This window comes from Bacteroidota bacterium (genome assembly GCA_025059945.1).
In the GTDB taxonomy this organism is placed as follows: domain Bacteria; phylum Bacteroidota; class Rhodothermia; order JANXDC01; family JANXDC01; genus JANXDC01.
In genome coordinates this window covers 225,068-267,188 of sequence record JANXDC010000015.1, presented here as the reverse complement: position 1 = coordinate 267,188, position 42,121 = coordinate 225,068, and the positions used below count along the sequence as shown (strand labels likewise).

At 63.8% G+C, this 42,121-nt stretch carries 36 protein-coding genes and 1 tRNA gene (1 of these 37 only partly in view); 13 read left to right on the top strand and 24 right to left on the bottom strand.

Features of this window, described 5'->3' with window-relative positions:
* Together NZ993_09220 and NZ993_09215 are read left to right on the top strand one after the other, a co-directional pair.
* Nucleotides 1-316: hypothetical protein (locus NZ993_09220; GenBank protein MCS7155966.1), on the top strand; the 316-nt coding region annotated here is incomplete at its 5' end.
* Nucleotides 317-345: 29 nt separating this feature from the next.
* Nucleotides 346-1,419, top strand: coding sequence for a glycosyltransferase family 2 protein (locus NZ993_09215; protein MCS7155965.1), 1,074 nt, complete (start codon nucleotides 346-348; stop codon nucleotides 1,417-1,419).
* Here the strand turns inward: NZ993_09215 and NZ993_09210 are convergent.
* The 7 genes from NZ993_09210 to NZ993_09180 all read right to left on the bottom strand — a co-directional run bounded on the left by NZ993_09210 (nucleotide 1,416) and on the right by NZ993_09180 (nucleotide 6,970).
* Nucleotides 1,416-3,221: a M28 family peptidase gene (locus tag NZ993_09210; GenBank protein MCS7155964.1), complete on the bottom strand. Its 1,806-nt coding sequence runs from the start codon at nucleotides 3,219-3,221 to the stop codon at nucleotides 1,416-1,418. The two genes, NZ993_09215 and NZ993_09210, sit on opposite strands and share 4 nt — an antisense overlap.
* Nucleotides 3,222-3,240: 19 nt before the next feature.
* Nucleotides 3,241-4,227, bottom strand: coding sequence for a quinolinate synthase NadA (gene nadA / locus NZ993_09205; protein ID MCS7155963.1), 987 nt, complete (start codon nucleotides 4,225-4,227; stop codon nucleotides 3,241-3,243).
* Between the two features lie 62 nt (nucleotides 4,228-4,289).
* The gene (locus NZ993_09200) at nucleotides 4,290-4,469 is read right to left on the bottom strand and encodes a hypothetical protein (protein ID MCS7155962.1); all 180 of its coding nucleotides are present in this window, start codon (nucleotides 4,467-4,469) and stop codon (nucleotides 4,290-4,292) included.
* 34 nt (nucleotides 4,470-4,503) lie between these two features.
* Nucleotides 4,504-4,689 (bottom strand): 50S ribosomal protein L33, encoded by a 186-nt coding sequence (gene rpmG, locus NZ993_09195; protein ID MCS7155961.1) that lies wholly within the window; start codon nucleotides 4,687-4,689, stop codon nucleotides 4,504-4,506.
* 31 nt (nucleotides 4,690-4,720) lie between these two features.
* The gene (locus NZ993_09190; protein MCS7155960.1) at nucleotides 4,721-6,319 is read right to left on the bottom strand and encodes an aminopeptidase P N-terminal domain-containing protein; all 1,599 of its coding nucleotides are present in this window, start codon (nucleotides 6,317-6,319) and stop codon (nucleotides 4,721-4,723) included.
* Nucleotides 6,320-6,322: 3 nt separating this feature from the next.
* Complete coding sequence (rpmB, locus tag NZ993_09185) at nucleotides 6,323-6,559, bottom strand: 50S ribosomal protein L28 (protein MCS7155959.1); 237 nt, start codon at nucleotides 6,557-6,559, stop codon at nucleotides 6,323-6,325.
* A 54-nt stretch (nucleotides 6,560-6,613) separates the two neighbouring features.
* A complete protein-coding gene (locus NZ993_09180; GenBank protein ID MCS7155958.1) occupies nucleotides 6,614-6,970 on the bottom strand; it encodes a helix-turn-helix transcriptional regulator in 357 nt (118 codons plus the stop codon).
* A gap of 126 nt (nucleotides 6,971-7,096) precedes the next feature.
* Here NZ993_09180 and NZ993_09175 point away from each other — a divergent pair, with 126 nt between their 5' ends.
* Both NZ993_09175 and NZ993_09170 read left to right on the top strand, forming a co-directional pair.
* The gene (locus NZ993_09175) at nucleotides 7,097-7,468 is read left to right on the top strand and encodes a DoxX family membrane protein (GenBank protein ID MCS7155957.1); all 372 of its coding nucleotides are present in this window, start codon (nucleotides 7,097-7,099) and stop codon (nucleotides 7,466-7,468) included.
* A gap of 171 nt (nucleotides 7,469-7,639) precedes the next feature.
* Entirely contained in the window at nucleotides 7,640-8,719 is a 1,080-nt protein-coding gene (locus NZ993_09170) for a hypothetical protein (protein ID MCS7155956.1), read from the top strand.
* On the opposite strand, the gene NZ993_09165 is transcribed toward NZ993_09170, so the two are convergent.
* The 13 genes from NZ993_09165 to NZ993_09105 all read right to left on the bottom strand — a co-directional run bounded on the left by NZ993_09165 (nucleotide 8,716) and on the right by NZ993_09105 (nucleotide 29,056).
* Nucleotides 8,716-9,813: a glycosidase gene (locus NZ993_09165; GenBank protein ID MCS7155955.1), complete on the bottom strand. Its 1,098-nt coding sequence runs from the start codon at nucleotides 9,811-9,813 to the stop codon at nucleotides 8,716-8,718. The genes NZ993_09170 and NZ993_09165 overlap by 4 nt on opposite strands.
* Nucleotides 9,814-9,818: 5 nt before the next feature.
* A complete protein-coding gene (locus tag NZ993_09160) occupies nucleotides 9,819-10,826 on the bottom strand; it encodes a glycosidase (protein ID MCS7155954.1) in 1,008 nt (335 codons plus the stop codon).
* Nucleotides 10,823-12,253, bottom strand: coding sequence for a hypothetical protein (locus tag NZ993_09155; protein MCS7155953.1), 1,431 nt, complete (start codon nucleotides 12,251-12,253; stop codon nucleotides 10,823-10,825). Before NZ993_09155 ends, NZ993_09160 begins: the two co-directional genes overlap by 4 nt.
* A gap of 5 nt (nucleotides 12,254-12,258) precedes the next feature.
* Nucleotides 12,259-13,095, bottom strand: coding sequence for a carbohydrate ABC transporter permease (locus tag NZ993_09150; protein ID MCS7155952.1), 837 nt, complete (start codon nucleotides 13,093-13,095; stop codon nucleotides 12,259-12,261).
* Nucleotides 13,088-13,960 carry a sugar ABC transporter permease gene (locus NZ993_09145; protein MCS7155951.1) on the bottom strand — a complete coding sequence of 291 codons (873 nt, stop codon included), beginning with the start codon at nucleotides 13,958-13,960 and terminating at the stop codon, nucleotides 13,088-13,090. The genes NZ993_09150 and NZ993_09145 overlap by 8 nt, the downstream gene beginning before the upstream one ends.
* 3 nt (nucleotides 13,961-13,963) lie before the next feature.
* Nucleotides 13,964-15,268, bottom strand: coding sequence for an extracellular solute-binding protein (locus NZ993_09140; GenBank protein ID MCS7155950.1), 1,305 nt, complete (start codon nucleotides 15,266-15,268; stop codon nucleotides 13,964-13,966).
* The gene (locus tag NZ993_09135) at nucleotides 15,268-16,302 is read right to left on the bottom strand and encodes a PorV/PorQ family protein (protein MCS7155949.1); all 1,035 of its coding nucleotides are present in this window, start codon (nucleotides 16,300-16,302) and stop codon (nucleotides 15,268-15,270) included. The genes NZ993_09140 and NZ993_09135 overlap by 1 nt, the downstream gene beginning before the upstream one ends.
* A gap of 8 nt (nucleotides 16,303-16,310) precedes the next feature.
* Nucleotides 16,311-19,592 (bottom strand): hypothetical protein, encoded by a 3,282-nt coding sequence (locus NZ993_09130; protein MCS7155948.1) that lies wholly within the window; start codon nucleotides 19,590-19,592, stop codon nucleotides 16,311-16,313.
* A complete protein-coding gene (locus NZ993_09125; protein ID MCS7155947.1) occupies nucleotides 19,589-21,325 on the bottom strand; it encodes a hypothetical protein in 1,737 nt (578 codons plus the stop codon). Before NZ993_09125 ends, NZ993_09130 begins: the two co-directional genes overlap by 4 nt.
* Before the next feature lie 19 nt (nucleotides 21,326-21,344).
* A complete protein-coding gene (locus tag NZ993_09120) occupies nucleotides 21,345-23,993 on the bottom strand; it encodes a TonB-dependent receptor (protein MCS7155946.1) in 2,649 nt (882 codons plus the stop codon).
* A gap of 74 nt (nucleotides 23,994-24,067) precedes the next feature.
* The gene (locus NZ993_09115; GenBank protein MCS7155945.1) at nucleotides 24,068-26,716 is read right to left on the bottom strand and encodes a T9SS type A sorting domain-containing protein; all 2,649 of its coding nucleotides are present in this window, start codon (nucleotides 26,714-26,716) and stop codon (nucleotides 24,068-24,070) included.
* A 71-nt stretch (nucleotides 26,717-26,787) separates the two neighbouring features.
* Complete coding sequence (locus NZ993_09110; GenBank protein MCS7155944.1) at nucleotides 26,788-27,822, bottom strand: LacI family transcriptional regulator; 1,035 nt, start codon at nucleotides 27,820-27,822, stop codon at nucleotides 26,788-26,790.
* Nucleotides 27,823-27,901: 79 nt separating this feature from the next.
* Nucleotides 27,902-29,056 (bottom strand): Gfo/Idh/MocA family oxidoreductase, encoded by a 1,155-nt coding sequence (locus NZ993_09105; GenBank protein MCS7155943.1) that lies wholly within the window; start codon nucleotides 29,054-29,056, stop codon nucleotides 27,902-27,904.
* 105 nt (nucleotides 29,057-29,161) lie between these two features.
* Between NZ993_09105 and NZ993_09100 the strand changes: the two genes are divergently transcribed.
* The 4 genes from NZ993_09100 to NZ993_09085 all read left to right on the top strand — a co-directional run bounded on the left by NZ993_09100 (nucleotide 29,162) and on the right by NZ993_09085 (nucleotide 35,042).
* Nucleotides 29,162-29,707: a hypothetical protein gene (locus NZ993_09100; protein MCS7155942.1), complete on the top strand. Its 546-nt coding sequence runs from the start codon at nucleotides 29,162-29,164 to the stop codon at nucleotides 29,705-29,707.
* Nucleotides 29,708-29,884: 177 nt separating this feature from the next.
* Nucleotides 29,885-32,521 (top strand): ATP-dependent chaperone ClpB, encoded by a 2,637-nt coding sequence (gene clpB, locus NZ993_09095; GenBank protein MCS7155941.1) that lies wholly within the window; start codon nucleotides 29,885-29,887, stop codon nucleotides 32,519-32,521.
* A 200-nt stretch (nucleotides 32,522-32,721) separates the two neighbouring features.
* Nucleotides 32,722-33,915, top strand: coding sequence for a SpoIID/LytB domain-containing protein (locus NZ993_09090; protein MCS7155940.1), 1,194 nt, complete (start codon nucleotides 32,722-32,724; stop codon nucleotides 33,913-33,915).
* A 494-nt stretch (nucleotides 33,916-34,409) separates the two neighbouring features.
* Nucleotides 34,410-35,042, top strand: a complete 633-nt coding sequence (locus NZ993_09085) for a sigma-70 family RNA polymerase sigma factor (GenBank protein ID MCS7155939.1) — start codon at nucleotides 34,410-34,412, stop codon at nucleotides 35,040-35,042.
* A 2-nt stretch (nucleotides 35,043-35,044) separates the two neighbouring features.
* Here NZ993_09085 and NZ993_09080 read toward each other — a convergent pair.
* Nucleotides 35,045-35,133, bottom strand: a tRNA-Leu gene (locus NZ993_09080).
* A gap of 42 nt (nucleotides 35,134-35,175) precedes the next feature.
* Between NZ993_09080 and NZ993_09075 the strand changes: the two genes are divergently transcribed.
* A complete protein-coding gene (locus NZ993_09075; GenBank protein MCS7155938.1) occupies nucleotides 35,176-35,400 on the top strand; it encodes a hypothetical protein in 225 nt (74 codons plus the stop codon).
* Here NZ993_09075 and NZ993_09070 read toward each other — a convergent pair.
* The 3 genes from NZ993_09070 to NZ993_09060 are packed head-to-tail and all read right to left on the bottom strand — an operon-like array spanning nucleotide 35,397 to nucleotide 38,698.
* Nucleotides 35,397-36,404, bottom strand: coding sequence for a hypothetical protein (locus NZ993_09070; protein MCS7155937.1), 1,008 nt, complete (start codon nucleotides 36,402-36,404; stop codon nucleotides 35,397-35,399). The two genes, NZ993_09075 and NZ993_09070, sit on opposite strands and share 4 nt — an antisense overlap.
* Nucleotides 36,405-36,410: 6 nt before the next feature.
* Nucleotides 36,411-37,934: a hypothetical protein gene (locus tag NZ993_09065; GenBank protein ID MCS7155936.1), complete on the bottom strand. Its 1,524-nt coding sequence runs from the start codon at nucleotides 37,932-37,934 to the stop codon at nucleotides 36,411-36,413.
* Entirely contained in the window at nucleotides 37,931-38,698 is a 768-nt protein-coding gene (locus tag NZ993_09060) for a hypothetical protein (protein MCS7155935.1), read from the bottom strand. Before NZ993_09060 ends, NZ993_09065 begins: the two co-directional genes overlap by 4 nt.
* A gap of 126 nt (nucleotides 38,699-38,824) precedes the next feature.
* Between NZ993_09060 and NZ993_09055 the strand changes: the two genes are divergently transcribed.
* The 4 genes in view from NZ993_09055 to sdaAB are tightly spaced (at most 17 nt apart) and all read left to right on the top strand, a layout consistent with a single transcriptional unit that may run on beyond the window.
* Entirely contained in the window at nucleotides 38,825-40,117 is a 1,293-nt protein-coding gene (locus NZ993_09055; GenBank protein MCS7155934.1) for a dihydroorotase, read from the top strand.
* 15 nt (nucleotides 40,118-40,132) lie between these two features.
* A complete protein-coding gene (gcvT, locus tag NZ993_09050; GenBank protein ID MCS7155933.1) occupies nucleotides 40,133-41,251 on the top strand; it encodes a glycine cleavage system aminomethyltransferase GcvT in 1,119 nt (372 codons plus the stop codon).
* Nucleotides 41,248-42,054: a TatD family hydrolase gene (locus tag NZ993_09045; protein MCS7155932.1), complete on the top strand. Its 807-nt coding sequence runs from the start codon at nucleotides 41,248-41,250 to the stop codon at nucleotides 42,052-42,054. The genes gcvT and NZ993_09045 overlap by 4 nt, the downstream gene beginning before the upstream one ends.
* 17 nt (nucleotides 42,055-42,071) lie before the next feature.
* Nucleotides 42,072-42,121, top strand: partial view of an L-serine ammonia-lyase, iron-sulfur-dependent subunit beta gene (gene sdaAB, locus NZ993_09040; protein ID MCS7155931.1) — the beginning only. 628 nt of this gene lie beyond the right edge of the window; 50 of the gene's 678 nt are visible here — the first part of the coding sequence; its start codon is at nucleotides 42,072-42,074; its stop codon lies off the right edge, out of view.

The window sequence follows — 42,121 nt, the reverse complement described above, 5'->3', positions numbered from 1 at the left end:
ACCGTACGGCAGCCCGATTCGGTTTGCCCGAGGTCTGGAGCTCTTGTTGCGACGCGCAGAAGTGCCCCTGTGGGTGCAGACCGTGGGCATATATCCGCTGCTGTGGGAGCATGTGCGGCCGGAGCTCTACGCGGGCTTTGGTCGCGGCTGGCTTTGGGAGCCCGGCTCTGCGGGGCCTTCGTTAGCGGATATGGAGGCTGAGCTAGCCCGTCTGCTTTCGGAGTTGGAGGCCGGCGTGCGCCAGGGTCTTGTGTTTCGTTTTCTGCTTGAGGGGCGGCTTTCTCCGCAGGAGAGGCGAAGACGGAAGTCGGGCTGATCATAGGGGCCGTTCTTTTAGCGACCCTCGTGTTGATTACGCTCTACAACGGGCTGCGGGGGCCTTATTTGACTCGGGGGCCGGATCCCGAACGTCCGCTCCGGGTGTCCGTGCTGGTGCCCGCTCGCAACGAGGCCCACAACCTGCCCCGATGCCTGGAGGCGCTCTGCCGGCAGCGCTATCCCGACTTCGAGGTGCTTGTCCTCGATGATCAATCCACGGACGAAACCTTCGCGATCGCCAGCCGGTGGGCGAGCCGAGATCCGCGGTTTCGGGCGCTGCGGGGAAGCCCCACGCCGGCCGGATGGACGGGCAAAAACTGGGCTTGTTGGCAGCTCGCTCAGGCCGCAACGGGGCGGATTTTGCTGTTTACGGACGCCGACACCTGGCATCATCCTGAGGCCCTGTGGCGCACCGTGGGTTGGATGGAGCGCCTGCGCGTGGACCTGTTGAGCGCCTTTCCGCAGCAGCGCGTGCTGACGTGGGCCGAACGGCTCTGGGTGCCCCTGGTGCACGACGTGTGGCTCTATAGCGTCCTTCCGCTGTGGACAAGCTACCGGTTTCGGCATCCGGCCCTGGCCGCCGCCAATGGGCAATGGATGGCCTGGCGCCGAGAGGCTTACGAGCGCATCGGCGGACATGAGGCCGTGCGGGCTGAGGTGCTGGAGGACGTGGTGCTGGCCCGTCGCCTGAAGCGAGCCGGCGGGCGCATGATCGTCGTATCGGGCCGGGGGATGGTCTTCGGCCGCATGTACCGGTCGGCCCGCGAGGTCTGGGAGGGCTTCAGCAAGAACCTCTTCGGGCTGCTGGGCTACCGATCTTGGGCGGTGGGACTCTTGGGGCTGGGCGTGCTGTTCTGGATCGTCGCTCCTTATGCGCTATGGGCCGCTGGCTCCCCTGAAGCGGCGGCTCTGGCGGGGCTCAATGTGCTTTGGCGCGCACTCGCCGCTCTCTTCTATCGGCATCCCCCGGATAGCGTGCTTTTGCATCCTATAGGCGCCCTTGGAGTCGCCGTGCTAGCTCTGCACTCCTGGCGTCAGCACCGTCGCGGAAGGGTCCAATGGAAAGGGCGCCTTGTGCCCTCCGGCTACGGCCCCTCTTAGAGAGCGAGCTCCAGGCGCAGCAACTCCCCGTTTCGGCGCACTTCGATCGGCACGCGCTCCCCAGGCCGGAGCCTGCTCAGGATCTCCATGTAGTCGTAGATGTCGCGCACCGTGTAGGAGCCAATGCGCACGATAACGTCCCCGGCCTTAAGCCCGGCGCGCGCCGCCGGTCTTCCCTCCGTGACGCCCGTAATGCGCAGCCCTTCCCCGGAGTAGCCGTAATCGGGCAAAACACCGAGCGAGACCCGAAACGTGGCGACCGGTCGCGGGGCCGGGTCGGTCGTCTGCGTAAAGGCGGGACGAACCGACAGGGTATCTAGGGCGTCCAACAGGTAGGCCAAAAGCTCCAGAACGCGCCGGGCGCCGTTGGCATCGATCCGCTCCGGACGATCCGTGGGCCGGTGGTAGTCGGAGTGCGTGCCCGTAAAGGCGTGTAAAACGGGCACGCCCTGGGCGTAGAAAGAGGCGTGATCGCTTGGCCCTTGTCCTCCGGGCACAAGGCGGATGCGCAGGCCCGTTGTGTCCAGCCTCGCAAACAGCCGCCCCAGGAGCTGCGGCCAAACCGGCGAAGTGCCCGTGCCGTGCAGCGAAAGGGCGCCGTCTCGAAGCCGGCCGATCATGTCCAAGTTGAGCATGGCGACCCAGCGATCCCGCGGCGCTTCGGCCGGCGGATGTTGTACGAAGTGGGCCGATCCGATTAGCCCGCGCTCCTCGGCCCCGAAGCCGATAAAGAGCGCCGAGCGGTTGCGGGGCTTGGCCGTCCAGTAGGCGGCTAGCTCCAGCAGGCCGGCCACGCCGGAGGCGTTGTCGTCGGCCCCATAGTGTATGGCTCGTTGACCAGGCGCCAGGCTTCCGGGCCCACCCCAACCGAGATGGTCGTAGTGGGCGCCCACAATAAGGACCTCGTCGCGGTTAGGCCCCTGCCCAGGCCAAAAGCCCACTACGTTGTAGTCCGTGCTGGAGATGCGCGCAATCGAGGCCTCTACCGTTACGTCGTGACCCAGCGGCCGGCCCGGTTGGCCCGCCTCGGCCTCTGCGCGCAGGCGCTCCTTGCTAAGCCCAAGCGCGGCAAGCAGGGCCTGAGCCGAACGAGGCCCTACCTCCAGGACGGGAATCGGGGCGGGGCTTGTGCGGGCCGGATCAAAGGTGGGCTCCGGGGCGCGCAAGCTGTCCACAAGCACGATCACGGCTCGGGCTCCGCGCGCTGCGGCGGCTTCGACTTTGCGGCGCAGAGAACCCGCCGGCGCAAGGGGCGCATGCGGGTTGGGGGCCCCCGGGTAGCCCTCCAGCAGCATCAGGACAGCCCCGGACAGATCCAGGCCCGCGTAGTCATCGCGAGCCGGATCTTGCGCATGAATCCCATAGCCCACCCAAAACAGGGGCCCCGATGCCCGGCCAGAGGCGGAAATCCAGGCCGGACGCACCTCTTCCGCGTAGCGCCGTCCGGCGAGCACAACTGCGCTGACACCAGGCTCAGCGCGCAGAGCGCTGGTAAAGGTAAAGGCCTGTCCGTAAGGCCCCGCCGGCCCCTGGCCTTGGGCCTCCCCCAGGGGTTTAAGCCCGAGGCGGGAGAACCACTCCGCCAGATACCGGGCCGCTTTGCGGCCCCCCTCCGTTCCGGCCCCCCTGCCTTCTAAAGAATCCGAGGCCAAAACACGCACGTGATACAGAAACTCCTCTGCCGTGATCTCAGGTCGCGGCGGCAATAAGGCAACTTGCGCGCAGGCGCCCGAGGGCCCGATGCCCACAATCCCCAGACCCCAGGCTCCTAGAAGTAGAGTCGGCGATCTTCGATTCCGCATCGCTATTCCGTCCTTCACCTTATGGAATGCCCGCGCTGAGGGCAAGCATGCGCTCGATGGGACGCAGCGCGCGCTGCCGCAGCGCTTCGGGCAGCGTGATCTCCGGACCCTCCTCCAGAAGGCTCTGATAGATCTTCTGCAGCGTGATCCGGCGCATGTAGGGGCACTCTTGGCAAGAACAGGATTCGGTGCGCGGTGGCGCAGGGATAAACGTCTTCTGAGGGCTTTCCTGGCGCATGCGGTGTAGGATGCCCGGCTCCGTGGCCACGATGAAGACCCGGGCGGGGCTTTGGCTGGCGTAGCGAGCTATGGCCGTCGTGGATCCCACGAAATCGGCCAAGGCTAGCACGGACTCCTCGCACTCCGGATGGGCTAGCAGGAGGGCCTCCGGATACTGGGCCTTGAGCTCCAGGATGCGCTGCACCGAGAAGGCCTCGTGCACCACGCAAGTGCCCTCCCACAACACCATCTGCCGGCCCGTGCGGCGCTGTAGATAGCGGCCCAGGTTGCGATCCGGGGCGAACAGAATCGGGCGCTCCTCCGGGATCTGGCCGATGATGTGCTCGGCGTTGCTGGAGGTGACGACCACGTCGGCCAGGGCCTTCACCGCAGCTGAGGTGTTGATGTAAACCACGACCTCATGACCCGGATGCGCGCGCACGAACTCGGCGAAGGCCTCCGGAGGGCAATTATCGGCCAGGCTGCAGCCTGCCTCCAAATCGGGCAAAATCACCTTCTTTTCGGGGTTGAGCATTTTGGCCACCTCGGCCATGAAATGCACCCCGGCGAAGACGATCATGCGCGCCTGGGTGCGGGCGGCCTGACGCGCCAGGTTGAGGCTATCGCCCACGTAATCGGCTAGGTCCTGGATGCTAGGGTCTTGATAGTAGTGGGCGAGCAGTACGGCTTGCTTTTCCGCCTTAAGGGCGCGGATTGCGTTTGCGAGCGCCTCCGAGTCCGTAGTGAGCTCATGAGACGCCAGAAGAGGTGAGACTACGACGAACATGGCTCCGCGCGACCCCACCGGTGCGTGGGGTATCTTCGAAAGAGCCCCGGTACCTGGGGGGATTAACGACTTCCGCTCTTCAACGCCGTCGCAAAGGCGTCCAATTCAGAGACCGGGATGATCCGATCCCGATACGACCATCCCCCGCGCTCGTTGCGCTCTGCATACACGACGCGGGCCACAAGCTTAGTGGGCTCTTTTTTCTCTTTGGGTTTGAAGGTCGCTACTTGTTTTTTCGCCATGGCTCAAAGGGCCCTCCAGATTTAGGCCGAGCGCTTATTTGACCTCGCGATGGAGCGTATGCTTGCGCTCATAACGGCAATATTTGCGCAGCTCCAGGCGCTGTTGCGTGTTGCGTCGGTTCTTGGTGGTCACGTATCGCGACACACCCGGATGGAAGCCCTGCTTGCAAGAGACGCACTCCAGAATGACCTGTACTCGGTTTCCTTTTGCCTTAGCCATGGTTATCCACGCTCCACTTGGTGTCGGCGCGTTAACGTTCTTGGCGACCCCTGCGCATCAAAGCCTCGATCTCGGCCACCGTGCGGGGGGCGCCTTCGGAAAGCAAGGCGTAGCCCTGTGGCGTGATGAGCAAGTCGTCTTCGATACGCACCCCGATGTTCCACCACTTAGGCTCACACGGGGAGCCCTCGGCGATATAGACGCCCGGCTCCACCGCGATCACCATGCCGGGCTCCAGCGGGGAACCTGTGGACACGTCGTGTACGTCGAGTCCGATGTGATGCGCCACGCCGTGCATAAAATATCGGCCCACCTCGGCTTCGCTTCCGATCAGGCCTAGGCGCATAAGACCGCGCGCGATCTCGCGGCGGGCGATCGCGTTCAACTCGGCCAAGGTGGCCCCGGGCTTTACAGCCCGAAATACGGCCTCTTGTGCGGCGAGCACCACCTCGTAGATCGCCCGTTGCTCGGAGCTAAAGCGGCCCGAGATGGGAAACGTGCGCGTCACATCGGCCGTATAGCCGTGATATTCGGCCCCGATGTCCACGAGCACCAGATCCCCCGGACGGCTCTGACGGCGGTTGGTTTCGTAGTGGAGGATGACCGTGTTCTCACCGCTGCCTACGATCGAGGGAAAACCCGGAGCTTGAGCGCCGCGGCGCTTAAAGACGTATTCCGCGATGGCTTGCAGCTCGTATTCGTGCATACCCGGTCTGGCCTGCCGCATAAGCTCTCGGTGCGCCTCCACGGTGATGGCTATGGCCCGCCGGAGCAGGCGTAGCTCGGCTTCCGTTTTGACCTGCCGCAGCTCGGCCATCCAGCGCCCCAGACTCGCGTCGTCGACCCGGGGACGGCCATCCGAACGCTCCAACCAGCGAGCGCGCAGGGCGTTCCAGTCCTCAAAGCGCGCTGCGACCTGTAGGCGCGCCGCGAGCCGATTGAGCGTCGTATCGGACACCGTCCAGGAGGCCGAACGCAAAATCGCGCGAGCCCGCTCGAAGCGTTCCGGCGTGTCGGCCCCGGCAAGAAGCGCGCGCAGCCGGCGTTCTTGAGGGCCTGGGGGCCGATAGCCTAGGGCTCGGTATACGGCCTCCAGCTGCCGCGCTAGCTCGCTTCCCTGCGCCACGCCTTCGGGAGGGGGCAGCAGGTAAACCGTTCCGGAGAAGCGGCGCAGTAGCGAGTCGATCCAGCCCGGAAAACGCGTCGTCGGGAGGGCTCGTTCCAGGCCCAGAAGGCGCTCGGCCAGTTCCGGGCCCAACCGGCGGCCGGTCCAGATTTCGCGCTCCGGATCGCGGGGTCGCACGAAGGCCACCTCGCGCGTCCGGCGCCCTGCTACCTCCAGAGGAGTCCCGGAGAGCACAAGCACAGCCTCGGGCTCATCCAGGCCTGTAAGGTAGTAAAGGTTATTGTCTGGCTTATAGGGGGAATAGTCTACGTCGTTGGATCGGTTGCGCACGGGGTTGCTGAAGAAAACAGCCAGCCCTTCGGCCCCGATCCGCTCCAGGATGCGCTCGCGACGATCCCGATGAAAGTCGGCCGGAAGCCGATCGGCGTCGTAGATGTACGGGGGATGCTGAGCCCAAAGGCTTGGCGCAAGGCTCAGGAGCAGTCCCAGGGCGGTTGCGCGCATGGACTAGACCTTGATGCCCTTTTTGCGGGCCTCCTGCAGTACGGCGTAGATGCCCTTTTTCTCGATCGTCTTGATGGTCTGCGCCGAGACTTTGAGCGTAACCCAGCGTCCTTCTTCGGGCACGTAGAAGCGCTTTTTCTGCAGGTTGGGCAGAAAACGCCGCTTCGTGTGGTTGTTGGCGTGCGATACGTGAAAACCGGATACAGGTCCCTTGCCCGTAAGCTCGTCGCGTCTGGCCATGGTGGCTATCCTTTGTTTTGGGCTGATTGACTTTTAAGATACGGCTGTCGTGGGCTAGCCAGCAACTTGATGCGGAAGATAGCGCCGCGCCCAGGCCTCAATGGAGGCGATCACGGCCTCTAGCGCTCGCCCTGCTTCCGTTAGTCGATAGCGCGTGCGGGGGGGCATGTGCGATTCGACGGTCTTGGAGATCACCCCCACGGCCACCAGATGCTCCAGGCGCTGGGTCAGCGTGGCAGGGTTACAGCCGCCCACAGCGCGGGCGAGCTCGTTGAAGCCCTTATCGCCCTCCAGAAGGGCCCGCACGATATGCAGCGTCCATTTGGCCTGCAGCAAATCGACGGCCGCATATACGGGGCAAAACGCCTCCGATTCCTTTGGAGATCGCTTGGGTTGAGTGGCTTCCGACATTTTCACTTTTTTATTTGTATTACTTGACAAAGTATAGCGAAAAAAGTACCTTGCCCGTCGTGTTCGGTTAGGCATTTAAACTTTCTGTGTTCTCCAGAAGGTCCACACATAATAGGAGGTTGTTCTATGGAACAAGCCCTTTTCTGGCTCGGCCGCATCTTGATGGGGGGATATTTTCTGTTCAACGCCTTCAACCATTTCGCCAACGTTCGGGCTATGAGCGGCTATGCGGCATCCAAAGGTGTGCCAGCTCCGGCGGCGGCCGTGATCGTAACGGGGCTCCTGTTGGCCGCAGGCGGGCTTGCGATCCTGCTCGGCCGCTACACGCAGATCGGCCTTTGGGCCCTGGTGCTCTTTTTCGTCGTGGTCACCCCTTGGATGCACGCCTTCTGGGCTGTGCAAGACCCCACTCAGCGCATGGCGGAGCAGATCCATTTTCTTAAAAACCTCGCCCTGCTGGGGAGCGTGCTGCTGCTGCTTTATTTCTGGCAGCCATAATTCCTCCCCCGGCTAGCCCCTCAAGTAGGCCCGCGCAAGCGGGCTTTTTTGCGTTTAGGAACTTCTCGCAACGAGCCTGGATTCATAAACTTTTCATAGTCCGGCCGAAACCCCGTTTTGTTCTGGCCTGGTTTAAGGGGACGTCTCTGTAGCGATAAGGGAAGCATCATCATGCTCGGGCTTCTGTTTTTTGCCGCCCTCGTAGCGCACCCGTCGGATTCGCTGCGCTACCCGCAGGAGCGCTACCTGCGCAACGTCCGCCAACTCACCTTTGGGGGGAACAACGCAGAGGCCTACTTCAGCTTCGATGGCCGCTGGTTGATCTTCCAGAGCGATGATCCGCGCATCAACCCGCAAGGATGCGATCAGCAATTCATCATACCCGTTGACGCCTCCGCCCCGCCCCGGCTGGTCTCAACCGGCAAGGGGCGCACCACGTGCGGCTTTTTCCTCAAGGACGGTTCAATCCTATACGCGTCTACGCATGCGGCCAACCCCGCCTGCCCCCATTCGCCCATGTTCGCCGGGGGGCGTTACGTGTGGCCTGTGCATCCGGAGTACGACATCTACCACGCCACGGCGCAAGGGCAGCTATTGGGTGTGCTCGTCGGCGGGCCGGGCTACGATGCGGAGGCCACCGTCTCGCCGGATGGGCGCTACGTGGTCTTCACCTCGGCCCGCAGCGGGGACCTGGACTTGTGGAAGCTCGACTTGCAGACCGGCGCCATGACGCAGTTGACTCATGAGCTCGGCTATGACGGCGGGGCGGTCTTTTCGCCCGATGGTTCGCTCATCGCCTGGCGCCGCACGGCCAGTCTGCGCACAGCCGCCGATTCTATGCGCTATCGGGAGCTCCTGGCTCAGGGGCTAGTAGAGCCGACGGAGATGGAGATTTGGGTCATGAACGCCGACGGCTCCAACAAGCGCCAGGTCACCCGGCTCGGCGGGGCCAACTGGGCGCCATTTTTTCATCCAAGCGGCCGCAAACTCATCTTCGCCTCCAACCACCACACGCTGGCCACTAAGCGGGGCCGGCAGTTCAACCTGTTTCTGATCAACCTAGACGGGACCGGCCTTGAGCAGGTGACTTTTGATGAGGCCTTTGACGCCTTCCCCATGTTTTCGCCCGACGGCCGAAAGCTCGTCTGGTGCTCCAACCGCTTCAACGGAGGCACCCGAGATACGAACGTGTTCGTAGCCGACTGGGTCGAGCAGGAAACAAACGCGGCAGGCTCCCAGCCGCAGCGCTAGCCTGACTGGGACTGGAGCGCGCGCACGAGCTCCACAAGCGGCACGGCGGCGGCGAAGATGCGGCTATCGGCCCCCGCGTAGGGGATGATGAGCTGATCCCGCCAGACGTACTGGGCGCAGCTAAAGACCACGTTGTCGACCCCCAGCTCGGGATCGCCGCTCCGCTCAAGCGGCCCCTCGGGTTTTAGGATGGGCTCCAGGCGCGATCGCACGCGCGCCTCCGGCGGCGCGTTCAAGTCCAGCAGGGCCGCGCCCAGATGGTATTCCCGCTCCCGCTGATCGGGCCTCTTGTAGTGGCCGATGTGGTAGAGCATCAGAAATCGCCCCCCTCCGAGCGCAAGTGGGGGTCCGGCGGCGCCGACCCAGGAGCGGGCGAAGGCGGCATACGCATAGCTGCGCATGAGCATCCCCTCGGTGCGCCAGGGTCCCTCGGGGGTCTGCGCGGAGGCCAGATGAATGGCCATGGCATCGGGCCCGGCCATGGGCCGATGCAGCAGATACCAGCGTCCGCCGACGGGCTCCGGCAGGAGCGCGGCGTTTTTGTTAGGAAAACGGTTCAGATCCCCCTCCACGGGCCCCTTTACGTCCCAGGACAGAAAGTCGCGCGTCACCGCCCACAGAATCCGCACCTCTGCGACCTCTTCGAGTGCGCCTTCCCGCTGGGCTGTAAAGCCCGTGTAAAACAGGTAGTAGGCGTCGCCCACCCGGGTGCAGCGGGGATCTTCGACCCCCAGCCGATCAAACCACGCCCCCGGCGTGAGCACGGGCTCCGGATGGCGCCAAAGGAGCTCCAGCTCCGGCGTAAAGAGCGCAAGCCCTATCGAGGAGGGGGCCACGTTCCAGGGCCCTGAGCGGGCGCCCTGGGCGCGATAGAGCATCACCACCCCTCCGCCGGCCCGCCGCAGGCGCTCACGCTGCGCCTCGGCAAGCCCCCAGCGGGCCATGAGTCGCTCCAGCTCCGCTCCGCTTTCGATGAGGACCGCAGCCGGATTGAGCACAACACGCCCCTGCCAGGCAGACTCCGGCACGGCCTCCAATATGGGCTGGCCGCCGTGTAGCCGGCACACGGGCACAGAAGACGGGGAGGGGTTCACGAGGGTTATCCTTTTAGCACGCAGACGTCCAGGAGCCAACTCAGCACGGCGTCAAGGGGCGCTCGGGCAAGCCCAATCCGCTTGTCGGCCGCCCCGTAGTAAACGTAGAGCTCATCGCCCAGCACAACGGCGCCCTGGGGAAAAACCACGTTCGGCACGTCGCCATGGCGTTCGAAGTCAAGCTCGGGCTCCAGCAACGGGATCGGGGAGCGGGCCACGACCCGGCTGGGGTCTTCCCGGTCCAACAGGGCCGCGCCCATACGATAGACATGCCGGGCGTCGACGCCATGGTAGAGCAGCAGCCATCCGTGTTCGGTCTCGATCGGAGTGGGGCCGGCCCCGATCTTTTTGGCCTCCCAGGGGAACTCCGGGCGCAGGATCGTATGCCGCTCCAGCTCCCGCAGATGGTCCCCCCAGTAATGAGCCGGCGGATGGCGCAAGGCCTCTAGGCTATCAAACCAAGCCAGCTGGATAGAGGGCGCGATCCGATGTAGCAGACCGATGCGACCCCCGATGGGTCGGGGAAAGAGCACGGCGTCTTTGTCCGTGTGGTCCGGCCCGATGAGGCCCCATTTTTCTATGCCTAGAAAATCGCGCGTGGCGGCTAGCGCGATGCGCACGCCCCCCGGCACCTCAAAGGCCGGCCGGCCCAGGGCCGTGTAGGTGATCAGGTACCGATCGCCAAAGCGGGCTACCCGAGGATCTTCGACCCCGAAGCGCTCATAGGGCTCTTCGGGGCGCAAGACGGGCTCCGGATGCACCGTAAAGTGCACCCCATCGGTGCTCCAAGCGTAGCCGATACAGGACACGTACGGCTCAAAACCAAAGGCCGCCTCGTAGGGCCGGCTCTGAGGCAATCGGACCCGACGGTATCCGGCCGCGACGGCCCGAAATAGCAGATGCACGCGTTCCCCGTCGTACCAGGCGCCGGGGTTGAAGACGGCCCCGCTCGCCCAGGGCAGCTCCAGCATTGGGCCCAGAACGGGCTGACGTTGGCGAACAAAGAGGCTCATGATCCCTGCATGCGCGACAAAAACGCCTCCAGGGCGGCGCCCTGAAGCACCTGTAGCGTCTCTTGGGTTAGATTGAGCACGATCGCCACGCGTTGGGTTTGCGCTTCAGAAGGAACGGCAAAGAGCCGGTATCGATACCGTTGCCCGTCTAAGACGCGCTCTTGTTGCGGCCCCAGGGCGCGTGCTCTAAGCCAGCGGCGGGCTTCGGGAACGCGCTCGAGTTCCAACATCACCAGGAGCGCTTCGATCGTAGATTCCGCCCCCGCGTTGCGGTTGACCTGGCCGGGTCCGGGGATGCCGTCGTAGCCCCGGCCGGTGGTCGGATCGTATAAGGGCTGGCCCGCGGGGTTGTTGCCCCAAAACCAGGAGGCGGCCAGCCCAGCCATAACGGCGTATTCGGAACGCCCCGTGTGGGTGTACAGCCGCAGCAGCGCCATGACCACGGGACGCACCATATAGGCGATCTGCTCAAAAAGCTCGATTTGGGTCGAATCCGAGAGACGAAACTCCCGCATCCAACCCTCTAGGAGCAACCGGCTGTAGAAGTGCCGGGCCTCGTATTCGGCCTCCCCCGGCCGGCCCGCTTCAACCAGGGCCCAGGCTTGGCTGTTCCCCCATCCGTGCCAGAGGTCACGCCAGGAGGCGTGCGCCCCCCAGGGGAATCGATTCATGGAGCCCCAGCGCATGCGGGCGATGCCTTCGGCGAAACGCTCAATGAGCGCTTGCCAGCGCGCATCAGAGGCGGCGCGTTGTACGGCCACAAGCCCCAGCAGCAGTTCGCTTGTCGCGTCGGCCGCTTGTTCGCCGACGAGCCACGTGGGGTAAAGTCGCCCCCCATAGGCGCTCATCTGGGGATAACGGGCCGCGAGGGCTTCCAGATGCGGCCGCAGGCGCTCTAGCCGCCTTCGACAAGCTTGGGCGAAGTCCGGATTGGCGGCGGCAAGCACGCGCGCCCCTTCGCCTAAGGCCCAGGCGGCCCGAGCCGCCCACCAGCTGACCCCCTCGGCGCGGCTGTTGGGGTGCGTAGTGTTGATGCGCAGCCCTTCGTCCCAGACGAAGTTGTAGAAAAGCCCGTCTTCGCGCTGCAGGTACATGACAAACCGCAGCAGGGCCTCGGCCTTTTGGCGGGAGTCCTCCGCGCCGGTCAGCTCATAATGACGCAGGTACAACACGGCGGCCCGCGCCGCATCGTCCAAGCAGGCGATCCCCTCATCCGGATCCCCCACCCACCGGTAATCCGGGGCCTCCGCGTAGATGCGCACGATGCGGTAGCGCACCCCGCCTACGGTCAGCTCTTGGCTCAGGTGCTCCAGATGACGGAAGTTGAGCAGCGGGGAAGCCGCATCCGGCTCCGCGGGTCCGGAGGCGGCGCTGCAGGAGAGCGCAAGCGAAGCAAGCAGGCAGGGCCCGCGTAGCTTGAACAGCATCGTCCCTATCCTTTTAACCCCGTTTGGGCCAGGCTGCGTACGAAATGCCGCTGCAGAATCGCATATGCCGCGACCACGGGAAGCGCCAGCAACACGGCCGCCGCCAGCTGCGGGCCCATCTGGGCCTCGGCCCCACCCCCCACGGCGAAAAGTGTCACCAGCTGAGGTAGGGTCATCCAGCGCTCATCGCGCACGACCATAAGCGGCCACAGCACTTCGTTCCAGGTGCTCAGGAACGTGAGAATCCCCACCGTCGCGAAGGCGGGCTTGGAAAGGGGCCAGACGACCGTCCAGAGCAGGCGCCACTCAGAGCAGCCGTCTAAGCGAGCCGCATCCAGCAGCTCCTGCGGAATGCTTAGAAAGCTTTGTCGGAAGATGAGCACGGCCATAGCGTTTGCCGCATAAGGGGCGATGAGCCCCAGAGGGGAATCCGTCCAACCCAGCTGCACGATGAGCGTATATAGCGGGATCAAAAGCAGGATGCCCGGAACGGTCATCGTGAAAAGCGCGAGGTTGAACAGAAACTCCCGGCCGCGCCAACGCAGGCGGGCCAGGGCATATCCCGCCATGGCGCCCGTCAGCAGCACCAACAGCGTAACGGAGCCGGCCACCAGCAGGCTGTTGGCCAAGCCCCGCAGTATGGGCAATCGTTCCCAAACGAACCGATACGATTCCAGGGTCCAAAAGCTTACAGGCCAAGGCGTAAGGGCTCCGACCTCCGGCTCGGGCTTAAAGCTCGATCCCAGCAGCCACAAAAAGGGTCCGGCAAACAGCAGCCCGCCTGACACCAAAAGCCCATAGGCGCCTAGCTGCGCCCACAGCGGCAGCTTATGCTTAGCCATGCACACGCTCCTCCACCCAACGACGCTGCAGCCAGACAACGACGAAGATCACAAGCGCATAGCATAGACCTAAGGTGGCCGCGTAGCCCATATGATTGAAGTAAAAGGCCTGCTGGTAGATGTAGAGCATCCCCGAAAGCGTGGCGTCCATCGGACCGCCGCCTGTGAGCACGTACGGCTCGATAAAAAGCGAAAACCCGCCTATGGTGGAGAGCACCACTACGGCCACCAACGTGGGGTTGAGCAAGGGCAGCGTGATGCGCCAAAACATCTGCCAGGCTCCGGCCCCCTCTAGACGTGCGGCCTCGTAAAATTCCTCCGGGATCTGCTGCAGGCCCGCCAAAAACAGCACCACATAAAGTCCCACGTTTTTCCAGGTGGCGACCAGGGCGATCGAGGGCATGGCCCATCGCTCCGAAATCAACCAGGGCACCCGCCCCAGCCCCAGTTTGCGCAGTAGCTCGTTAAGCGCCCCGTTCTCGTAGGCCAGAAGCTGCTGAAACAGCAAAGTCACCACAACCCCGGAGACGACCACGGGCAAAAAATACAGGGCGCGAAACAAGCCCCGACCCCGCAAGGGCTGATTGAGCAGCAGGGCCAAACCCAAGGCGAGCGCGATCTGCAGCGGAATATGCACGGCCAAAAACAGGCCGGTATTCCATAGGGCCCGGAAGAAAAGCTCATCGCGCGCAAGCCGAAGGATGTTCTTCAGGCCCACGAACTCCATGGGGGTGAGCACATCCCAGCGGTGCACGACCAGCAGGGCGGCAAACAGCAAAGGATAGCCCAAGAACAAAAGGCCGTGCAGCACATACGGGGCTACGAGCGCGTAGGCCGGGTTGAGCCGAAGGCGAAGCCTCTTCATACTCTAGGAGGCCCACTCTTGAATCAGCCGAATGCGCGCTACCAGACGTCGGACCGCCTCCTGAGGCGAGACGCGGCCGTACACGGAGGCGCGCTCGAACTGTCGGGCTACCGCGTCCAGGATCTCTTTTAAATCCCGTACCCCGTCTACAGCCCGGCTGTAGGGCACCTGCTCGGCGAACCGGCGCAGCTTAGGGTGGCGGGCGAAAATCGGGGCGAAATCCGGATCCTCCAGCAAGCCCCGACGGATGGGTAGCTGCTGAGCCCGCAGCAGCAGCAGCCGATCGGCCTCTTCGGAGACCAGGTACTGCACAAAACGCCACGCGGCCTCCGGATGACGGCTTGTGGAGAAGATGGCGATGTTTTTGTGATCCCCGTAGGTGTAGACCGGACCCCGGTGACCATCGGGCACGGGAAGCGGCGCGTAGTCGTATTCCAGATCCGGGGGGGCGTACTTTTCCAGATAGGCCAGGATCCACGGACCTGTGAACTCCGTGGCGATGCGGCCATTTAAGAAGGCGTTGCCGACCAGCGTGGAGCGTGGATAGTATCCGCGCTCAAATAGAACCTGGAAGAAGCCCAAAACCTTGGCCGCCGCGGCCGTATCGAGCACAAGCCGGCCCTGCGCATCGAAGAGGCTCCGGCCCCCGGATGCGGCCAAGTAAAAGGCGTAAAAGTCAAAGTAGCGCTGCCACCAAATGGGCCGGATGTCGCGAAAGCCCATCCAGCGATCCGGGGTGCCGTCTCCGTCCAGATCGCGCCGAAGGCGGGCGGCAGCCTCCAGATATTCCGAATACGTGCGGGGCGGTCTGGAGAAGCCCGCCTCCCGAAGCAGCCGTACATTGTATTGCATCAGAATCGGGTTGGTCTTCCAGGGCAGCTGGTAGACGCGCCCGTCGGCGGAACGAAATGCCTCCAGCATCCCCTCCGGAAGGCGACTCCGAACGAGCGAGTCAAAGCCCGGCATCGCATCCAGGGCCAGAAGCGCCCCTGCGCGGGCCAGATCCGGCACTATACCGGGCCAGATATTAGAGCACACATCCGGCGTGGTGCGGGCCGCCACAGCGGCCAGCAGCACTTCTTCGCTGGACTGCCCAGCCGGAAGCGGCTGCAGGCGTACGCGCACCTCGGGATGTCGTCGGTTCCAGGCTGCCACCAGCTCTCGCGCTATGGCGACCTCATCCGGATTAGGGGCGCACCAGTAGAGCAGTTCAATCGGACCTGTCGAGGCCTTCTGCGGCGGCGGACGATCCGAGGCGCAACCCAACGCCAAGGTCCAGAGCCCCCAGAGCCAGGCGCGATGGCGCATCAGAAGCTCACCCCCAGACTGAGCACATGCACGGCGCCCAAGCGCCCAAAGGCGCGATAGGCGTAATCGATGCGAGCTCGGCCTCGCGGATAGGGCAAAGGCTGTAGCAGGCCCAACCCCCAGCTAAAGCCCCCCTCTCCGTCGCGCAGAAGGGCGTTCTGATAGCCTAGACGCAGCCACAAGCGATCTCGGAAGCTGTACTCCAACCCTCCGTTCAGGGACTGGTAGTTGGAGCTCGGATAGACGGCGTCGGCCGCAAGCGAGAGCCGGTGAAACGGGGTGCGCAGGGCGGTCGTGGCGACCCCGACCTGAAAGTGCACGGGCAGGCTCCAGGCCTCAGTCTCGAGGTTGGCCGGAATGCGGCTGTTGTTGCCGAGCTGGCGAGGGTCGGGGTCGACAAAAACGCGCAGATCGCGCCCCGAAAGGCGCATATCCGTGCCGAAGTTGGTAATAGAGGCCCCTATTACGAGCCCGCCAAAGAAATCGGTACGGAACTGCGTCCCCAGATCCGCAGCAAACCCGACAGCCGAGGTGTGCCAAATGCGCTGCTCGATGTACTTGACCGTAAAGCCGATCGAGAAGCGATCCGTGATAGGGCGTCCATAGGAAAGCCCTACGGCCAAATCCGAGGCGCCAAACCACTCGCCAGTCCCCTCCGGACGGTCCTCGGTGCGCACAAGCATCTCCGGCATACCCAGGCGGGTGACAGAGACCCCCAAAGTCCCCCAAGGATCTAACCTGAGGGCCACACCTAGATAGTCGAAGGTCAGTTCCGCCAGCCAGCGGCTGTGGGTCAAAAACGCCTCATGAGCACTTAGCTGGGCCAGACCAGCCGGATTCCAATACAGCGCCTCGGCGGAATTGGCCAGGGCAACAAAAGCTCCGCCTAGGCCTTGGGCTCTAGCGCCAACGCCGATCTCCAGGAAAGCCGCTGCCGTAGTGCCCACCTTGGATACGGGCCGGTTTTGCGCACCCAGCGGTCCGCAAAGAAGGCCCCAGCAGAGCCAAGACAACGCAAGAGCGCGCGCGTGCATCTTCCCGCCTACTTGATTACAGCAAAGCGACCCACGTATTCCCCGATGCCCGGAGCCTCAACGTGGAAGATGTAGACCCCGTAGGCGATGTTCATGCCGTCCTTGTTCGTTAGGTCCCAGGCAAGTTGGCCGTTGTCCAGATCCGATTTGTGGTAAAGCGTCTGCACCAGGTGCCCCGTGATGGTGTAAATCCGGATCGTGCACTCCGGGGGCAAATTGCGGAAATACAGCCTGCGTTCGCCCCGGCCCGCTTTGTAGGGATTGGGAGGCTCAAAGAGGCTTGTGGCCACGTAGGGGTTCGGCACCACATATATGGTGCGCAGCCGTTCGCGAGCCCGTTCAGGGTCAAAGGCAGGGGGTGTGATTGCGAAGCTCACCTGATCGCCCGTTTGGAAGGGCTTTTCGGTGCGAAAGCGCAGCACCGTGCCCGGACGCGGCGGGATGCGCGGCTTTCCGGGCTCCAGATCCGGATCCGGTGGCACGATCCGAATCGCCCAAGAGGCGCGCCAGCGCCCGCCCTGAAAGACGGGGGGTTCGCCGGGCCGCTCGCCCATGACGAGAATAATCAGATCTCCGTGGTCATAGCGACCGTTGCGCAGGGAGTCGACGTCCTCGATCAGAATAAACGGCTGCCGTTGGCCTGTGGTGAGGTTTTGGATGTAAAAGGGCGTCGGGATCTCGCGCAGGCCGAAGGCAAGACGCCGGGAAGTGTCGGCAAAGCCCTCCGTGAAGCGCACTTCAAAATCAGCCGGCAGAGGCTCAAAGCGCGTGGCAACGACCGTGCTGACCGTACCCGGCCGCACAAGAGGGGCATACGTACTCCTGCGGTCCGTGAGCCGAACGCTCGTATCGATTAGAGCCACCTGAGTCGGAGAGCGCAGCTCCGCAATGAAGCCGTCGTACAAGGGTAGCTCCCGACGCCCGTCCTGGATGAGCCCTTCTTCAAGCAGCTGTCCCGTGGTGAGGTTTTCCAGGCGGTAGCGCACCTGGGCCCCGTTGCCCCATGGGGAGGGATTTTGAAAGGTGATCCGATAGCGCGCCGGCCGCTCGATCATCGAGGGGGCCACAATTTGCACCTGAATCGAGCCCGTGCCCACGGTGCGGACCTGCCATTCGAGAAGCTCCGGCGGCACATATCCGGCGGCCGGAGGCCGGGGCGTTACGACCGCTGTGTTCACGTCCGTGTAGTAGCGCCCCCCCGGCAGGGGCTTGATCACGGCCGTGGTCATGCTCGGTGCAATCCCCCGTACGGTGCCGTCCGGGTTTGTGGCAACCGAACCGTCTACGTTGCGCTGGATCCAGCCCCGATCGTAGGCGACGACAGCGTAGAAGTACGTGGTGCCGTTGCGCACGTCGCGGTCGATGAAGCTATGCTGCAGGCCCGAGTCCGTGCCCAGGTTGAACTGCACTCCGTTTATGGAGACGGGATGCGGCCCCCGGAGGCCGTTTTTAAGATCAAACTGGGCGATCGGCTTCTGCAGCGTAGGGTTGCCGTAAGCGTCCGTGATAAGGAGGTTTTCCAAAAAGTTGGGTTCGGTGGACTTGAAGATCATGTAGCCCTCGAAATCGCGCTCGCGCGTAAAGGGGTCGAAGGAGCGCTCGGCCAGATCATCCCAGACGAGCACCACCTGTCCGTCGCCGGCGAAGGCGCGCAGCTTGGGCTTGTCTGGAGGCCGAGCGAAGCGGTAGTTGGCGTTGTAGATCTGCTGAACCGTTTCCTTTTTGCGCGCCAGCGCGGAGTTGTCAATCCGCCGCGGATCGGTATAATCCTTCTCCGCGAACAGAAGCGCCATCGAAAAGCGCTCCGTCTGTCCAACGCGTAGCGGCAGGGGCCCTGAGGAGAAAAACATGCCCAGGTTCCGGCCGCCGGCTAAGACGGTATCCAGCGGAGGAAGGCCACGCGAAAAGAGCCGGAAGTTCTCCTCATCATCGATGAGTTCATAGCGATGCACATCGAAGATGGCGAAACCCGTAAGCCCAATCTGATCGGATTCGTCCTTGTCCGTGGCGTCGAAGTTGGGCTCTCCCGCCGTCGGCATCCCGTCGCCCTCGCCCGCATCCGGGCCCTCATAACCCGGCATGCCAGGTCCAAGCCCATCGGCCCCCAGGTCGTCGTTTAAGGGTTCATCCGGATCCCAGCGGCCGTTGCCGTTTAGGTCCTCGAAACCCACCCAGTTCAGGTTCTCATCACCCGTCCACCAGCGCCCTATCCGATAGGCGGGGAGATCCTCTAGAGGGCCGTAGAAGCGCTCAAAGCGGACCAGGTTGTAGCGGGCCCGCAGGTAGGCGCCTATGGCCTCTTTGCCCACGATGAGCTGTCCGGGGCCGGAGTCGCGGCGCTCGTCTGTGATGCCGTCCTCGTCGTCGTCGCGCGCGTTCGTGTGGTTACCCGGGGACTCTAGAAAAGCGTATCCAGCCGTGCCCACGGGGGCCCATCGGCCCGGCGTGCCGATGCCGTCGGCGTCCCAAGCAAAAGCCAGGTCCCAAAACGTATTGTAGGCGCCTTCATCATCACCGGAGTCGTCCGTTCCTCCCACGCCCCAGTCGATGTACTGAGCGAAGTACGCCTCATCGTAGGAGGTCTTGCCCTCGTTGGTGATCTCGTAGTGCCAGAAGATCACATCCTGCGCCAGAGGATGGCTCCATTGAAAGCCGCGCGTGGCCACTTCCAGGCCCAATCCGCCCCGGGTCGTGTCCGAGGGATCCGGGAAGAACCGATGCGGGGGCAGGGTCCACTCCCGATCCGGGCTATCGTCGAAGACGAAGTACGTCTCCACGTCGGCGTTTTGGACCCCTTTGCCAAAATAACCGTTCCAGAAGCCGGCCCAGTCCATAGGCCGATCCGGCCAAAACGGGGGCCAGGTGCCGGGATCATCAGACCGGGCGGGGGAGGGCTGACGCGGATTCGCATAACCCGGCAGTGGGGCCCACCCCCAGGGCACCTTCGTGATGGGGTCCCGGTCGATGAACTCCCGATAGTTCGTGCTCATGGGATAAATCCACTGCCCCCGGCTGTCGCGCGTGCGGGCGGAGACGACCACAGCCACCCCGTCTACGTAGGACCGGCCGCTGCCCTTGGGCCATTCCCCGGAGGGTTGATCGGGCCAACGCGCCACCTCGCCGTGATTGGCGAAGAGCGTACGGACCCGGTTGCCGTCCAGAACCCCCCACTGCGTCCACTTGTTGTCGCCCTTGTTGGGATCGGGTTTGCGTTGCCCCCACGCGGGGGGAACGCCAAGGGAAAGCCAACCCGCCAAAAGAGCCAGCCCCAGAAGACCCGGGCGCCTCATTGCTCCTCCTCCTGTGCAGCGGGTAGAAGACGCGCCGCGTACAGGCGAGCGCGGTCCATGAGGTCGTACCACTCCAGAAGCGGATACACCGGCGGAGCGCTCAGAAGGCGAAACCCAAAGCCCAGCAGGCGCACAGCGAGCAAGTTGTGGGCGGTCCTGACAGGGGTCTCCTCTAGGGCCCGCAGATCGATGCGCACCCCGGCTTGTCGAGCCAGATGCGCGATATGCGCCTGCAGAGCTCGCTCCACGGCCTTTTCAAGCTCTTCCGGCTTAAGCTTGCGACGCGCCAACACGCGATAAAACGCCCACTGGCCCCGCTCCGGAAACGGACCCAGAATCTGCTCGATTTCCGAGCTCACAACGAGCGCCCGCAGGGGTTCCGCAAGAAGCGGAGCCAGCTCCTCCGTGGTATCGGCCGGCACGATGAGGCCCCGTTCCAGCTCCGAACGCAGGGACCGGGCCGCTTGCTCGGATGCGGCCTCCCAGCGGACAAGACGGACCCCGTAGGCCAGATCCGACCAGGCTTGCCGCAGGGAATCCGCAAACAGCCGCTGCCGGCGCCAGGCTAGGTAAGCGGTGCGCCACAGCTCCAGATCTCGCCTAAGCTCCGGCCGCTGCTCCAGGCCTCGCGCTCGGACCTCTTCAAGCAGGAATTCCTCCGCGATCAGCTCCCAAAGAACCCCCCGAAGCCGGTGGGCGACGGTTGGACCAAGCCGCACAACCGCAAAGGACCGGTGCGCAAGCCGGTCCAGCACGTAGCCCAAAGAGCGCCTCCAGCTCGGGGCCTCGATGAAGGGCTCCGGAAGCGCGTCCTGCAGAGCCGCGCGCAGCGCGGCCCAATCGGCGGCCAAACGCCGCAACGGCCGTCCCGGAGGGGCCTTTTCCGCCCGGATCGCAAGCCGCTCGGTGATCGCCCTACAGAGGCGTTCGAACAGCTCCTGCGAGACCTGGGCCGTTTTGCCCTGTCCGAAGGCCGATAAAAACGCGTAAAACCGATCCCGCTCCCGCCGCATGCGCAGGATGCGGGCTGTCTCGTAGCGCGCTTGTTCAAGATCCGCGGGCAGGACAAACGGGCGCCGCTGGCGCTCGCGAAGCTGTAGCAGGTAAAAACGCCCTTCTACCTCGATGGGACGGCCCACTTCGGAGGGCTTGAGCTCCTCGTACAGCTGGCGCTCTATAGGCTCATAGAAGTCGCCCCAGCGCCCGATCCGCCGCTGCCCCTCTTGACCGAGCGCGCGCTGCAGGGAGTCGAAGGCCGCTATAGGATCCGAAGCCCGAAGCAAGCTCGCGCGAGCGGCCTCCGCCTGCTCGGAGCTAGCCAGGACAACATAGGCGAAGTGAACCGGCTGTAGCCGCCGCCAAGCCGCTTCCTCTATCTCGCGAGCCGCCACTTGGACCGGCTCTCCGATCTCAACACGATAAAGCGCGTCCAAAAGCAGCATGCGCTCGATCTCATCGAGCAAAGTCCGCACAGGAGGGGCCTGATCCAGCTTCATCTGAGCCCCTTCTTGGGCCAACAGCCGCTCGGCGATCAGGGCCAACAGAAAGCCATGCTTGGGGACGTCTTGCAGGCGGCCTCGCTCCCGGCCGATCCATAGGCTCTGTTCGTAGCGCTCCCAAAACGTCTGCCGATCGATCGCCTCAGATCCCACCCAGGCCAGGGGGGTCCGGTCCTGGCCCCGTAGCGGCAGGCCGACTAGGAGCAGACCAAGTAGACACAAGCAACGCCGCATAGCGACACCGGTCCTTGCGCTAAAAGTCCACCCGCAGACCCAGTTGCACAAGCCGCGGCGGGGAGTAAAAATCGGGCCTGCGCAGAAATTCCTCCTTGGTATTCAGCCCCTGCGGCTCACCGGAATAGTAGCGCAGATTCGGAAAGGCCCGCCCTGTGTCCGTGTAGACCCCGATTTCGTTTCGGGTGTCGAATAGGTTGTAGATCCGCGCAAAGACGCCCCACTGAAAGGGGCCGGCTCGAAAGTAGCGCGCCGCGAACAGATCGAATTGGCTTGTGCCGGGCCGACGGGCTGAGTTCTCAACGGCGATGCGTTCGTCGGCGATCGAGGGGGTGTACGGAAGACCTGATCCCAACCGGCCCACCAGGGTGACGGTCCAACGATCCGGTCTGCCTAAGCTCAGGCTCAGGTTCAGCTGATGGCGCCGGTCCCAATCAAGGGGCACAAGCTGCTTTTCCGGCTCTACACCCTCCTGTTCGCTGATCAGCACCGAACGCGGATCGCTGGCGTTGCCGCGGGCGATCTGGAAGGTGTAATCGACGCTCAGCCCCCAGCCGTCCAGGTGACGCCGCTCAAAAGAGGCCAAAAAGCCCTTGACCTGTCCGTAGTCCCGGTTCACAAACCGGCCGTAGCGGGATAACGGAAAGGGCTCATCGTAGCCGGGGGAGATCTCCTCTAGCCGGGTGCCGAGCAGGTTGCGGATGTCCTTGTAGTACACCGTAAGGGTGAGCCCGATCGCGGGGGTTATGGCCTGTTGCAGCCCGATCTCGTAGGCCACGGTCTGCTCTGGGGCCAGATCGGCGTATCCGAAGGCCCGACTTAGCCCCCGTTCGGGGTCGTAGATGTAGTCGGGGTTCGTATAGAGGTACTCGAAAGCGGGCATCTGGAAGAAGTGCCCGTAGGACAGGTGCACCACACCGGCTTCCGAGAGGGGATAAGCCAGCCCCAGCCGGGGCGAAAGCTGCCATTTCGGTCGAGAGGGCCGACGAGGAGAAGTCCGAGGCCGGCCGAAATCCTCCAGCACCTCTCCTCGGGCGTTGAAGTAGTCGAAGCGCAGGCCCGCGTTGACGACCAAGTAGTCGAACTCCATTTTGTCCTGCAGGTAGGCGCTAAACTCGATGGGCCGGCGCCGATACTGGACGTGATCCGGGGTGTTTACGGGCGGAATGGCCGGCCTAAAGCCGGTCGAGGGGTTGTTTTTGACCTCGAAATCCCGCACGTAAAGCTCATGAGCCCGAAACTCAAGCCCCGTCTTGAGTTGATGCTGCCGCGTAAGCTGACCGGTAAAGTCGGCGCGCAGCACCCACGTTTGCGTGTAGCGGTGAAAATGCTGCATGCGCGCCCCGCCCCGGTAAAACGAGAAGTTGCCGCCCAGCAGGCGCAGGGCGTCATCCCGCGGGTAGCGGGGATCTAAGGGGTCTTCGTAGACGTAGGAGCGGAGCTCGTTGCGAAAGCGAGCCCCTTTAAGCTCGGCGAAGGCGCGCGGGCTAAAGACGTGTGTATACGTGGCCGTAGCCGACCAGGCGGTGCTGTAGCGGGTAGGCAAGCCGTCGGGGTTGTAGCGGAACAGGTGATCGTAGGCTTTGCCCCGGTCTTGTTGCCAAAGCCCACTTACCGAAAGCCGGTTTCCGCCCCAAGGCCGGATCGTGAGCTTGCCCTGCCAGGTGAGCTGTTCGCTCCAGTTCATCGGAACCCAGGCGCTATCGCCCAGAGCGGGCACGAAAACCCGTCGGCCCTGCACGTCGACCCAGGTACCTTCGCCTTCTCGCCAGCTTACGGGCCGCACGATGCGGCGCCCAAACAAATGCCCCTCGTTGTAGGCGTAACGGCCGGAGAGGAAAAACGCGGCACGCCGGCCCAAGACCGGAACAGGGCCGCTAAAGAGCCCCTGCCACTCTCGGGCTCGGTTGGGCCGGATGGGAGTAAGATGTGGGAAAAGCTGCCCTTCCCGGCTTACGTAGGAACCGACGTAGACGCTTGCCGATCCCGCGTATCGGTCCCCTCCATCCCGGGTGACGATATTGACCACGCCCGACATGGCCTGCCCGTATTCGGCGTTGAAGGTGCCGGAGATGATCTCAAGCTCCTGAATGGCGTTGTTCTGTACCTGAAAGGCGAAACTGCGTGAAAAGACATCGTTGATTGGGATCCCGTCGACCATGTAGGCCACCTCCCCCAACCTTCCCCCCCGGAAGCGGCCCTCTACGACGCCCGCCTGCAAGTTGATCACGTCTTGAAAGTTCTCCACGGGCAAAACGGCTAGCTCCTGAGCCGATACGGCTGTGGCCGTGGCCGTGAGATCCCGCTGCACAAGGGGTCGCTGGGCCGTGATGACGACCTCTTGCGTCTGCACGGCCTCCTCACGAAGAGCGAAGTTCACGATCGTGGTCTTGTCGATCTGCACCCGCACGTTCTCGACGGTCTGCGGAGCATAACCCACAAAGGAGGCCCGCACCGCGTAGGTGCCGGGCTTGACGTTTAGAATCGTATAGTAGCCCTCCGCGTCCGTAGCTGCGCCCTGCAGCGTGCCCACGATGACCACGTTGACCCCGGGCAGAGGTTCGCCCGTGCGCGCATCCGTAACGCGACCGGCGATCTTGCCTGTTGTGCCCGCCCAGGCAGGCGAAGCAAGCAGTCCGCCAAGAGCAAGCCATCCGAGCGCCCGCATACTCCGACGCATCCCTTATAGGCCGGCCTTTTTGAAGGGGCCGAGGCCGGTCAGGGACCTCGGCCCACGGGGATTTATTTGAGGAGGGTCATCTTGCGCACCTCCACCCGGTCTCCAGCCTCCAGCCGGTACAGGTAGACGCCGCTTGGCAGCGCCCCGGCATGGAAACGCACCTCATGGCGACCCGTCGGCATGGGGCCTTCCACGAGTACGGCCACGCGCTGGCCGAGCAGGTTGTAAACCTCCAGGCGCACGTATTCCGAGCGCGGCAGCTCGAAACGGATCGTCGTCTCCAACCGGAACGGGTTCGGGTAATTCGGGTGCAGGTACAGGTGCTCCGGAACCTCCAGCTGAACCGGATCTTGGTTGGACACAAAGAGCCGGTCGCCACCTAGGGGGACGATCGCCACGTTATCCCAGTACGTGGTCCCGGAGAAGTTGTGCCATTGGCGAAGCCGCAGCTCCATGCCCACGATCTGGGGATCCGCGGGCGGATAGAAGACGATCGCGTAATGTCGCCAATCCGCTGAGGCCTGCCGGGGCGCCAGGGGGATGACCATAGGGTTGTAGTCGCCGTTGAGCCGAACGTCTACCCCGCCGCGCTCACCCCATCCGGCGGCCCCGCCCTGCAGGTTCGTGTACCAGAGCGCGGTCAGCCCCACGTTGTAGTTGCCGAGCCCGATCGAGTCCGGGTTGAGCACCCCATCGTGGCGCAACCGGTAGCTGACCAACACGGGTTGACCGGGCGTGATGGGCACGCGCTGGCTGATCACGACAGCTTCGGAGGCACCCGGCCGATCGCGTTTGGTCATGCGCACGCTATAAGAACCTTGAAACTTTACGGCCTCATTCAAGGTCACCACGAAGGGCTGATTCTGTGGCCAATCGGACTTGCCCAAGGGGAAATCCAGCCACCAGTAGTACCAGCCCTCGGGCACGTCCATGTTGGCGTTGAAAAAGTCCCCGGGCCATCCTTCTACGCTTGGGTTGACCTTACGAATGAAAACGTCGTCCAAATAGACCGTACCGGTCGCATTAGCCCCTTTACGGAACGTGATGCGGGCTCTGCGCGCGGCCTTCTCGCCGGGGAATATGATCGGGCCGAGCCTGCGGCTGGAGATCTCCACCCACCCCCCGGTGGAAGCCTGAGCCTGCGGAACATCCAAAATCACGGGTCCACCCAGCACATCGCGCCCCTGAGCGTCGAAAAACTCAAAGACGAGCTGGAACTTGCCCGCATCCGTGGTGGGGTTCGTATTGACGTTCTCCGTCCAGACCCAGCCGCCCACCTCGATCTCCGGGTTGCGCCAGCCGGGGATGCCCTCCACCCAGTTGCGTACGGCCTCCCGCTGCGTCCAGCTGGCGGCCCCGGAGCCGGAGAGCTTGAGGCTATAGTTCGGGGTGCGGTAGCGCTCGCTTGTCCAGGTGGCCCCGGCCCCAGAAGGCTCCCAGTAAGCGGGACGGAAGATCTCAAATCCGCCGTTGGAGAGCAGATTGGGTAGGGCCGCAACGACATCGGAGACCTTGGCCACCACCACGTCGTCCCAGTACGTGGTTCCCTTGAAATCGTGCCATTGGCGCAGGCGGATCTCCATGCCCACGGCGCCCTCCCGAGGATAGACGACGAAGGCGTATTGCGTCCATCCCGCCGAGGCCTGCCGGGGCGCCAAGGGGATGACCATGGGGTTGTAGTCGCCGTTGAGCCGAATGTCCAGTCCACCGATCTCGCCCCATCCGGCGGCGCCGCCCTGCAGGTTGTTGTACCACAAGACGGTCAGACCCACGTTGTGGTTTTGCGTGCCGATCCGGTCTGGGTTGGCCACGTTCTCGTAGCGCATCCAGAAGCTCACCAAGTAGGGTTCTCCGACCGTGACGGGCATTCGCTGCGAGATGGCCACGGCCTCGGTCTGCCCGGGTTGATCCTGCTTGATCATCTGCAAAGCCCTCGATCCGCGGCGCATGCCTGCTGTGGTGGCGGTCACCACGAAGGGCTGATTTTGCGGCCAGTCGGATTGCCCCGCGCTGAAGTTGTTCCACCAGTAATACCAGCCCTCGGGCACGTCCATGTTGGCGTTGAAGATATCCCCCGGCCAGACGTTCTGGGCCCTGGCCCGGATGAAGACGTCATCCAGGTAGGCGGTCCCGACAGCGCTAGCGCCCTTTCGGAAGGTGATGCGGGCGCTCGTAGCGTCGCCCGGCAGAATCAGGGGCCCGATGGATTCGTTGCTCACTTGCACCCACCGGCCCGTAGAGGGCTGCTGTTGAGGCAAGTCGATCACCAACGGGCCGCCGAGCAGGTTTCGGCCCTGGCGGTCAAAAAACTCAAAGACGAGCTGGAACTTGCCCGCATCCGTGGTGGGGTTCGTATTGACGTTCTCCATCCAGACCCAACCGCCCACCACGAGCTCGGCGTTGCCCGGGAACCGAGGGGTCCAGTTCCGGATGGCCTCCCGCTGCGTCCAGCTGGCGGCCCCGGAGCCGGAGAGCTTGAGGCTATAGTTCGGCGTTCGGGCTCGCTCGCTCGTCCACGTGGCCCCTGCCCCGGAGGGCTCCCAATAGGCGGGGCGGGCGAGCTCAAATCCGCCATTGGAGAGCAGATTAAACGAAGACTCCGGGCTCAACAGATGACCCCAACCTTGCTGCGCTTGCGCCCAGGAGGCGCTCAGCAGAAATGCAACGACTCCCCAAGCGGGCCCACGCCATGGTTGTACCGTCCTCCACATAACCTGGCCTCCTCCGCTTAGTTTATTGTGCGCTGGCTGAAGGAAACCGATCCCTTCAGCTTGATGCCTGCTCAGCTTGTAGCCCGCAGCACCAGTTCAGTCGGCACCGAGATCGCATGCTGCCGACGGGCGTATCGGGGGGCGCTTGCTCCTTTTTCCTCAAGCAGCTCTAGCAAATAGCGCAGCGCCAGTTCCCCCAGCTGCTCCTTGAAAACCCGCACGGTCGTCAGCGGCGGACGGGCGCTAGCGGCCCCGTCGACGTCGTCAAAACCCACCACAGCTAACTCCTGAGGCAGCCGCAGACCGGCCTCTTCGGCCGCATCCAGCACGCCCAGAGCCAAGGCATCGTTGGCGCAAAAGACCGCGCTTGGACGTTCCGGAAGAGCCAGCAAACGCCGACCAAGCTCTAAACCCGTAGCCCGAGTGGGCTCTCGATCCGGGGCGGCGATGATCCAATCCGGCTCGAAGGCGAGACCCGCTGCGCTAAAAGCTAACCTGTAGCCGTCCAGGCGCCCGGCGATGCTCGGATGGCTCATGTCGGCGCCCACAAAAGCCACCCGTCGGTGTCCCCGCGCAAACAAGTGTTGCACGGCGGCACGGGCTCCCCCAACGTTATCGATCACCACAGCCGGACGTTGCCCGACTTCGAAGTCGATCAAGACCAAGGGCAGACCCGCGGCCTCCACCTGTTCAACAAAGGCTATGTCGACCTTGCCGGCGATGAGCACCCCATCTACATTGCGCTCCAACAGGAAACGCGGCACGTGCCGTTCCGGATCGTACGTGCGCGGGATCGTAGTGAGCAGCACGTAGTAGTTCTGCTGACGGGCCTCAAATTCAGCCCCCAGAAAGATGCGCGTATAGAAGGGTTCGCTTCGCGTAAAGTGGTCCTCCCGCAGCACAAAACCCACGTTACCCGTCTTGCGGCTCACCAAGACCTGCGCGGCCCGTGTGGGCACATAGCCCAACCGATGCGCTGCGCGCAGCACACGTTCGCGCGTCTCAGGCCGCACATAGCCCTTGCCGCTCATGACCAGCGATACGGTCGCGGCCGAAACACGCGCCTCAGCCGCCACATCCCGTATGGTGGGACGACGTTTTTGCATTTCATTAAAACGTTTTAGGCACTATATATAACGCCACCGGCTCTTTGTCAAGGCTCCTCGGCGTCTCTAGAAAAGGGGGTTAAGGGCCCTGCAGGGCGGAACGGGTGGCCTGTAGGGCTAGGTGTAGGCTATCGAGCCCCACCTCAAGCGGGGCCCGAAGGGTATGTCCGGGCATGCGCATGGCTTGTAAAAGGTCGAGCAGGGCGGCCTGCACGCAGCGGGCGTAAAGCTCGGCTTTGCTTTCCGGAAAGGCAAAAGTTCCCTCTATCAGGGCTTCGGCCGCGTACGGAAGACCGTGCACGCGCAGCCGGTGGAGCGCGTCTCTGCGGGCCAGTCCCTCTTGGCCCCATCCTGGAGGACGGGAGTTATCTTCAGCCTCCGCTATGGATGAACGCCGCAGCACTTGCCAATTGGGCAGCGAGCATAGCTCCCGCTCCGCGATCGGATCCACAAGAGCCCGCAGACGCCCGACAAGCGGGATCCAGCCCTCCAGTTCGAGCTCCAACCTGTCGAAAACGAAGCGCCAGCTGGTGCGCTCAAAGAACCCCGGTCGGCCGAAGGCGTGATATTGGGTCATCATCATGCCGTCGGCGTAGAGCACCTCCAGCAGCATGCGATCCCGCTCCCCTGTGGCGCGCTCAGCGGCCAGCCCTCGGATTCGAACCGGCGCGGCCGAGGCGAGCGCCTGGGCCAAATCGATAAAATGCACAGCGTGCTCGACCAGGATCCCGCCGGATCGACGGAGATCCCAGAACCAGTGCTCAGGCCCCAAGGCCTCGTCTTGGGCGTAGTTTTCGATCGCTATCCGCCGAAGCGGACCCCACAAGCCGGAGCGGGCCCACCGGTGAAGGCGTTCCGTGAGGGGATGAAAGCGCAGCGGATAATCGATCGCGGCCGGAAGCCCGCTCAAATCGCGCGCCCGTAAGATCCGACGCGCCTGGGACAAGTTTACAGCTAGCGGCTTCTCCACGAGCACGGGTTTTCCGGCGCGCAGCGCGGCGCAGGCTACGGGCGCGTGCAAATCCGGCGGCGTCGCCACAGCCACGAGTTCCACTTCCGGATCCCGCACCAGCGAACGCCAATCCGAGTAGGCCCGCACACCTCGGGCAACCGCCAGGTCCCGCCCCTGAGGGCTTAGCGTGGCCACGGCGAGCACCTCGACCTCCGCAAGCGCCCGCCAGGCCTCGTGCAAAAACTGACCAAAACCCCCGTATCCGGCTATGCCTATGCGCATATTTTAAATCTCGAAACGTTTTACACTGCGCGCAACCCGCAACTTTCTCCCCCGCCATGCGTAGGAATCGTACGCGTTCGCTTACATTTTAAGGAGGGCTTGGGCATGCGAACTTTACTGCTTGGCCTTCTGCTTTTCGCGCTTGGATGGGAAGCGGCGGAAGCCCAACGGCGCGGGGGATTTGGGGGCTTCGGTCCGGTCTTCCCGGTGTGGACGCTTCGCGACCTCGACCCGGCCTACGACGGACAACCGGTTGTGTTCTTTGGTCAGGGAGCGCTCTTTCTTAACAACTTTTACTTCGGCGGCGGCAGCGGATCGGCTAGTTTTTACGGGAAATCGCGTACGCTTAGCAAAGCCCATTTTGACTACGGCGGCTTTCTGGTGGGCTACCGCTATCCTATAGCCCCCCTAGTCCGGATAGGAGCTCAGCTGCTGCTCGGCGGCGGAGAGCTGCGTTTGGAGTCGGGGCGCACGATCGAGCTCGACGAACGTTTCTATTGCCTCGTACCGGAATTCGCCCTGGGCGTAACCCCAAGCCGCTGGCTGCTTCTGGAGGCGCGTCTGGGGTACTTCGGCGCGCTGGGCAGCTCGACGATCGCCCCCTTGCGTAAGCCTCAGTTTGCGCTCTCCGCCGTGTTCGGAACCAACTAGCCCTTAGCCCCTCTACGGTCTTGATCGAAGAGGGTGGAGTGGCGCAGGAGACCACCCTGAAGGTGTCGTTTTGTCTTTCAAGCCCACCCTAAACACGCAAAATGTCATATATCCCTCTTCCGGCATCGAAATCGCAGCCTGCCCGGTAGACTGCTTTAAGAGAATTAAAGAGGCCCTATGAACCTGCAACGCTTCACCCACAAGGCACAGGAAGCGATCCAGCGCGCCGTCGAGATCGCCCAAACCCGCGGGCAGCAGGAGTTAGCACCGGCGCATCTGCTGCGCGCGATGCTGGAGGATCCGGAAAGCCCGGTCCAAGGCATCCTAGATCGGCTCAACGTAAATCGCGAAGCGCTCGAGCAAAAGCTCAATCAGGCCCTGGAGCGCTTGCCCCGCGTGAGCGGAGCGGCCATCTCAGGTCCTTACGTGGGCGCTGAGCTTAAACGCGTTTTAGACCAAGCTGTAAGCGAAGCTCAGGCGCTGGGTGATGAGTACGTAGCTACCGAGCACCTGCTGCTGGCCCTTTCGGAAAGCCCGGACGCCCTGGGTCAGGCCCTGCGGCAGCTGCGCGTGAGCAAGGAGAACATCCTGCTTGCGCTGCGCGACATTCGGGGCGGGCGGCGCGTGACGGATCCCGGAGCGGAGGCCACCTATGAGGCCCTGAAAAAGTACGCGCGCGATCTAACGGAGCTAGCCCGCAAGGGCAAGCTCGATCCCGTAATCGGGCGCGATGAGGAGATCCGCCGGGTGTTGCAGATCCTGTCTCGGCGCACCAAAAACAACCCCGTGCTCATCGGGGAGCCGGGCGTCGGGAAGACGGCTATCGTGGAGGGCATCGCGCACCGGATCGCGCAAGGGGACGTGCCCGAAAGCCTGCGCTCCAAGCGGATCCTGGCCCTGGACATGGGGGCGCTCATCGCGGGCGCCAAGTACCGAGGGGAGTTCGAGGAGCGACTCAAGGCCGTCGTAAAGGAGGTCGTCGACTCGCAGGGCGAGATCATTCTTTTCATCGACGAGATCCACACCGTCGTGGGCGCCGGGGCGGCGGAGGGGGCTATGGACGCGGCCAACATCCTCAAGCCCCCCTTGGCGCGCGGGGAGCTGCGCACGATCGGGGCCACGACGGTTGATGAGTACCGCAAGCACATCGAGAAGGACCCCGCCCTGGAGCGCCGCTTTCAACCCGTCTGGGTTGACGAGCCCAGCCCGGAGGAGGCCATCTCCATCCTGCGCGGCCTCAAGGAGCGCTACGAAACGCATCACGGGGTGCGCATCACGGACGCCGCCATCGTGGCCGCCGTGGAGCTATCGGTGCGCTACATTCCGGATCGCTTTCTGCCCGATAAGGCGATCGACCTGATCGACGAGGCCGCCGCGCGGCTGCGCCTAGAGGTGGAATCCATGCCGGAGAAGTTGGACCAGATCGAGCGCGAAATCCGGCAGCTGGAGATCGAACGCGAGGCCATCCGGCGTGAGAAGGACAGCAGCAAGCTGGCCTCTATTGAGGAGAAACTGGCCAACCTGCAGGAGGAGCGCAACCGGCTCCGCATCCAGTGGCAGGCTGAGCGCGAGGTCATCGGCGAGATCCGCCGGCTCAAAGAGGCCATCGAAGAGGCCAAGTTCGAGGCCGAGCGCGCCGAGCGCGAAGGCGATTACGGGCGGGCGGCCGAGCTCAAGTACGGCCGCATTCCGGAGCTGACGCGCGCCCTAGAGGGGGCGCAAACCCGACTGCGCCAGCTGCAACAAGACCACCCCATGCTGAAAGAGGAGGTCGATGCCGAGGACATCGCGGAGATCGTCTCCCGCTGGACCGGCATCCCCGTGCAGCGCATGCTGGAATCCGAGCGCGAAAAGCTCCTGCGCATGGAGGAGGCCCTGCGGGAGCGCGTGGTGGGGCAAGAGGAGGCGATCCGGGTCGTATCGGACGCCGTGCGGCGGGCCCGCGCCGGGCTGCAAGATCCGAATCGGCCCATCGGCTCCTTCATCTTTCTGGGCACCACCGGGGTGGGCAAGACGGAGCTAGCCCGGGCGCTGGCGGAGTTTCTGTTCAACGACGAAAACGCCATGATCCGCATCGACATGTCCGAGTACCAAGAGCGCCACACCGTAAGCCGCCTCATTGGCGCCCCCCCGGGCTACGTGGGCTACGAGGAGGGGGGTCAGCTGACCGAGGCCGTGCGGCGCCGGCCGTACTCGGTCGTGCTCTTCGATGAGATCGAAAAGGCCCATCCGGAGGTCTTCAACGTCCTGCTACAGGTGCTCGACGATGGACGCCTGACGGACGCCAAAGGCCGCACGGTGAACTTTAAAAACACGATCATCATCATGACCTCCAACCTGGGCTCCCATTTGATCCTGCAGAAGATGGAGCGCCTGGGGGGCGAGCTGAGTGAGGCCCAGTTTGAGGAGTTGCGCGAGCAGCTGATGGCCTTGCTCAAGCAACAGCTGCGTCCCGAATTCCTAAACCGCATCGACGAGATCGTGGTCTTTCGTCCCCTAGGCCGCGACAAGATCCGTCGGATCGTGGAGATCCAGTTCCGGCGCATTCAGGCATGGACCTGGCAGCATAACCGGATCCGGCTGGAGCTAACGGATGCGGCCAAGGATTGGCTAGGCGAGCTCGGCTATGATCCGGTCTTCGGCGCCCGACCGCTAAAGCGCGTGCTGCAACGGGAGCTGACGAACGTCTTGGCCCGCCATCTGCTGGCCGGAGACTTTCGCCCAGGCGATGTGGTGCGCATCGATCGAGGCCCCGACGGACTACGCTTTGCGCTCATCGCCCGGGAAGCCGAAGTGGAGATCCTCCCCGAATAGACCCAAGACCTATCGGCACGCCCCGAGCCCCCAAGCTCGGGGCGTTTCGTTTTTAGGAGGGTAGAAAGGTAAACCACACGCGCACTTTCTGCTCATGTCGCAAATAGGAAACTTCAATTTGCAAATAATCGTGCTGATTTCAGCCTCCGGCAGGGCGTTTGCGGACAAGCGAGCCGTTCGGAAACAAATATTGACGCAACATGCCCTGCTTTTTTACCCTCCGAACGGGCCGAATCGGGGTTGTGCTGGCCTGTGCGCTCCTTTCCACCCCCCCCTCGGTTTCGGCCCAACAGATAGCGCTTCGTGTTCGGCTCTTGAGCGACCAGCCGGTGCGCGCGATAACCGTCTATAGCCACCGGGAAGGACTGCGGATCTACGCGCCTGGCCGTCAGGAGCGGTTGGCCCTCGTGCCGGCTCGTCAGCGGATCACGTTGGCTGTAGGACGATCGCCGGCCCTGGAGCGAGCCGGCGATCGGATTTGGATCCGGACTAACCCCTTGGATACGCTCACGCTTGAGCATGCCGGCGTGCGCCGCGCTTATCGAGGGGAAATAGAGGTGCAGGCGCGCTCGGACGGCTCCTTGTGGGTGATCAACATTGTGGACCTAGAGGATTACATAGCAAGCGTTGTGGGCGCGGAGATGCCCTTTTCGGAACTGGAGGCGCTTAAGGCGCAGGCCGTCTTGGCGCGCACCTACGCAGTGGCCACCCTACATCGGTTTCTCTCGTTGGGCTATCACATCGAAGATCACCAGTTTAGTCAGCTCTACTTGGGCCTGGCCACCGAGCGCCCGCTTGCGCGCCGGGCCGCCCTGGAGACTTATGGGGAATTGCTCACCTACGAGGGCCGTCCCATCGAGGCCGTATACGCCTCCACCTGTGGGGGCCACACGGCGGCTAATGAGGAGGCCTGGCCAGCAAAAGCGCTGCCGTATCTACGGCCCCTGCCCGACCCTTTCTGCGAACACTCTCCGCATGCGCGCTGGCGCACTGTTCTGACTAAGGAGGCCCTCCTGGGGGCTTTGGAACGCGCCCTTAAGCGGCGCATCACCGACGTAGGCCCGTTCGAATACGGCCCCAGCGGACGGGTGGTAAGCGTATGGCTACAAGGACCGGAACCCATGCGCCTAAGCGGAACACAGTTCCGCACGCTCGTAAGCGATGCTTTCGGCTGGAGAGCGCTTCGCAGCACGCGCTTTATCTTCAGCTTTCAAGCTCGGGAAGTGCATATAGAAGGCAATGGGCTCGGTCATGGAGTCGGCCTTTGTCAGTACGGCGCTCAGGGCCGGGCCCGGACCGGGCAGAACTACAAACAAATCCTTGAGGCCTATTACCCCGGCACCCGCTTAGTATCCCTTTTCAGCTCCGCTCCCCTAGCGGCCCACCGCCCCTAAGAGATAGATCCCCTAGGGGAGGAAATCTTGGTTTGCCCGGAAGCAGGCAAGGCTTGCCGGGCTATCCTCTCTAGCCCCTCTTTAGCGGGACCCCGAACATCCCTTTAGGTGATGACAGGGACGTCGGAGTATGTATGAAAAGTTGCACAAAGATTGGGATCAGTTGTAGCTTTATTTTCCTCCTTGAGAGAGGGTAGCGGCATGCGCGCCTCGCTATATTGGGCCTGCCGGAGCTTTCGGCACCCTGGCCCGCTACGCGCTCAGCGGCTGGCTAAAACAGATCGGCAACGGCGTATTCCCTTGGTGGACGCTTGCGGTCCAACGTGCTAGGGTCTTGCTCCTTGGGTTTCCTCTGAGGCCTTGTATGAGGACCGCGTACCTTTTTCGATCGAACGACGCAGCGCTTCCGCTATCGGTTTTCTTAGATTTGAGTCGAGACACAGGACATCTGTTCAAAAACACCGCCATCTAGCTGAGTCCGCCCAAGCAAGGATATGGAAAGCTGGCTGCTGAGCGAACTTGAGCGGCGGGTGCGCCGACGTTTCCCGGATCTGGCCGCTGTGGGGAGGGCTTGTGAGCGATATCGAAACACGGGGGATGAGCGGCTGCGGGCGGATCTTTGGGAGTGGACATACTACTGGATCGTGCGGTTTTTCGCTTCGCGTCTGGACCGAACGGCCTGGCCTTCGCAGCTGGAGGCGATGATCGATGCAGCCCTTGAGCGCGTCCGCCGGGGGTTCGCTCAGCTCCGCTATCCCCAGGCCTACCCCGCGTGGGTGAACCGGATTTGCTTGAACGTCTGGTACTCGGCTCATAGGAGTCCCGAGCGCCTCCCTGAGCCCTTATATCCCGAAGAAAGGGATATGCCCATAGAGGAACCTGAACGAGACCAGCAGTTTGATGAGACGGAGGTGCTCAAGGTGCTGGCCGAGCTGATTGAGGCCTTGCCCCCTCTGCAGCGTGAAATCGCGCGTTTGCACGTGTACTACGGCTACGGGCTAAAGGAGATCGCAGAGCGGCTGCGGATGCTGCCTGGGACCGTGCGGGTCTACTGGCACCGTATTGTGCAGCATTTACGCCGGCATCCCCGGCTTAGACCCTGGCTCGAGGAGGGCTGGACGCCTTAAGATGGTGCCCGGAGCGGGATTCGAACCCGCACGGCCCTTTTCGGGCCAAGGGATTTTAAGTCCCTCGCGTCTACCTTTCCGCCATCCGGGCCTTTGAAGCAAATTAGGGCCTTGCCGCAGGGAAGCGCAATCCATGCCGGAGCCGCAGGAGAAAATCCCCTTGGAACCTGGCGATGTGGTGGTGCGCTGGATGGAGTTAGACAGCTGGCGTGCAGCCGGTCCGGAGCGAACGCGCTACGAGTGGCAAGTCGAACGCTATGAGGCCGATCGGCAGCTGGCGCACGTGCGCCGGGGGCAAGAGCGGCGCAGCTTTCCGGTTCGGCTTTTGGCCTACGTAGGGCGCGCACACGATACCTAAAAGCGCACGTTGAGCTCGAGACGATGGCCCAAAAGCCCGACGGGCTCTTGCCAACCCATGGCGTATCCCGCCTCCAGGGTGAGCTCGCCCACAAGACGGCGCACGGCAAATCCAGCCCCAGGTCGCCAGCCCGTCGCGTCCCCCTGCAGCCCGGCTCGCAACAGCAGGGCGTCGCGCCAGGCGTACTCCAGACCCCCCGACCATCGGCTCGTCCAAAGGCGCTCCGTCTGCCGGCGTTGCAGGATTATGGGCGCACCCCCGCGGATCTCCACCTGGTTTAGCCGTCGCTCGGCCGTGTAGGCCCGCACCTCTAGCTCTCCGGTGGCCATCCAAGGACCCCAGGAACGCGCCGAGCCGAGGCGTATGCGCAACGGAAAGCGATCCGTGCTTGCGGCGCCCTCCGCCCCGTACAGGGCGGCCGTATCCCAACTGTAGCGGGCCAACAGGTCCGCCACGGAAACGCCCAGATACCAGTTTGGATGCAGCTCCAGCAACAACCCCACGTCCACGCCCAACGTGGTGGGGGCCGAAAGGGCGGGATGCAGCTGGCTGCGGTTGAAGCTGAAACCGACACCAAAGGCCGCCCGAGGACCCATGCGGTATCCGAAGCCGAAGTGCAGACGTTGCTCGGCCGCGTGCAGCCAACCCGTATGATAGCCGCTTGCGTCGCGCCCATCGATACGCCCTACGCCGGCTTGCACGATCCCGACCGTAACGCCAGCTGAGGGCCGAAGCGGGGCCTGAAACGAAACCCCCATCAGTTGCCGGTCCAGAGCCAAAAGGGCCGCAAAGGCCTGCACGCTCTGTGCGGGGCTCCAAGGCAGGAGCGCGGGATTGTGCGGGCCGGATACCGTTCCCCACGGTACGGCCACAAGAGCATCGCCCAGAGCCAGGGCGCGCGCACTCCAGCTAAGCCGCACAAAGGCCCCGGGCGCGCCTGCATCTTGGGCGGCGGTCGGATGAGCACAGAGTAGAAATCCAAGCGCAAAAGCGCCCAAACGCATAGGCCCTCACTCCAGCAGCAGGATCTTGCCTCGGAACGTTCCAGAGGGGGTCTCGACCACGTAGAAGTACACCCCGTTGGCCAGGCGCCGGCCCTTGGCGTCTTGTCCGTCCCAGGGCACTTCGTGCGTGCCGGCCGGCAGCGGTTCGGCCCGTCGCAGGGTGGCCACGAGATTCAGGGCGTAGTCGTAGATGCGCACCGTCACGGGACCAGAACGGGATAAAGCGAACCGGATCCGACACCAGCCATCCCTGCGCGGGGCAAAGGGGTTGGGGTAGGCATAGGTCTCCACCTCGGGCATGCGGGGATCGGGGTTCATCGGCCGCAGCGGGACCTCTACACGCCACAGATCCCAAGTGCGCCCGCCGTCTGCGGAACGCAGCAGACCGTCGCTTGTGCCCACCCAGAGAAGCGAATCTTGAACGGCCACCGCGTAGGCGATCCAATCTGGCCGCAGAGCCCCTCCGGAGCGCAACGCAGGCTGTCGGATGTGTTGCCAGCTGAACCCGTCATCAGAATAAAAGAGCCCGTTTGCCCCGGCCGCCCAGATGCGCCTTCCCTGAAAGGCGACTTGGTATAGGCGCTCGCCCCACAGCAGGGAACGCCACGTGCGGCCGTCGTCGGCGCTCACACACAGAGCGAAGTGCTCCTCGGACTGCGCCGGCCAGGTGATCGCCCACAGTCGGCTCTGCTCCCCAAGGGGCTGCTCGTGGATGCCGATGATCCAATTTCCGGCCAGCGCGCCCGGGGCGCGGCTTGCCCGGATCGCGCGCCAGCTTCGACCGCCGTCTTCGGAGCGATGCAAGCCGCCGGCCGTGCCGGCCCAGACGACGCCGCGCCGATCTACGAAAACGGAAAAGCCCAGAAAATTGAAGTCCCGGCGCGGATCAAGCACGAACGCGTACGGCTCATCGGGCCGGATGGCGCTGAGCTCCTGCGGCGGAAGCACGATGCGCTCCCAGGTGCGCCCCATGTCTCGGGAGCGCCGGATGCCCGAGGCCCAACCGGCCACCCACAGCTGACCGTGCCGGTAGTGCAGGTCATAGACCACGCTCTGCTCGGGCGCGATCACGGGCACGGCTCGAATGCGGCTTCGGCCGTACAGGATGACCGTGTCGGTGGCCGCATCCAGCTGCGGAGGGCGAAACGTCCAGCTGCGCCCTCGGTCTACGGAGTAGACAAAACCGATGGCCGTGGGCACGAACTCAACGCGGCCGCCCAGCTCCATGCGCCGGCTGTAGCCGATAGAGGCCCAGATCGTATCGCCCTCGACGTGCAGCGCGTAGACCGTGCCGCGGCCGTTGTACAGGGAATCGGCGCGGGCCAACCTCCAGCTGCGCCCACCGTCGGCCGTGTAGGCGAGCTTGGGGCTTGTCCAGAGCACCGGACCCTGTACGGCTAGATGCGTAACGGCGTTGCGCGTAATACCGGCCAGAAGCGAATCCCCTCCGCCTCGCGTTGGGGATGGGGCCTGCCCGTAAGCCGAGGCGGCCCCCCAAAGCCCGAAACACAACGCAAGCAGCCGCCTCATGGTATGAGCTCGATTACGTGCAAGCGGGGTTCGCTGCGCAGACCGGCCCGGTCGACGGCGTAGAACGTAAAGGAGTACCGACCCGGCGCGTTGGCGCTCGATACGGACAGCCGACGCGTATAGAGGCCGTCTCCGGCGCGTTGGTCTCCTGTTTCGTTTACCCGACCATCGTCGTAGAGGTCGATTTCCTGTCCAGTCGGGGTGACCAGGTAGACACGCGCGATCGTCTCCGGCCCGTCTGGATCTTCGACCCAAGCGGCCACCTCGAAAAACCGGCTTCCCTGAGCGGGGATGCGCACCTCCGAGGGCGCACGTACCTCAAGAATTCGAGGCGGGCTGCCCGTGGCCCGCACCAAGAGCTCCACGCGGGGGATGTTCGTAACCCGGTTGCGCCGATCCCGGGCTTGCGCGTAGACCGTGTACTGGCCCACGGCCCCGCGCGCCAGGCGCAACAGGAGCTCCCCCGCGTAGCGATCTTGGCCGACCCGGGTGAGCTCCGCCTCAGCCGAGACGGCCTCCTGATAGGGATCGCGGCACCAGACCCGCACGTCCTGCAGGTTGCCATCCGGATCGCGAATGTCGGCCTCCACGCGCAACGTGACCGTTACGCGGCCGTCTGGGCCCGGCGGCAGCGGATCCAGAAGCACCTCCTGCGGGCTGACCGAAAGGCGCACGATCTCAGGGGCGCGCCCGAGATCGGATACCAATAGGGTCTCGCATCCGGCAAGCCAGAGCGCGCATCCCAAGCCGATCCGAGTCCACATAATTAGCCTTTGTTTGGGATCGGTAAGATTTCACCAAGGCGCCATACCAAACAAGACGCATACCGACATAGACGTCCGTTTTGTACCTTTGTGCGGGCTTCAAGAGCACGGATTCAGCTCCTCGCCATGGAGCGCCTTCTGCTGCGCCGGGTCCGGATTGTGGACGTAGAGCGCGGAACCATCAGCGCGCCCATGGATGTGTTTTTAGCCGAGGGGCGGATCGCGGGCCTGGGTCCGGCGCTAGAGGTCCCCTCCGATACCCCAGAACGGGACTTCGAGGGGCGGGCCTACGTATCCATTGGCTGGATGGACATGCACGTGCATCTCCGAGAGCCGGGTCAGGAGCACAAGGAGACCATCGCGACCGGCTGTCGGGCGGCCACCTTCGGGGGCTTTACGGCCCTAGCCTGCATGCCGAACACCATCCCGCCACTGCATACCCGCGACGCGATCGAGTTTGTCTACCGCCGAGCCGCTTACGAGGCCGTAGACGTTTATCCGATCGGCTGCGTCTCCAAAAACCGAGAGGGGCGTGAGCTGGCCGAACTGTGGGATCTGGCGCAGGCCGGCGCGGTGGCCTTCTCCGACGATGGGGCTCCGATCTGGCATGCCGGCCTCATGCGCCGGGCCCTGGAGTATGCGCGCATGCTCGGACGGCCGATCATCAATCATATGGAGGAGCCCGCGCTCAGCGCCGACGGCGTCATGCACGAAGGCGCCGTCTCGACGCGGCTGGGGCTCAAAGGGATCCCCGCCGAGGCCGAGACCGCGATGCTGGCGCGCGATCTGGAGCTGGCCGCTCGAACCGGGGGCCACCTGCACGTGGCGCATCTTTCCACGGCGCGCGGGGTGGAGCTGGTGCGCCGCGCCAAGGCCGAGGGGGTGCCCGTGACGGCAGAGGTCTGCCCGCATCACATCGCCCTCACGGACGAGGCTGTGGCCGAACGCGCCTACGATCCCAACACGAAGATGAACCCGCCTCTGCGCACGGCTCAGGATGTGGCCGCCCTGAAGGCGGGGCTGGTCGATGGCACGATCGACGTCATCGCCACCGATCACGCCCCGCATGCGCCCGAAGAGAAGGAAGTCGAATTTTCGGCCGCGCCCTTCGGGATCATCGGTTTGGAGACGGCTTGGGGCTTGATCGTGCGCGAGCTCATACGTCCGGGGGTGCTGAGCCTTGTGGAGGCCCTGCGCAAGATCACAATCGCCCCACGCCGCATCCTGAACCTGCCCATACCGCGCATAGCCGTGGCGGAGCCCGCCTGCCTGACGGTTTTCGACATCGAGACCACGTGGACCGTAGAGCCCCGTCATATCCGATCCCGATCCCGCAACACGCCGTTTATCGGGCAGAGCCTTGTGGGTCGTGCCTGGGCCATCTACAATCGAGGTCAGTGGATAGAGGAACACCCCTAGACGGGAAAAACCAGCATGAGCGCGCTGAAGCGCACCCCGCTACATGCGCATCACCTCAGGGCCGGGGCCAAGATGGTCCCCTTTGGCGGCTTTGAGATGCCTTTGCAGTACACGAGCATAGTGGAAGAGCACCGAGCCGTCCGGGAGCGGGCCGGGCTATTTGACGTCTCGCACATGGGGGAGATCTTGGTTCGCGGGCCCCGGGCTTCGGCCTTTTTGCAGGAGCTCACCACAAACGACGTAAGCCGTCTTGCAGACGGCAAGGCCCAGTACAGCCTGTTGTGTCGGGAAGACGGCGGGATCGTGGACGATCTGCTCGTATTTCGCATTTCGGAATCCGAGTACCTGCTCGTGGTCAACGCGGCCAACACGACCAAGGACTGGGCCCACCTTGCGGCGCATAACCGAGTGGGCGCGGAGCTGGTGGACGTATCCGAGGAGACGGCCCTCTTGGCCCTGCAGGGCCCGCTTTCGGAGGCGATCCTCAGCCGGCTTTTGCCCGACCTGGACGTGAGCGCGATCCCACATTATCGGTTTCGCGTCCTGGAGGACGGTCGATTCCTGGGATGCCGCCGCGCGCTCCTTTCGGCTACGGGCTATACAGGAGAGCGAGGTTTTGAGCTGTTCGTGGAGTCCGACCGAGCCCCGGCCGTGTGGGAGGCCCTTTGGGAAGTCGGAAGCGAGCTCGGGCTTGCGCTCTGCGGGCTGGGGGCGCGCGACACGCTGCGACTCGAGATGGGCTACTGCTTGTACGGAAACGACATCACCGAACAGACCCACCCGTATGAGGCGGGACTGGGCTGGGTCGTAAAGCTCGAGAAGGGGCCCTTTGTGGGGCGCGAAGCCCTGGCGCGTATCCGGACCGAGGGCGTTCGGCGGCGGCTTGTGGGGTTTCGGCTCGAAAAGCCCAACGTGCCCCGAAGGGAATACGCGATCGTAGACCCCGAGGACGGCCGCAACATCGGAACGGTGACCAGCGGCACCTACTCCCCCAGCCTAGATCAGGGCATCGGAATGGGCTATGTGCCCGTAGAGTACAGCCAAAGCGGAAGCCGCATTGGGATCGCCATTCGAGGCCGAATCGCCTCCGCGGAGGTCGTCACCCCTCCTTTTGTGCCGCGTAAACCCCTATGATGCGGCTTGTCGATACGCATTGCCATTTGTATTGGGCGGATTTCGCCCCAGATCGGGATGCGGTGTTGGAACGCGCCCGTCAGGCCGGCGTGGAGGCGATCCTGCAGGCGGCCACCAACGTCGAGACGACGCGCGCGGCCGTTGAATTGGCCGAAGCCCATCCTAAGGCGCTCTGGGCCATGGCGGCCATACATCCCTCGGAAGCGCCGAAGACCTCCGAGGAAGACCTGGCCCGGATTGCGGAACTAGCCCGCCATCCGCGCGTGGTGGCCATCGGGGAGTCGGGGCTGGATTATCATTGGGGTCGCGCCTTCGCGGCTCAACAGGAGGCCTTTTTTCGAGAGCACATCCGGCTGGCCTTGACCTTAGATAAGCCCTTGGTGATCCACAATCGGCAGGCGCACGAGGACCTGTTGCGGATTTTGCGCCAGGAGGCGCGATCGGGGCTGCGGGGCGTTTTGCATTGCTTCTCCGGCGATGAAGCCTTCGCCCGGGAGGCGATCCGGTTGGGCTTCTTGCTGGGCATCGGAGGCGTGCTCACGTTCAAAAACAGTTCCCTTGCTCGTGTGGTGCGCGCTGTGGGCCTGGAGCACCTTGTGCTGGAGACCGACGCCCCGTTTTTGGCCCCCGTGCCGTATCGGGGCAAGCGTAACGAGCCGGCCTATTTGGTCCCCATCTGCGCCCGTCTGGCCGAGGTCTTAGAGCAGCCAATCTCGACGGTGGCGCATCGCACCAGCGAAAACGCGCGCCGGCTCTTTGGGCTGCCCCCGTTGGATCTGGCTGCATCCGCGGCCGCTACCTAACTTAGCTCCTCACCCCTATGCCGGAGCCCAGTAGCATCTTCGATATGATCGGCCCCATCATGGTGGG

What these genes read in the sequence shown, in the direction of transcription:
- NZ993_09210 (MCS7155964.1), bottom strand. Translation starts at nt 3,221, where the DNA reads ATGCGGAATCGAAGATCGCCGACTCTACTTCTAGGAGCCTGGGGTCTG.
- nadA (MCS7155963.1), bottom strand. Translation starts at nt 4,227, where the DNA reads ATGTTCGTCGTAGTCTCACCTCTTCTGGCGTCTCATGAGCTCACTACG.
- NZ993_09200 (MCS7155962.1), bottom strand. Translation starts at nt 4,469, where the DNA reads ATGGCGAAAAAACAAGTAGCGACCTTCAAACCCAAAGAGAAAAAAGAG.
- rpmG (MCS7155961.1), bottom strand. Translation starts at nt 4,689, where the DNA reads ATGGCTAAGGCAAAAGGAAACCGAGTACAGGTCATTCTGGAGTGCGTC.
- NZ993_09190 (MCS7155960.1), bottom strand. Translation starts at nt 6,319, where the DNA reads ATGCGCGCAACCGCCCTGGGACTGCTCCTGAGCCTTGCGCCAAGCCTT.
- rpmB (MCS7155959.1), bottom strand. Translation starts at nt 6,559, where the DNA reads ATGGCCAGACGCGACGAGCTTACGGGCAAGGGACCTGTATCCGGTTTT.
- NZ993_09180 (MCS7155958.1), bottom strand. Translation starts at nt 6,970, where the DNA reads ATGTCGGAAGCCACTCAACCCAAGCGATCTCCAAAGGAATCGGAGGCG.
- NZ993_09175 (MCS7155957.1), top strand. Translation starts at nt 7,097, where the DNA reads ATGGAACAAGCCCTTTTCTGGCTCGGCCGCATCTTGATGGGGGGATAT.
- NZ993_09170 (MCS7155956.1), top strand. Translation starts at nt 7,640, where the DNA reads ATGCTCGGGCTTCTGTTTTTTGCCGCCCTCGTAGCGCACCCGTCGGAT.
- NZ993_09160 (MCS7155954.1), bottom strand. Translation starts at nt 10,826, where the DNA reads ATGAGCCTCTTTGTTCGCCAACGTCAGCCCGTTCTGGGCCCAATGCTG.
- NZ993_09155 (MCS7155953.1), bottom strand. Translation starts at nt 12,253, where the DNA reads ATGCTGTTCAAGCTACGCGGGCCCTGCCTGCTTGCTTCGCTTGCGCTC.
- NZ993_09150 (MCS7155952.1), bottom strand. Translation starts at nt 13,095, where the DNA reads ATGGCTAAGCATAAGCTGCCGCTGTGGGCGCAGCTAGGCGCCTATGGG.
- NZ993_09145 (MCS7155951.1), bottom strand. Translation starts at nt 13,960, where the DNA reads ATGAAGAGGCTTCGCCTTCGGCTCAACCCGGCCTACGCGCTCGTAGCC.
- NZ993_09140 (MCS7155950.1), bottom strand. Translation starts at nt 15,268, where the DNA reads ATGCGCCATCGCGCCTGGCTCTGGGGGCTCTGGACCTTGGCGTTGGGT.
- NZ993_09135 (MCS7155949.1), bottom strand. Translation starts at nt 16,302, where the DNA reads ATGCACGCGCGCGCTCTTGCGTTGTCTTGGCTCTGCTGGGGCCTTCTT.
- NZ993_09130 (MCS7155948.1), bottom strand. Translation starts at nt 19,592, where the DNA reads ATGAGGCGCCCGGGTCTTCTGGGGCTGGCTCTTTTGGCGGGTTGGCTT.
- NZ993_09125 (MCS7155947.1), bottom strand. Translation starts at nt 21,325, where the DNA reads ATGCGGCGTTGCTTGTGTCTACTTGGTCTGCTCCTAGTCGGCCTGCCG.
- NZ993_09120 (MCS7155946.1), bottom strand. Translation starts at nt 23,993, where the DNA reads ATGCGGGCGCTCGGATGGCTTGCTCTTGGCGGACTGCTTGCTTCGCCT.
- NZ993_09115 (MCS7155945.1), bottom strand. Translation starts at nt 26,716, where the DNA reads ATGTGGAGGACGGTACAACCATGGCGTGGGCCCGCTTGGGGAGTCGTT.
- NZ993_09110 (MCS7155944.1), bottom strand. Translation starts at nt 27,822, where the DNA reads ATGCAAAAACGTCGTCCCACCATACGGGATGTGGCGGCTGAGGCGCGT.
- NZ993_09105 (MCS7155943.1), bottom strand. Translation starts at nt 29,056, where the DNA reads ATGCGCATAGGCATAGCCGGATACGGGGGTTTTGGTCAGTTTTTGCAC.
- NZ993_09100 (MCS7155942.1), top strand. Translation starts at nt 29,162, where the DNA reads ATGCGAACTTTACTGCTTGGCCTTCTGCTTTTCGCGCTTGGATGGGAA.
- clpB (MCS7155941.1), top strand. Translation starts at nt 29,885, where the DNA reads ATGAACCTGCAACGCTTCACCCACAAGGCACAGGAAGCGATCCAGCGC.
- NZ993_09090 (MCS7155940.1), top strand. Translation starts at nt 32,722, where the DNA reads ATGCCCTGCTTTTTTACCCTCCGAACGGGCCGAATCGGGGTTGTGCTG.
- NZ993_09085 (MCS7155939.1), top strand. Translation starts at nt 34,410, where the DNA reads ATGGAAAGCTGGCTGCTGAGCGAACTTGAGCGGCGGGTGCGCCGACGT.
- NZ993_09075 (MCS7155938.1), top strand. Translation starts at nt 35,176, where the DNA reads ATGCCGGAGCCGCAGGAGAAAATCCCCTTGGAACCTGGCGATGTGGTG.
- NZ993_09070 (MCS7155937.1), bottom strand. Translation starts at nt 36,404, where the DNA reads ATGCGTTTGGGCGCTTTTGCGCTTGGATTTCTACTCTGTGCTCATCCG.
- NZ993_09065 (MCS7155936.1), bottom strand. Translation starts at nt 37,934, where the DNA reads ATGAGGCGGCTGCTTGCGTTGTGTTTCGGGCTTTGGGGGGCCGCCTCG.
- NZ993_09060 (MCS7155935.1), bottom strand. Translation starts at nt 38,698, where the DNA reads ATGTGGACTCGGATCGGCTTGGGATGCGCGCTCTGGCTTGCCGGATGC.
- NZ993_09055 (MCS7155934.1), top strand. Translation starts at nt 38,825, where the DNA reads ATGGAGCGCCTTCTGCTGCGCCGGGTCCGGATTGTGGACGTAGAGCGC.
- gcvT (MCS7155933.1), top strand. Translation starts at nt 40,133, where the DNA reads ATGAGCGCGCTGAAGCGCACCCCGCTACATGCGCATCACCTCAGGGCC.
- NZ993_09045 (MCS7155932.1), top strand. Translation starts at nt 41,248, where the DNA reads ATGATGCGGCTTGTCGATACGCATTGCCATTTGTATTGGGCGGATTTC.